This is a genomic window from bacterium, from assembly GCA_022763185.1.
In the GTDB taxonomy this organism is placed as follows: Bacteria; Bdellovibrionota_G; JALEGL01; order JALEGL01; family JALEGL01; genus JALEGL01.
This window is the reverse complement of sequence record JALEGL010000015.1, coordinates 1-57,671: the sequence shown is the minus strand read 5'-3', so window position 1 is coordinate 57,671 and position 57,671 is coordinate 1. Positions and strand designations below refer to the sequence as shown.

Genomic DNA, 57,671 nt, shown 5'->3' with positions numbered 1-57,671 from the left:
ATCAAACCGTTGGCATTATCCATTAGTTCTTTAAGCTGTTTTTTCTCTTTTGAAGAAAGCGTATTCAGTAACTCAATTTGACTTTTTAAAGCAGTAAGAGGTGTTTTAAGACTGTGTGCAAGGTCATCTGCCGCTTGTTTGCTGGACAGATTAACATTTTTTTGATGTTCCAAAAGTAAGTTAAGACTTTGGATCATGGAAAGAAGTTCATGGGGTGTAGAGCTCGTATCATCTATATGACTGGCCTTTCCTTGACGAATAGAGTGAATGGCTTTTTCAATTTTTTGAATGGGCGTAAAGCCGGTGTTGATAAAAATATATTGTAAAACAACAAACAAACAGCCCAAAATTAAAATAGCAATCATAGCTCTAAAGCGAAAATAAGCCTGCTGATTTAAAAAGCTTTGTCCGTCTTGCAAAACAGTAAAGGTGATATCATAAGATATTTCATCATCCACTTGCCACTGCATGGGTAAACTAGCAATAAAACGCTTGGTTTGGACAAAGGGGTTTAACTTTTTAAAAAATATTTCTCCCAAACCCAAAGGGCTTTTGGGTAAGTTGTTCAGTTGCGTTGAAGTACTTTGCCAAACAATTTGATTCGAATTGCTTTCTTGAATCAGGGCAATCACCTCACCATTAAAAAAAGCTTCAGGTAATTTTTCTATATCCACTTGAAATACATTTTTTGATCCCAGTTCTGTTGAAGCAATCAATAAATTCAGCAAGGCAGTAGCATTTTGTTTTTGTCCATTTATCTGCGTTTGGTGATGAACCCGTTCAAGAACAACTGTACTAGCTATGATTAGCGCCAAAAGCAGAGCACTGGATAAATACAAAAAACGCCGCCGCAGTGAAAAATTTTGTTTCATGCATTTTGTCGGGGAAGAACCCACTGGTAACCGCTACCGCGAATGGTTTTAATGGGTTTGAGTGTATTATCAGGGTCCAGTTTCTTTCGGAGTCTACGGATAAAGACTTCTAGAACATTACTTTCGTGCATGACATCATCTTCATAGATATGTTCAATTAATTTATCTTTAGCAATCACTTTACCGGCATAGGTCATTAAATAACTAAGCAGCTTAAATTCTTGTGTAGTCAAGCTAACCGCTTGATCATCTGTAAAAACTTGATGTGTGCTCATGTTAAGTTTGATGGGTGGACAATGCAGGGTTTCATCGGTCCATTGCCCCGTTCTTCTTAACAGTGCTCTGATGCGAGCTAAAATTTCTTCAAATTCAAAGGGTTTAACCACATAGTCATCGGCGCCAGCTTCTAAACCTTCCACCTTTTGTTGCCAGTTGCTCCGAGCCGTCAAAATTAAAATCGGTGTTTTACAGCCTTCTTTGCGCGCTTGTTTGATCAGATCAATACCAGACATATTGGGTAAACCCAAATCAACAATTGCAAGGTCTATGGGGTATTCCTGGAGAAGATACAAACCTTCTTCACCATCGCTAGAGACATCAACAGCAAATTTTTCTTTGCGTAAAGCTTCACTTAAGGTGTTCAAAATGGTGATGTCATCTTCAATAATCGCAATACGCATACATACATCCTAATCTCTGATTTCAATGGTTTTAGAAAAAATACGACCACTTTTGCGCAGCTTTACTTTGAAAACATACACGCGCCCCTTTTGGCTCAGCAAACGCGCAGATAATGCCCTGGCTTTATATCTTTGACTTGCTCTAGCTTTAGCCTTTTGTTCTAAGCTATTGACCTTGGAGTTTTTGCGACTGCTTTGGTTTTTAGGCTTAACCAAAAAATTGCCTTGAGCCAACAGTGTGTTGGGCTGATAAAAACGACTTTGCGCAAAGCCGTGACTGTTATTTAAAACAACAGTCGATGCAATCAGTAAGCTATAGAAGCAATGTTTCATATTTATTTTAGTATAATGCATGAAGCTGAACACAAGATTAATCATAACATTAATAAATAAAGTTGTGTACTAAAAGGAAATCATAGTTTGGAATGAAAAGGTGTTTGTTTCAATAAAAAAGCCAGGCCTTGTTAACAAGGACTGGCTTCTTTATCTAAGTGAACTAAGACGACGGTTTTTTAACAGTCAAAGCTTTTTGAAAAATCGCTGGCGGTCACCTCTATGCTGTCTCCTGCGTCACAATGTAAATAAGCTGTAAATGCTCCATCTGCAGTTGAAAGGGCAGTTGTTGATACATTGCTATCTGTGTTTGTTACAGTTACACGGGTATCTCCAGGAACTGAATCATCCTCGCCAACAATGACTTGAAAGTCTTTGGCTTGATCAAAGTTGCGAATATCGGCATCTTCAGAAGCTAGGATACCAACTCTTGGATTGCTGGCATAAACATTGCGGGCCAGTTGAAGAATATCAGAGGCATCATTATCACCCGCTTCATTATCTTCTTCTGTATTTCCTAAAATTACATAGTGCATGAAACACGATCTTTGAGATGGAGATATGGTTGCTGTTCCCCAGTTAAAAGAAAAGTCTTCATCATCTTCTGGATCATATTCTGCTAAAACAGGAACTCCTGGAGCCGAGGGTCCACCAATGACATAGCCGACGCTGGTATCTTCTCCTGGGTCACTGGTAGCAAAATAATATGGAAACGCTAAACTGTCGGTTGTATCTGCAGTACCTTCATTAACGCCATCATCATCAGATCCTAAATCGCTTTCAATTTGGATATCAATATCGGCACTGCTCATTGTAGGGTTAGTCACACAGTCCAAATAGCGTGCAACACCACATGCTGTAGCATCGCCTTGGCAGTCATAACTTGGGAAGACATAAATTTTTCTAACCACTTCTAAACCACCGTCAGTCGTTGCTAAAAGGACCAGTTGGTCGGCATTTCCATCGCCATCAACGTCTTCTAAATAAGCCTGGTCAGTATCATTTTCAGCTCTATAGGGAAAATTTGTTTCCGCATTAAAGGTGTCTTCGGTTAAAATTGTAAATTCGCTGGCATCATCAAAAGCATCATTAATATCATCATTATAGCCGTCTGATATGGCACCAGTAGCTGTTAAATCAAAGAAAAAGCCTGTTGGATCGCCAGTATTAGGCTCAGGGGAATTAGATGCTAAAAATAATAGTTCCTCTTCTTCATCATTACCAAAATCTGTGATGGTTACAGCCCCCAAGTTATTATAGGTACCGGTTTCTAAGATATTGATGGCGGTGATGTTACCGTCTGAATCAGATGAACATGAGGTCATCAAAAACATCAATACAATGCTGAGCATAATTCTGGTTTTTTTCATGATAGTGCAATCCTTTCTAGGTTTTAAGTATATAAGTTATTAATAAATAAAGATTTATTGTACTGATATACTGAAAAATAACAAATTTTTAAACGGTATTTATTATTCATTTTGGGTTCATTTTTTTTTGTTAATTTAAAAGCATGATGAAAATATATAGCCTAAGCCCTAAAAAATTATTAAGCATGATAGTTCTTTTATTATTGGTAATCAGTGCCAGTTCATGCGGTGTTTATATTGAAGATGAAATCTATGAAGAGTATGAATACCTGCCAGACAGTCATTTGCAATTGAGCTTTGTGGTCAGTTGGAATGCGCAGCAAACCTACTACAACAACGATTTAGAATTTGATTTGGTCACCCCTAATTACCAGAGAGTTTCAAGATTCAATGATACTTCTCGTTGTTATTACGATGAGTTTTTTACAGGGTTCATGTTTGATGAAAACAGCATGGTCATTCAATGTGAGCCAGCACTTTTGGGAGACTATGATTTAGAGATACGATCCAATATTGGAAATGCCATTCATGTGAATGTGCAAATTGACCAAAGCTGGGACTATGATTTGCCGTATCCCTTAGAATATGCCAACTTTGATGTTCTTGCCTATGAAACGCTTGTGTATCCTGTTTACATTTACTGAGGGCATTAAAACGATGCATTCAACTTAAGATTAACAGTGTCCCACAAATAGCCAAAGCAATTGAAAGCAGTTTAACTTTGTGCATGGGTTCTTTTAAAAAAATATAGGCCAAGACAATGGTAAAAACCGTACTGGTTTGGTTGAGTAAAGCGGCTTTGCTGGCTTGAGTGTATTTAAAACCTGCAATCCATAAAATATAAGATAAGTAAGATCCCATCAGTGCCGCAGGAATAAAAGTTTTTCCACCCTGGGAAAAAAGATTTTTGGTTAAAGCAAGACTTTGTTTTTTGTATCGAACCAGGCTTTGAAAAATCAAAAACAACAAGCCTCCCAAAATTCGAATACAGGCACTTTGTAAAACGCTGTAAATTTCAAGAACGGGTTTAATTAGGGTTATAGAAATCGCCATCAAGCCCATGGCCAAGCAGCCATAAAAAATTCCTTTCTTCATGGCTTCTTTACTGACACTCAGGCTTTGTTTACTTAAAACCGGTAAGGCCAGACTTAATAAAATAAATGTTCCTCCCACAAAAAACATGGCGTCCAGTTGTTCCAATAAAATAGCCCAGGCAAAAAACACGACAAAAGGGCTGTACAAGCATTCGATTAAGGCAATCCAGCCAGCACCAACATATTGCAAGCTTTTGAAAAAATAAGTGTCCGCTAGGCCAATACCAACAATCCCACTAAGCAGTAGATAAATAAAATGACTGCGTGGCATAGGGCTAAGCATGTTATGCATAAAAATTAAGGTGACGATAAGTGCAACAAAGGCCACCATGTTTTTGCCCAAATTCATGATGATGGCAGCGTGATCGTCACTGACTTTTTTAAATAATATAACCGAGCTTGCCCAAGTTAAGGCTGTGGACAAAGCAAAAATTTCACCCAGATAAGGATTAAGCATGCAGCGATAACCTATTGAACTTTCTCTTGTTGGGCCAAATCAAGCATGGTGTTTAAAGCAACCTCAATACAGTTTTTTTCTACTTGTGTGCGAGACGCATCATCCAAAAAAGTATTGCTGGAGCGGTTGGCATAAGCGGCACAAATTGCGCCAGCTTTTAAACCTTTAAGATGCGCTAAAGTGAATAAGGTAGAGGTTTCCATTTCAAAATTACTGACCTTCCATTGTTTGAGTTGCTCGGTGCTGTAGGTTTGAGCTTGGGGCAGACCATTAACAGAACGACCTTGCGCCCCATAAAATCCACTGGCACTGGCGGTAATGCCAACATGATAAGTCAGCTTTAATTTTTGTGCTTGCTGCTCTAAGGCTTTGCATATTTCATAATTGGCCACAGCAGGAAAAGCATTGGGAACAAAATATTGAGAGGTGTCTTCCATGCGCATCGAGGCTTGAGAAATAATTAAATCACCGGGTTTGATGTGTTCCAAAATAGCACCGCTGCTGCCACAGCGGATAAAGGTTGGTGCTTGCGTAATTTGGCAAGCTTCAATGACAGCTATTTCCATACTGGCCGGACCAATGCCGGTAGACATCACGCTGATTCTGACGCCATTGAGTTTACCCGTATAAGAATGGTACTCTCTATGCTGCGCTTCAAATTCAATGCTGTCAAAATGCTGGGCAATTTTTTGACTTCTTGCAGGATCGCCGACCAAAATAATATATTCAGCCAAATCGCCTTTTTTGCAATCAATGTGATACTCTTTACCTTGAGCTGAAACAATATGGTTGGCATTGGACATAATAAAAGATTTAACTCAAAACCCATAGGCAGGCAAATTCAATTGTGTTTGTCTGGGCTTTTGTTTATGTTTATTTTTGTTTATGGGGTCAATAAAGTAAGCGCAGAGGAAAAACTTGTCGTTAAACCAGAGCTTACGATGAGTAAGCATCAGGGCACTTACCATATTAAAACCAAAACAGACTATTCTTTTGAGCAAGCTCAAATATGGCAACTGCTTAAGCAGTATTCTAGCCTGCGATATTTGTTACCAAGGGTTAAAAAAAGTCAGGTTGTGTGGGAAAAAGACGCATCAGCCTTGGTGTATCTTCTTATTGATAGCCCATGGCCATGGCAAGATATCTGGACACAGGTTAAAGTAACGCAGGATCTAAACAATCACATGTTTCAATGGCAACAACAAGAGGGCAAACTTGAGGTTTTTTCAGGCAAAGCGTGGGTGTTACCAACCAATAACAATAAAAAACATACTACATTTCACACAGAATTTAAGCTAAATATGGGCAATAACATACCCAAACTATTGCAATCATGGGCCTTGCGCTACTACATTCCTAAAATATTAAAACAGCTTGCCAATAAAACTCAGGCAAAAGGTAAGCAAAGGTAGCTGGTACCTTTGGGTACCTTGAGATGAAGACATGTACAAAATTGAAGTACAGTAGTTTGTGTTTAGTGTTTTATGCTTTTGATTTGTACGCAAAAAGCAGGTAAAATAGAGATGTGCTGTTTCGAGCTTTAAAGATGTTTATTTTTTTGCTGTTGATGACGTTATCTGTTCATGCATCCTGGCTAAACCAGGCACAACAATCGGCGTCTGCCAATGCTTCGTCAGCTGCGTCACAAAGCTGTGTAAGTGGATTTAATGAAAGTCAAGAACGCAGAGAAAGCAAAAGCTATGATCAAGGTCAAGGCTACAAAAGTAAATGTTCTCCTGGAGAAGCTTGGGGAACGTGTTTAAGGCGTTTGTATTTTGGACGTTAGTAAGAAAAGCCGCTTAATCATTATACGATTTCATCGGCCAAAGACAAGTCTGGCGGATTTTTAAAGTAAGTGTTGATGTGTTGCTGATCTTCTTCTGAAGCAAAAGAAATAATTTTAAAGCCATAACCTTCAGGCGATTCCAGATTGTAATTGTCTTCATCTAAGTTTTTATAATGCCACAGGGGAATGGCGCGTGCTTTATAAACCCAGTTTTCTAAGGGTAAAGGAAAAAGAACTTCCACTTCCTGATTAAGGTTTAAAGTTCTTTCTGTTTCAAAAAAAAATCCGCCTACAGAAAAATTTAAAGCAAAATCAAAAAAATAGTCATGATCACTGATAACGATATCAACCATGGTGTCAAAGGTCAGGCGAGGGTATTGTCTACGTTCTGGACCAGAGTAAGATTTTTTTTTTGAAGCTTGTGTAGACACCTCAAAAGCTTTATCCAAGTCTCATAAGAGAATCAATTTTTTTCTTGGTCTTGGTCAGAACGGGTAACAATTTTGATGGTTTCAATGGATTTTTTTGTGGCTTCTTCAATGATAAAGCGCATGGATAAGTCTTCAATGCTGGCCCCTTGGTTGGGGATACGTCTGAATTTTTGAATCAAATACCCTCCCAGAGTTTCGTATTCCCCCAAAGGAATTTGATCAGGAATCAATTGATTGATTTCTTCAATACTGATTCTGGCGGAAACCAAAAGACTGTTGCTCCCAACATCAAAAACATGATTTTGACTTTCATCGTGCTCATCTTCAATATCACCAATGATTTCTTCAAGAATATCTTCCATGGTGATCATACCAATGACCCCACCGTATTCATCAACAACCATGGCCAAGTTAATCGCTTGTTTTTGCATATCAATCAGCAGTTTATCAATGCTGATATTATCAGGAATATAAAAGGGTTTACGCATAATTTTGGTAATCAAGCTGTGTTGATTATCTAAATTTAGTAAATCATGATGTGTGAGCCAGCCAACAATATTATCAATACGTTTTCTATACACCGGGATACGACTATGACCATGCTCAGTTAAGGCTTTTTTTGCTTGCAATAAGGTTGAGTTTTCGCTGATAGAAACCATATCCACCAAGGGTATCATGATGTCTTTGCAAATTTTTTCAGAAAAATGAAAGACCCGGTCAATCATTTGTTTTTCCATGGTTTTGGCCAAACCGGTTTCACTTTGTTCAGAGGCTTGAAACAATAGTTCAAGTTCTTCACGGTTAATTAAAGGTGTATGTTTGTTTTTATGAACCCCAAAAATTCTACTAATCCAGTTGACCAGCTTTGAAGTTGTAAAAATAAAAGGGCTGAGTAACCAGGAAAAAAAACGCAATGGAAAAATTAGCTCAAGCGCAATTTTATCAGCAAAGTTTTGAAACAAAGCTTTGGGTAAGACTTCACCAAAGAACAATACCAGAGGGGCTGTAATCAGAATGGTTAAAAATTCATATTGAGAACCAAAGTGTTCAATAACAAATAATGTGGCAACAACATTCAGTGTAATGGTTGAAAAATTGGTTCCAAGCAATGTTGTACCCAATAACCATTCTGGGTTGGATAAAACCTCATTTAATGCTTTGGCTTTTTTAGAGCCTTTATCCACTAAAAATTTTAAATGAGCGCGGTTAACAGAAACAACCGCAATTTCAGAACCAGAAAAAAAAGCTTCCAGCAGAATACAAACGAACATGATGCTTAAAGTTGCAAAAAGGCTCATTGGTCTTCCTCATCTTCCAAATCACGTTCATCTTTGAGATCACCAAAAATTTCCTCTAAAACATCTTCTAAAGTAACAACCCCTAGAAAGTCTTCTTTATGATCACTACTCACCACCGCAAAATGCATTTTATTGAGTTTGAACAAAGTGAACAGTTCTAGGGCATTGGATTTAGGCTGAATAAATAAGGGTTTACGCATAATGTCTTTTGCACTGACGGAGTCATCAAAGTTTTCTATGCTCAATAAATCTTTGGCGTAGAGTACACCTGACACCGTTTGCTCTGTGCGAGATAAAATAGGAAACCTAGAATAGGCATGGATTTGCAATTCATCAAAAACCTGACTCAATAAGGTGTCTTCATAGAAGTAGGCAATGGTCTCTTTGCTGGTCATGATTTTATTGACCATAATATCATCAAGCTTGAGGACATTATGAATGATAGACTGCTCTTGCGTATCCAGTACTCCCTCTTGAGCACTGGTATCAACCATTGCTCTAAACACGTCTTCACTGATAGAGTCGTGATCTTGCTTTTTTTGTCCAAGCAGTTGCAGTATTTTTTCTGGTGCCCAAACAATTAAGTCTCGGACAGGTCTAATCAAAGAAGAGAATTTTTGTAAGGCTGAAGCATTGAGGCCAGCCAGAATTTCCGGACGTTTGAGCCCGTAGGTTTTAGGAAGCATTTCACCAAAAATTAAAAGAACCGGCAAAACCAGTGCTACAGAAAAAAAAGGCAGCCATGAGGGCGAAACATAAGGTTTTAAAATTTGATAAACAAGTGAAGTTCCAACAATACCAATGGCAGCGTTAACCACCTCATTTCCAATCAATAGGGTAGAAATGAGTTTGGTGGGTTGATCGAGTAAAGCTTTTGCAGCTTTATAGGTTTTTTGACTCTTTGATCTCAGCCGGCGAACACGTAATTTACCCAGACTGAATAAAGCTGATTCTGATCCAGCAAAGAAGGCTGAAAAGGCTAAAAGAAAAATAAATAAAATAAGTTTTAAAATAAAGCTGGAGTCTATGAGCATAACAATGATGGAGGAATTTTAGGTCTAAACAGACGGTAATTGCAAGTTTGAAAGCAAAAGCAAAGGACTTTGTTATAAACAACAAAGCCCTTTACCATAAGCATGCAATGAAAATATTGCTTCATAAACTTAGGCCGTAGCCTGTGGTTTTCTCCGTGAAGTTTTTTTTCTGGCAGTGGTCTTTGGACTTGTTTTTTTCTTTTTGTTATCAAAAACCAAAGCATTTTTAGATTTTGGATTCTTTGAAAAAGCATGCTTTATCACTTCAGTGATATGCGCCACAGGAATGATGGTTACACCTTCCAAATAGGCTGGTGGAATCTCATCCAAGTCTTTGACATTGTGTTGAGGAATTAAAATGGTGGTGATTTTAGCCCGTTTGGCAGCTAAAACTTTTTCACGAATACCGCCAACAGGCATGACACGACCACGCAGGGATATTTCACCGGTCATGGCGACTTTTCTGTTGATGGGTTTTTGCACCAAAGCAGAAATAATGGCTGTAGCCATGGTCACTCCGGCAGAAGGTCCATCTTTTGGAACCGCTCCGGCAGGAACGTGAATGTGAATGTCTTTAGTCTGAAACAGCTTGTCACTGATTTTTAAGTCTTTGGCATTGGCTCTGGCAAAGGTTAAGGCAGCTCTGGCAGACTCTTTCATGACATCACCAAGGTGACCGGTCAAAGTCAACATGCCTTTGCCTTTCATAAGGCTAGACTCCACAAAAAGGATCTCTCCACCCGCTTGTGTCCAGGCTAAGCCCGTGGCCACACCAATTTGACTGTTTTCTTGCTCGGCTTCAGGGATGTATTTAGGAGAACCCAAGTAAGTATGCAGGTTGTCTGCCGTTATTTTGCTTTGACCATCAAAACCTTCTGCTACCTTACGCGCTACTTTTCTACATAAAGAAGCCACTTCTCGCTCAAGGTTACGCAAGCCTGCTTCACGGGTGTATTGGTCAATCACCATGCTTAAGGCCTCATCATTAAGGCTGATATGTTTTTCTTCAATACCGTTTTCTTTGATTTGTTTAGGCAAAATGTAACGTTTACAAATTTCTAGCTTTTCTTGCAAAGTATAGCCAGACAAGTGAATGATTTCCATTCTATCACGCAAAGCTGCTGGAATGGTGTCAATCATGTTGGCAGTGGCAATAAACATCACATTACTCAAATCAAAGGGTAAGTTGAGGTAATGATCTCTAAAGCTGTTGTTTTGTTCTGGGTCTAAAACTTCAAGCAAGGCTGAAGAAGGGTCACCCCTAAAATCTGAGCCCAATTTGTCCACTTCATCCAGAATAAATACCGGATTATTGGTTCCGGCGGCTTTAATGCTCTGAATAATACGGCCAGGCATGGCACCTACATAAGTTCTTCTGTGACCTCTAATTTCCGCCTCATCACGCATACCGCCAAGAGCAATACGGCCAAACTCTCTGCCCATGGCTTTAGCAATTGAACGTCCTAAAGAGGTTTTACCCACGCCAGGAGGGCCTGCAAAACATAAAATAGGTCCGCGCATGCTTTTTTTAAGTTTGGTTACACCCAAAAACTCTAAAATTCTTTCTTTTACTTTTTCTAAGTCAAAGTGATCTTCATCAAGAATTTCTTTGGCTTTGACCAAGTCAATGTTGTCTTTAGAAGATTTTTTCCAAGGTAACTCAACCATCCAGTCTAAGTAAGTTCTAACAATAGAAGCTTCAGCTGCATCTGGGTGCATACCTTCAAGACGACGCAACTGTTTCAAAGACTCTTCATGAACCTCTTTGGGCATTTTTGCCTTTTCAATACGCTCTGAAAGTTCTGCAATTTCTTCGGTTTTTGGGTCACTGTCACCTAGCTCACTTTTGATGGCCCGCAGTTGTTCACGCAAGTAGTACTCACGCTGAATTTTGGTCATCTCGCCGCGAGCTTCGGTTTGAATTTTTTCTTGTACAGAAAGAATATCCAACTCTTTATGCAAAAGGTCCATCACTGCTTGTAAGCGTTGGCCAGGATCGGTCATTTCCAAAATAGGCTGAGCTTCTTCTACTTTTAGTCCCAAATAAGATGAGATCAAATCTGCCAAACGACCGGGATCTTTAACATCATCCAAAACAATCAAAATTTCAGGAGAAAGAATCTTACCGTGCGAGACGATTTTTTCTAACAGTTCTTTAACCGTTCTAATCATGGCTTCAAGTTTAACCCTTTGTGCTTCTACGTCAGGTAGAGGAATGGGGTCAATCTTGGCATAAAAATTAGGGCTCTCTTTGACCACTTTTTTGATCATCGCTCGGCGTACACCCTGCACCAATATTTTAATGCGTCCATCGGGAACCGGGAGCTTATGCATGCGCATGATCATACCCACGCAACCCATTTGATATACGCCATCGGGTGTAACCACTTCCGCTGAAGGATCTTTTTGTGAGCTTAAAAACAATAATCTATCCTTAGATAAAGCAGCTTCAACAGCTTGAATAGAGCTCTCTCTACCCACAAATAAAGGGAGAATAACCGATGGAAAAAGCACCACATCTTTAACCGGTAACAAAGGTAAAACTTCTGGAATAGAAATAGCGTCAATATTTATGTCTTGCATACATGCATCCTTCAAATAAAATTAAGGGTTTATAGATTTCGTATAGTTTTATAATGACATAATCTTATGAAGAACTCTAATTAATTCAGTAAATTGAGATAGATTCATGCTTTTTGCTCGCCATAAGATTGATACACTTAGATAAACTTGTAAAATAACGCAATGCATGGTATAAATCGCGATCATTAATCATGAAGGGAAATGAGTTATGAAAAATTATATTATAAAGTTTAGTTTATTGTTATCAAGTTTGCTTATCTCCAGCAGTCTTTTTGCTGGACAGTGTATTATCCAGAAACAAAATTTAGTGGTTCAAGAGCAACAAGAAGCCAAGAGAATTATGCACAAATATGCTTTTGAAAATGATGGAGATGCACAAATTTTTGATGGCTTAAGTAAGACGGGGTGTCAGGTAAAACTTAGAAATGATGATCGTATCAGTGAGAGTTCATTTGCACGCTTTGTGGCCAAGTTTATTCCAGAAAAAGATGAGTGCGAGCAAAGAAGCCATCATCATGAGCAGGTTTGCACCCACTTAGAAGACATGTACATCTATACCCGTGGTTTTGTTTATTTAGGCTATGACTATAAAGATGAGCCTGAAGTATTAACTTATTATAACTTAAAAGTATGTGGTTTAACTCTTACTGATCAAAATCAATTCAACTATAACTGGTCTTCAAGAGCAAGTTTTGCAGAGAATGTTGATCGAGAAATAACTTTTGTTCATATTGGTTTGGCCGTTCACCAAGAAGTTTATCAAGCTTATCTTGTAAAAAAACAAACCGAAGATGCAAAGTTTAAAATAAACGCCATACATGCCAGAGATGTAGCTAAACTCATGTGTGAAGCATTGGCAGATGAGAAAAGTCAGCGCTTGGGTGAAAACGTCCAGTGGGAAGTGTATTATCCTGGCAACTACTCAAACAATGACAGAAGCATCAAGGGCGGACTTATCTTAAGTGAGTAAAAGCATAGAGTAGAGAGTGAGTACCGATTTTATCGTGCTTTAAATTGAAGGGATAACAAGAGAAAAAACAAGTTCTACCGGCTTAGGTACATGCTTGGCAAAACCAAGCAAAACTCGCTGCAAGGGATTTGTTTTTTCTTAAGTTTTTACGCCGTAAACTTAAAATGCACGATTTGTTTAAGATTTAGAGCGTTTAAATTAGTGAGAATCAAAATATGAAAAAAACAAGCATAAAAAAATTAAAGTTAAGTGTTATTGCTTTGTTATGCTGGACAAGTCTAAGTGCCAAGCCAAACTTATCTTTACCTGTAAACTGTAGTGATGAAAATATTGCCATGGCTGCAAAAAAACTTAATGTTTCCGTGAAAAACTTAAGCAATTTGCTCAGAAATACGGTTGTTACAGTCAAAGTGAATAAAAAGTTTATTTTTTCTAGTGTAGACGCGCAAGTCACGCAAACAGACTGTTCAGGCTTTTTTGTGTTTGATCAGCAACATGTTGCAACAGCGGCACATTGTGTGGTGGGTTCAGATGCTGCAACCATTATACTCAGTGATGGAACAGAAATAGCTGCAAAAAACATTTCTCACAAAAATACAGCGTACGATACCATTATTTTGGAACTTGAAGAGCATGCTTACTCTAATATAAGTCCCATCACACAGGAGCTTAGGCAAACCACGGTGACATTAGATGACACCGTTATGGTTTTACCGGGTTGCCAAGGAGAAGTTCATTTGGATAAGACTGAGCATGTTTTTGCTGTGGGAACTGTAGACCAGTTAAATGGCGGAAATGCTTTAAAGTCTCCGGCATACCTTATAAGTCCTGAATCATATCCCATGGGAGGAAAAAGTGGCGGGTTGGTGATCAGTCAAAACTTACAAGCCATTGGCTTGTTAAGCAGTCAGGGCACAAGCCATTTACCCAAGATATGGCATGATCAAGCCAATGAAAATGAGAAACGCTATATACAAGGAGGTGTGACCTCTATTGTTAATTTGCCGGATCTTGTTGAAGACAAAGTTTACGATAAAAGTTTTGCAGAGTTTTTTGAAGATATAAGAAGCAATCAAGATCCCTATGCCAGTTTCTTTTTGGCCAGTGTTTTAAAGAGCTTTCCCAATACCCATGCTTTGATACGCTCTTTTTATAGTCAAGCAGAAACAGTTGCCAGAGAAAACCGGGAAGCATTTATGTTTCATTGGATAGCAAATTACGCTTACTATGATTTAAAGCACACAGATTCAGCCAAGCACTATTTTGATTTAGCCAATACAATACAAAAAGATCCGCATACACTTTTTCACTTGGCCATGCTTTCACATCTAGAAAAAAATTATGATCAAGCCAAAGCCTATGCTCAACAAGCCGTGGACCTTGACCCAAAGCATTTGGCTGCACAATATTACCTCTCAACGTACTAAAGAAGAAGCAGTGTCATAAAGAGGTTCATAAGGTCTAAAAAATACTTTTAAAAGCAAGAAAAATGATTGAGCGTATAAATGATATTGAATAAACAAATGCCACACAGCAACATCAACTATGCACAGCTACATCATGTCGCTTTGACTTTGAGGCATGCGCTTGCTTAAATCTATAAAATTAATGAAACTTTTGGAGAAGCCTATGAAACAAATCATTTATCTTTGTAGCGTATGTCTTGTACTTTTAGTGACAAGCATGTCTGCGCAAACAAGTCATAAAATCATTGTCTTGGATTCTAACAATCCTGACCAGGCGCAACTTGCTCAAAAATTTAAAAATATAAATATGGGCTACACAGCAGGGCTGAATGAGCTTTTTGATCTAAAAAAAGACCAAATTTTTAAAAAAACGGTGGGTTCCTGGGAAATTAAATCTTCAAAAGCAAAAGAGTGCGGCAACAATGAAAAGTATGGACGAGTATGTTGGGAGCATTTTGTTTTAACACTTGGCGATCAGCAGTCTGATAAAAGTCATGATTTTGCAATTCAAGTCTTGGATAACCGCAGCAACGGCTCTTTAAGTATAAGCTTTGAACCAAAGGCTTTGGACTATTTTTGTTCTAAGGTCATTAGTGACTATGTTCTTGTTGGGCAATCTCGTTACCTTCACCTCATCTACAATGCAAAACTGTATAATAAAGAAGTCTAGTTTATAATTAATCTGACTAATTAGATTTGTTACATTTTATAGCTACTAGGCTGGAAATAAGTTCAGGAGGCATGCAGTGCGACTGGCTTAAGATATCATGCTTAATGTGATTTCCTTTCCAATTTTATCTTGTATAAGAAAAATCAAAAATTAAGAGCCATTAAAAAAGCCTTGAGCACTTATGCCCAAGGCTTTTTGATTGTATAGTTTGTATACAAAGAATTACTTTTTGTTGCGTGCTAACTCAGCATCAATAGCTTTTTTGAATTGTTCAAAGGGAACCGCCCCAGGTAGCGGAATACCATTGACATAAAAAGCAGGAGTTCCAGCAACACCGACTTGTTGCCCAGCTTTAAAGTCTTCATCGACTTTTGCATAGTGCGTTTTGCCATCAACACAGGCATCAAACTTCTTTTGATCTAATCTGAGTTTTTTAGCGATATTTTTTAACTCTTTGATTGCAGCAGCTTCATTAGCAGCTTGAACCCAGGTTGAGCTTTTAAATAGCTCGTCATGATAGGACCAAAATTTATTTTGGTCATTGGCACAACGGGCAGCATTGTGCGCAGGTTTGGCTTTTTTGTGGAAGCTTAAAGGAAAGTCTCTAAAATGAAGTTTGACTTTACCTTTATAGGCTTTCATTACTTTTTCTACAGTTTCAAAAGCTCCGCGACAAGCCGGACACTCAAAGTCAGAAAACTCAACAATGGTCACTGTTGCGTCTTCTTTGCCTTTAGCAGGAAGATTGCCTGAGGCTACGTCAACGCGTGGTGGCTTTGTGTAGTAAGTCACCTCATACTTGTGGGTTAATTCATTGAAGTAAGCTTGCTTTCTTTCTGCATTATTGCGGCCTTCTAAACTTTGACGAATTTGGTTTTTGACATTGTCATCAAAAGGAGGGGCTTGAAATCTGGGGTTGCCTTTCATTTTTTCAACATAGTCATCGTAGAAGCTTTTAATTTCAGAGTCTGAAACTTTTTTAGCTTTTTTGGTAACCTCTTTGGCTAGAAGGTCAGCTTTAGATATTTTTTGTTTTTTAGCTTCCACTTCTAACAGTTTATCTAGGACCATTTCATCCAAAGCATTGGTTTGCGTGGCATAGAACTCTGACTGGACTTTAAGGTATTGGCTTTTTAATGGGCCTTGCAAAAAGTTTAAAAGCGACTTTTCATTGATGCTTTCACCATTGACTTTGGCCAAGGTTTCAACAGCGTCTTTTTTTGGACCTGCTTGCGCATAAACAATATTGCTGTGAACTGCTTTGTCTGAATTGCAAGCGCTTAAAGATAATAAACCAGCAGCAAAAAAAGCTGCAAAGCTTAACGATTTTAAGATTTTCATTTAAATCAACTCCCTGGCAAAAATGCCATAACGTTATAAGTTTAAAACTAATTATTAAGGTAGACTCTACCTTAAACAAGACTGTTGAGCTAATTTATTTAGCCTAAAAGCAAATTTAAACTCTACCAAAAACCACGATACATGGCTTTGCGTATTTCATGTTCATAAATTTTTTGATCTGAATCATGATCAATTTGTGCAAAGCGAGCTTCTCCTTGGCCAAACTCATCAAAACTGATCCAGCTATCTCTGTTGTAATCAAAGCGTCTCAGTTGTTGCTTTGCTTGAGAAAGGTAATGAATATACTCTGATTCATCAATCATTAAATCATTGTTTTGATCAATGAAATTAAACTCTTTTTGACTTCTTGACCAGGCGTTGTGTTCAATGGGGAACGCTCCGTCAGCACGATCTCGTTTTTGAACATGGCGTTGAGCTTTGTCTAGGCGTTTTTTAGCTGAGTCAATCTCCTTATCTGAAATTTTACCATCTTCATCAATATCGTAACTATTAAAGTTGAGTTGACTTAATTTTGCTTCTTCTGCAGATAAATAACGGTCACTGTTATGGTCATGGCTGTTTAATTCAAGTTTAGGGAAATCATTTATTTTTGATTGCTCATCATGGGCATTATTGTTTGCCGAGGGAAGCTTGGTTTGGGCTCTGTTTTTCAAATGATCAATTTCTTCTTGTAAGTAATCCAAAACCGATAAAATATGTTTGTTGTCATAAGGAATGGCTGGTGAAGCAACAGCATTTTTTTCGTTGTTAGCAACAGAGGTGCTTTTTTCTGTTTGTGATGAAAAGGCGTCCTTTTTTAAGTTTTGCACTGACAGGTTCAAGTGTCTTATTTGATAAAAATTGTAGACCAAGCATAGGCCTAGAACAATGTTTAGATAAATGGATACTCGCTTCATAATCTATGCTTATAGCATGATTCAAAGCCTATAAAAATGATTATCTTTTGTATATTGCCATAGAGATAAAACAATGGGCGCAAAATATTTTGAGTTACAGCACTTTTTGTTTGCGGTTATTTTGGCATAAACTTTAAGGGAAAAAGCTACGATTGAATAAACTTTACACAAAGCTATACAAATAATTGATCTCTGGACATGAAGCGTTTAAATCGTAAAACATGAATGATGATTTAGAGTTATTACAACGAGGCACAGTTGAGATTTTACCAAAAGGGGGCTTAGAAAAAAAGCTGGCCCTGGCCAAAAAAGAAAATCGTCCTTTGCGCGTTAAAGCTGGTTTTGATCCAACTGCACCTGATATTCATTTGGGACACACGGTGTTGTTGCAGAAGATGCGGCAGTTTCAACAACTCGGGCATGAGGTTGTTTTATTAATTGGTGATTTTACGGCGCGTATTGGTGATCCAACGGGGCGTTCAAAGCTTAGACCTGCATTATCAGAGCAAGATATTCAAAACAATGCTCAAACCTATAAAGAGCAAGTCTTTAAAGTTTTAGATTCAGAAAAAACCCAGGTTAAGTTTAACAGTGAGTGGCTTGATCAACTCAGTGCCGCTCAGTTGATTGAAATTACCACCCATTATTCAGTGGCCCGTATGTTGGAAAGAGATGATTTTGCCAAACGTTTTAAAGCGGAGCAGTCTATTTCAATTAGAGAGTTCATGTACCCCTTACTGCAAGGATATGATTCAGTGGCCTTAAAAGCAGATATTGAACTGGGCGGCAATGATCAAAAGTTCAATTTATTGATGGGTAGAGAATTACAAAAAGTTTATGGCCTAGATCCGCAAGTGATTATGACGGTTCCTTTATTGGAAGGCACAGACGGTGTACAAAAAATGTCTAAATCTTATGACAACTACATTGGTGTTGATGAAAAGCCAAAAGACATGTTTGGTAAATTAATGAGCATCTCAGATGATTTGATGTTGAGGTACTATGAATTGTTGTCAGATATCGGTACAGAAGATTTAGAAAAATTAAAAAAAAATGTTCAACAAGCTGTTGTGCATCCAAAGCAAGCAAAAATAAATTTTGCTAAAGAGGTGGTGACTCGTTTTTTTACTAAAGATCAAGCTGAACAAGAAGCTATTAACTTTGATAGCCAGTTTAAGCAAGGTGATATGCCTGAAGACATGCCAAGTATTGATGTATCAGAATGCAAAGATAAATCTCTTGCAGATATTTTATGCTTGGCAAAGGTTGTTGCTTCAAAATCTGAGGCTCGGCGCTTGAGTCAGCAAAATGCGGTTAAATTGATAGAGGCAGGAAAAAGTATAAGTGAAGCTAGGGTTTTAAATGATGCCAATGCATCGCCAGCATTTAAAACTGGCGATGCCATTAAGATAGGTAAAAGAAAGTGGCTTAAATTTAATTAAGTTTTCAGTAACCTCTTCCGTTTTGTCTACACTCGCGGCTGTCATCAATGCCTCGACAAGGTTGCTCCCAAGTTCTTGCTTGTGTAGAGTTGTCTGATGGTTTGTTTTTTGGATATGCATCAGCTGGAACGCCTTTGTAACATTCGCTACCTTGGCAAATGATAATTTCTTCACCACGAATCATCCTAACAAATTGTATATCTTCATTGTTGTTGTTGCCAGTAGGTCTATATCTTGAAAAAGTATAGTTCGCTGTAGAGTAGTTTTGATCCTTATAATAGATAATAACATGTTCACCGCGAATAAACTTGGTAACAGCATTCAGATCAATGAAGTCATTTGCATCATAAATAGAGTTTTGCTGCTCTTGAGATAAGCTTTGATTGTTAATAATCTCTCCGCATCGGCCTCTAGATTGGGCAAAGCCAGCACTAGAAAGTGCAAGTAGTAGTAATATATAAAAACGCATGGAATACCCCCTGGTTAAAAGTTTGTTTTTAAATAAAAAGTATTTAATGAATAAATATTCATATGTCAATGAATATTTATTCATCTTGTTTAGGCTTAAAAATTTCAAGATCTAAGGTCTATAAGGTAAAAGAACAAATATTGAGGAGAGTATGAACAAAGAAAAAAGACAGTCTATCTTAATTGAATTAATTAAAAAGCAACATTTATCCTCGCACGGAGATTTGATTTCAGCTTTAAAAAAGAAAGGTGTTATGGCGGGTCAGGCAACAATAAGTAGAGATATGCGTGAATTGGCCATTGTTAAAAAGGGGAACATATATTGTTTAGAAGGTGACTCTAATGATCTTTCAGCGTCATGGGAACGAATTTTTAAAGAAAGAATTCACTATGTAGAACAGGCTGGGCCCCATCTTTTAGTGGTAAGGGGTATTTTAGGTTGTGCCCCTATTATCTCTGTAGAGATAGAAGCCATGGGCTGGCCAGAAATAACGGGTGTTATTGCTGGTGATGACACCTTGTTTTTTGCATTTAAAAAAGAAAAGGACTTGCAAAAAATAAAACAGCGCTTTATAAGCTTAATTCGTTAAGAAATACTCTTTTTTAAGTTAATAAAAACAGCAACTTAAAAAAAAATACAATAAAAACAAAAAAAACATTTTTTTTGTTTGACAGGGAAAAGTCACATCTGTATACCATCCCAACCTTAACGGAATCGTAAGAACAAAAAGCAACTGCTTAGTTAAGCGATAAAAACAAAAAAAACATTTTTTTGTTTGACAGTGAAGAATCAAATCTGTATAACTGTCCGTCCAACAACAAACCAAAAGTGTTTGTCAGGTCTTTGAAAACTGAATACAGCCAAAAATATACAAACCATATTTTTGTGTGGAACTTACGTTCAATTTTAAAAGCTTAAGCTTGACTTAAGCAACAGTAAAACGAGAACAAATACAAAACAATACGTTAGTATCGTTCTCAGGATTTAACACGAGAGTTTGATCCTGGCTCAGAACGAACGCTGGCGGCGTGCCTTACACATGCAAGTCGAACGAGAAAATTTCTTCGGAAATGAGTACAGTGGCAGACGGGTTAGTAACACGTGGATAACCTGCCCTTAGGCAAGGGACAACACCTCGAAAGGGGTGCTAATACCTTATGTGACCACAGAACCTCCGGGTACAGTGGTAAAAGGTGGCCTCTATTTATATGCTATCACCTAGGGATGGGTCCGCGGAGCATTAGCTTGTTGGTGGGGTAAAAGCCTACCAAGGCAAAGATGCTTAGCTGGTCTGAGAGGACGATCAGCAACACTGGAACTGAGACACGGTCCAGACTCCTACGGGAGGCAGCAGTGGGGAATATTGGACAATGGGCGAAAGCCTGATCCAGCAACGCCGCGTGAGTGATGAAGGCCTTAGGGTTGTAAAGCTCTGTCAGTTGGGAAGAAAAAGCAAAAATTAATACCTTTTGCCTTGACGGTACCTTCAAAGGAAGCACCGGCTAACTCTGTGCCAGCAGCCGCGGTAAGACAGAGGGTGCAAGCGTTGTTCGGAATTACTGGGCGTAAAGGGCGTGTAGGCGGTTTGGTCTGTCTGTTTGTGAAATACCTGAGCTCAACTCAGGAACTGCATCGGATACTGCCAAACTAGAGTACTAGAGAGGAAAGCGGAATTCCTAGTGTAGAGGTGAAATTCGTAGATACTAGGAGGAACATCTGAGGCGAAGGCGGCTTTCTGGATAGTTACTGACGCTGAGGCGCGAAAGCGTGGGGAGCAAACAGGATTAGATACCCTGGTAGTCCACGCCGTAAACGATGATAACTAGACGTCGGGAGTATTGACCCTTTCGGTGTCGCAGCTAACGCATTAAGTTATCCGCCTGGGGAGTACGGTCGCAAGATTAAAACTCAAAGGAATTGACGGGGGCCCGCACAAGCGGTGGAGTATGTGGTTTAATTCGACGCAACGCGAAGAACCTTACCTAGGCTAGAAACTTGAGAGACGATTTTCAGAAATGAATTTCTTGTTCTTCGGAACACTGTCAAGCAGGTGCTGCATGGCTGTCGTCAGCTCGTGTCGTGAGATGTTGGGTTAAGTCCCGCAACGAGCGCAACCCCTGTCTCTTGTTGCCATCATTAAGTTGGGAACTCTGGAGAGACTACCGGCGTCAAACCGGGGGAAGGTGGGGATGACGTCAAGTCCTCATGGCCCTTGATGCCTAGGGCTACACACGTACTACAATGGTCGATACAAAGCGCTGCGAACTCGTGAGAGTAAGCCAATCGCAAAAAGTCGGCCTCAGTTCGGATTGGAGTCTGCAACTCGACTCCATGAAGTTGGAATCGCTAGTAATCGCAGATCAGCAAGCTGCGGTGAATACGTTCCCGGGCCTTGTACACACCGCCCGTCACACCACGAAAGTTGATTGGACCAGAGGATGCTGGGTCTTCCAGTATTTACGGTCTGGTCGGTAATTGGGGTGAAGTCGTAACAAGGTAGCCGTAGGGGAACCTGCGGCTGGATCACCTCCTTTCTAAGGAGTAAGTCGAATGTCTTCGGATATTTCGGACTTAGGTCAACGCACAAAAATTTGTATATTTACTGTATTCAGTTTTGAAGGACTTGAATGTTCTTTGATTGAGGAAATGGTTCGACGCCAACATGCAGGCTAATCAGCCTTTTATGTCGTCAAATTTTGCTCGAATACGAGCTCGAATGAGAAAAGGTTTGTAAAAACCTGAACGAACGAAAGTAAAGTAGCCGGCATAATTTGGTAAACGAATAGGGGCCTATAGCTCAGTTGGTTAGAGTGCACGCCTGATAAGCGTGAGGTCGCTAGTTCAAATCTAGCTAGGCCCACCATGCTAAGGCTTAACGCTTGAGACTTTGGGGTTAACTTTTAGGGAGATTAGTTCTTTAAGTAAAAAGCTTAGTTTACTAATAGCTAAGCCTTAAGCCCAAACCCTTAACAGCTAGTCTGGGGGTGTAGCTCAGTTGGGAGAGCGACGCGTTTGCAACGCGTAGGTCATCGGTTCGATCCCGTTCACCTCCACCAGTTTTTGAAATATGATTGTTATTGTATTTCCTGATCTTTGAAATTTTGTGTTTTAATTAATTATTCAAATAATTTAAGTATATCAATACAATATACTTGGATATTCTTATCAATTCAATGGCTAAGCTACTAAGAGCATACGACGGATGCCTTGGTACTCGGAAGCGATGAAAGACGTGATTACCTGCGATAAGCATCGGGGAGCTGGAAATAAGCTTTGATCCGGTGATGTCTGAATGGGGAAACCCAGTGGGGTTAAGAGCCCACTACTCCGTGCTGAATATATAGGCATGGTAGAGCGAACCTAGGGAACTGAAACATCTAAGTACCTAGAGGAATAGAAATCAATTGAGATTTCCAAAGTAGCGGCGAGCGAAATGGAAATAGCCTAAACCAAATTAATCATATGGCCTGTAAGCTTCGATTGTTTGGTGTTGCGGGAGCTTCTCGCACTTATTACAGTAAGTGCAAAGAGTTACAAAACAACTTGTTAGTTGAACAGTCTGGAAAGACTGACCATAGACGGTGATAGTCCGGTAAACAAAAGCTTGTTGTCTCTTTGAAGATTTCCCAAGTAGCGCGGGACACGAGAAATCCTGTGTGAATCTAGGAGGACCATCTTCTAAGGCTAAATATTACCGAGTGACCGATAGTGAACTAGTACCGTGAGGGAAAGGTGAAAAGTACCCCGACGAGGGGAGTGAAATAGTCCTGAAATCGTATGCTTACAATCAGGGGGAGGGCAATGTCTCTGACACGCCTGACCCCGTACCTTTTGCATAATGGGCCAACGAGTTACAGTCTGTAGCAAGGTTAAGTCTTATAGACGCAGCCGTAGCGAAAGCGAGTCTGACAAGGGCGATTCAGTTGCAGGTTGTAGACCCGAAACCAGTTGAGCTACCCATGGCCAGGTTGAAGCGCAGGTAACACTGCGTGGAGGACCGAACCGGGACATGTTGAAAAATGTTCGGATGAGCTGTGGGTAGGAGTGAAAGGCTAATCAAAACTGGAGATAGCTGGTTCTCTTCGAAATATATTGAGGTATAGCCTCAGGTTTATCTAACGGGGGTAGAGCACTCAAAGGGCTAGGGGTCTTACCAGATTACCAAACCCTATGAAACTCCGAATACCGTTAAGAGTTATCCTGGGAGTCAGACTACGGGTGATAACATTCGTGGTCGAGAGGGAAAGAACCCAGATCGTCAGCTAAGGTCCCCAAGTGTATGCTAAGTGGAAAAGGATGTGGAAACGCATAAACAGCCAGGAGGTTGGCTTAGAAGCAGCCATCCTTTAAAGAAAGCGTAATAGCTCACTGGTCAAGTGATTCTGCGCCAAAAATTCAACGGGGCTAAGCATACCACCGAAGCTACGAGATCATGTTTACATGATCGGTAGAAGAGCATTGAAGTTGCCGCTGAAGGTAGACCGAGAGGACTGCTGGAGGGACTTCAAGAGCATATGTTGGCTTTAGTAGCGAGAAGACAGGTGAGAATCCTGTCCGCCGTAAACCCAAGGTTTCCTAGGCTGGCTTGTCCTTTTAGGGTTAGTCGGGACCTAAGGCGAGGCCGAAAGGCGTAGTCGATGGAAAACAGGTTAATATTCCTGTACCTACGGTTTTAGCGTTTGAGCGATGGGAGGACGGAGAAAGATAGTCACGCAGTCTGATGGATTAGGCTGTATAAGCAGGTAGCTAGATCTTATAGGTAAATCCGTAAGATCGTTAAGGCGAGCAGTGATGTGGCGTGGATTCTACGGATGAAGCGTTTGTGATGATTCTATGCTTCCAAGAAAATTCTCTAAGCGAGCTAAGATTGTAGCCCGTACCGTAAACCAACTCAGGTGGGTGGGAAGAATATTCCAAGGCGTTGAGATAACTCTGGTTAAGGAACTCGGCAAAATAGCACCGTAACTTCGGGAGAAGGTGTGCCAATTAATGTGGGCGATGCCGCCATAAGCATTGATTGGTTGCAGTGAAATGTGGAAAGCGACTGTTTACTAAAAACACAGGTCTCTGCTAAGTCGTAAGACGATGTATAGGGACTGACGCCTGCCCGGTGCCGGAAGGTTAAGGTGAGTGGTTAGCTTCGGCGAAGCTACGATCTGAAGCCCCGGTAAACGGCGGCCGTAACTATAACGGTCCTAAGGTAGCGAAATTCCTTGTCGGGTAAGTTCCGACCTGCACGAAAGGCGTAACGACTTTCCAACTGTCTCGACCAGGGACTCAGCGAAGTAGAAATGAGAGTGAAGATGCTCTCTACCCGCAGCAAGACGGAAAGACCCTGTGCACCTTTACTATAGCTTGACACTGACTTTTGAATAAATCTGTGTAGGATAGGTGGGAGACTTTGAAACTATGGCGCCAGCTGTAGTGGAGTCAACCTTGAAATACCACCCTGATTTATTTGGAATTCTAACCACGAACCGTTATCCGGTTTTGGGACACTGTCTGGTGGGTAGTTTGACTGGGGCGGTCGCCTCCCAAAGAGTAACGGAGGCGCGCAAAGGTTCTCTCAAGCCGATTGGAAACCGGCTGTTGAGTGCAAAGGCATAAGAGAGCTTAACTGCGAGTCTTACAAGACGAGCAGGTACGAAAGTAGGTCTTAGTGATCCGGCGGTCCCGCATGGAAGGGCCGTCGCTCATCGGATAAAAGGTACGCCGGGGATAACAGGCTGATCTCCCCCAAGAGTTCACATCGACGGGGAGGTTTGGCACCTCGATGTCGGCTCATCGCATCCTGGGGCTGAAGAAGGTCCCAAGGGTTTGGCTGTTCGCCAATTAAAGCGGTACGCGAGCTGGGTTTAGAACGTCGTGAGACAGTTCGGTCCCTATCTGCTGTGGGCGCAGGAAATTTGAGAAGCGCTGTCCTTAGTACGAGAGGACCGGGATGGACGCACCGCTGGTGAGCCAGTTGTTCCGCCAGGAGCATAGCTGGGTAGCTACGTGCGGAAATGATAACCGCTGAAAGCATATAAGCGGGAAGCAGCCTTCAAGATTAGATTTCCCTGAGACTTTATGTCTCCTAAAGTGCCGTTCTAGACTAGGACGTTGATAGGTCAAGTGTGGAAGCGCAGCAATGTGTGAAGCTAATTGATACTAATTGCACGTGCGGCTTAGTCATTGAATTGAATGAATATCCGGGTATTGTAAAGATATACAAAAACACAAAATTGCAAACATTAAGTCTGTAGTTAATCATAGGATTATTACAGCAAAGTTTGCGGTGGCAATATCGAAGAGGTCACACCCGTTCCCATCCCGAACACGGAAGTTAAGCTTTTCAGAGCCGATGGTACTGCAGGGGGAGCCCTGTGGGAGAGTAGGACGTCGCCGCTTTAAACTCAAAAAAACCAGCCTAGGCTTTTGCCAGGCTGGTTTTTTACGTTCAAGACAATTAATAATATCTTAAGTATTCTAAAATACATATAATCTAAAACAAGTGAAAGCAAAAATGAATGCTGAAAAAAATATAGAGTTTAGCTATTATATCGTATGTATTTTAAAAACTTTATAATTCAGATGATAGAAAACATGTGTAAGTAACAGGCTGTATTGTTTGATATTTTTGGATTATTATTTTAGTGGTACAGTTGTGTTTATGTTATAATTTGAAAATGTGCCTTCTTTTTATGACCAAAACAACAAAAAAACATAATATATCAGGGTTTACGCTAGTAGAACTTTTTGTATCTATGCTTATTGTTGCTTCCTTGGCAGCTGTAGCCATACCTGTTATACAGCGATATCTTCAAAAAGCCAAACAAGGTGAAGCAAGTTTAAAGCTCAAACAACTTTATGACTCTCAAATGGTGTTCTACAATGAACAACCATTTCTTTACAATGCTAATACGCCCTGTCTTCCAAATCCACGCTTTAGTCCTGTGTCATCCTTTCACTGTTTGACTAAAGAGTGTGATGCTGGTGAAGACATGAATGATTTTTCTGTACCCCCAGCAGGTCGTAAAGGCTATCTTTATGCATATTCTCTTGATGGTAGCCAAGTTTTTACCAACGACAGTTGTGACATGGTAAGTACTTATGAGGATTACGGAGTTTTAGGTTTAACCAATTTAGGAGCAACAGCAATTCCATTAAATTCTGGGATAAGTTTATCATCCAATGACACAATTATTTCTATCAATGGTGATTCAGCAGGTTACTTTAACCTGGTTGCTTTTGAAGACCCAGCATTTCAGGCAGCGGTTGGTGCCAATAACGGAGAATCCATGTTATTGGTAGCGTATGCTGATACAGATGGAGAGTATGTAGCCCCCAGTCAAAATGCTTTTTTATCATCTTTGTTAAGAGATGGTTCAAGGACACATCCATTTAACATAGATGAAATTTGGTCAATGTCGCGTGGCATATATATCGATGCCGCTACCAATGAAGTTAAAGGAACCGAAGGAATTTTTCAAGTCAATGAGGGAGAATAGGTTTCATGCGGCTTCGACTTGAAACTGTTGGTTTAGATAGTCAATGATTGCATTGGATTCATACATCCAGACTTCACTTTCACCCTCTACAATTTTTAAACACGGCACCTGAACTTTTCCGCCTTTGCTTAACAATTCTTCTCTTACTTGGGGATCATTTTTGGCGTCTTTGTACTCAATTTTTAAATTAAGGGCGTTGACATGGCGTCTGACCTTGACGCAAAAGGGACAAGCTTCAAACTGGTAAATACTGTAGTTTTGCGTTTGAGCGTCAGCAAGTTTTTGCTGCTCAGCATTGCGTTCTACCAATTTTTTGGTAGGGATAATAGCATTAAAAAATAAGATTAGTTTTCCTAAAATAAAACGAATGGCTTTCATGGCATATCTATAGCACGATCTTAAAAATGCAAAAAGGAAATCTTTTAGCATTATTAAAAAGTACCATCAATACATAAAATACAGTGAAATCATATGTAAAAACATTTATAATTTTAAATAATTAATTTTATTAGTTAAATTAAGTAATGAAATCATATAAAAGATATGGTATTCTATAGATATGAAAAAAAATGAAACCATTGAAACTCAAAACTATGCTCAGGAAGCAAGCGTTTTAGGTAAAGCATTTTGGTCTATTGTAAAGTTATACAAGCTTAATCGCGAAGAACAAGCGCTCATTCTTGGAATTAAGAAAAATGGGCAGCGTTTATTAGACTTGGAAAATAAAAATAGCATACCAGAAGATGTTGATAAGTTTTCGCGGGTGGGTATCTTGATTGGCATTCATAAAAATCTGCGCATGCTTTATCCCTACAATAAAGAACTGGTCTATGGTTTTATCAAGCAGCCTTGGAGCTTGTTGAATAAAAAATCACCCATTGATTTTCTAAAAGAAGATCCGAAAGCATCTTTTCAACGACTTTTTACCCTTAGAAGAATGTTAGATAATTTGCGTGTAGCTTACTGATGATAGATTTTTCTGTTATTTCAGCATGGGAAGGTGACAGTTATCGGAATATAACTACTTGTTTTCCAAGTCAAGACTTACTGGATGATCTTAACTTAGATGAGTCTGATAAGGCCGTAGTGCAATATTGGGAAAATAAAACCAGTAATATTGATCACAGCATTTCTCAGGTTAACCGAGTATTTCAGTACGGTGATACAACAAGCACCTTGGCCATTTTTGATCAAATTCAATGGAATATCGGTCGGTTTAATACAGCCGATTTTGGTGTTTGGTATGGGGCTCTGGAAGCAGAGACATCTGAAATAGAAGCTTTACATTGGTTTTATCAACACGAAAAAGAACGTTTACCCCAAGCAAAAACAGATATTCATAGAGATCGTAAAATGTTTAAAGCAAAAATTAAAACTGGCAAGGCCATTGATCTTAGAACAAAGAAAGAGATTGATCAAAAACAGTTGATTGGCGAGAATTATGGTTATACGCAAAACTTGGCAAAGGTAGCTCGAGCATCAGGTGTAGAACTCTTTTTTACACCTTCTGCAAGAAATTTAGGTGGCAACTGCACGCCAATTTTTAAGCGAGAAGCTATTCTTGAAGATCAAATCATTTATTATTTAAGGTTTACTCTGACCAAAAAGGGTGAAGTTTATAAAACCAAACAAGGCATTCCTCAGAGAGTTTTATTGCCGGTATGATTTTTAAACGTCAATACTGATGACTTTTTTGACCCAAAAATAGCCAATGGTTTGTAAGATCATGGCAAAAACAAGGAACATCCAGCCTAGGGTGGTGGTGAACAGCGGTTGAATGTATTGGGGATTGGTGATGTACAAAAAGGCGCCAAAAGCGAAGGGCATGCTAAATAAAATAATACCCTGCATTTTTCCCTGTGCGGTCAGGCCCTCAATTTTACCATCCACTTTTCTGCGTTCACGGATGGTGTGGGCAATGATGTCAAAGGTTTCACTTAAGTCACCACCGGTTTCACGTAAAATTAAAATTGAATGAATGGCAATGCTTAAGTCATTACTGGGCAAGCGCTCCAGCATTTTTTCTAAAGCTTGGTCTATGCTTAAACCTAATTTTTTTTGTGAAAGCACCAAAGCAAACTCTTGAGATAAAGGCTTGGGCATTTCTTTTACCAAGACGGCAAGCGCTTGTTGCAAATTTAAGCCAGACTTAAGTGAATTGGACATCAGGTTTAAACCATCCACCAATTGTCGATCAAACATGGACATATGGCGTTTCCACATAAAGTCTAAAATAAAGATGGGCAGTTTCCATATCAACCATAATAAAGCTATACTGAGAATTAAACTTACCCAATAAAAGCCCCAAGTCAGATAGAGAGTTAAAAGTAAAGCGCATAGCATGACAATGAATAAGCCACGACGAAGTAAAACTTGGTTTAAAGGGATAAACATTTTTTCTGATAAACTTGCGCAACGATCTAGATGCTGTTGCATGGTGGTATAAACTTTATGCTCTAAGAGTGGGTAAAAAGAGTAAATAATAAAAAAAATCGCCAGTGCAATAAGAATGATATTGATATAACCCACAATCAGTGAGGGAGAAGACATCGATGAAGAAGGTGCATTGGCCAGATTGGAGGTGTTTTGAGCAAGAATACGGAGTAACATAAACACCATTTATTGACTGAATAAGCCTTTGGGCATGGTTATGCCTTTTTGTTTAAATTGCTGGGCAAATTGAGGGATGAGACCTGTGGCTTGAAAATAACCTTTGACTTTTCCTTCTTTGTCCAAACCTTCTGATTTATAAATAAAAATATCTTGCAGCTCAACTTCTTCAGTCTTATTTTTGCTCATGCCTAGCACTTCAGTGACCGCAGTAATTTTTCTACTGCCGTCAGACATTCGCGTTAACTGAATAATTAAATCTACAGCACCTGCTATTTGTTCGCGAATGGCGCGTGACGGCAGTTCCATGCCGGCAAACATAACCAAGGTTTCTAAGCGAGCAATACAATCTTTTGGGGTATTGGCGTGAATGGTGGCCAAGCTTCCATCATGACCTGTGTTCATGGCTTGTAACATGTCTAAAGCTTCAGCGCCTCTACACTCACCAATGATAATTCTATCAGGACGCATTCTTAGCGTATTTCTCACTAACTCACGAATAGGGATGGCGCCTTCTCCTTGCAAATTGGCTGGGCGGGATTCAAGTCGTCCAACATGCTCTTGAGCCAGTTGCAGTTCTGCCGAATCTTCAACGGTAATGATTCTTTCATGGTCTGGAATAAAACTCGCCAGAACATTTAGCAAAGTTGTTTTACCGGTGCCCGTTCCCCCTGAAACTAAAACATTCAGCTTGGCTTGGACACAGGCCCGTAAAAAATCTGATATTTCTGGTGTAAAAGCATCGAGGTCAATCAAATGCTGAGGACTCAAAATAGATTTGGTGAATTTACGAATGGTTAACATAGGCCCATCGATAGATAAGGGAGGAATAATGGCATGAACTCGAGAGCCATCCGTTAATCTGGCATCAACCATAGGTGTTTTTTCATCAATCCGTCTGCCAATGGGAGCTACAATTCTTTCAATCACGCCTAAGAGCTGTTGATCACCGGTAAACTTTAGTTTGGTTTTTTGCAGTTTCCCCTGTTGTTCAACATAAATTTGATCAAAGCGATTGACCATGATTTCAGTGACTGAAGGATCAGCCAATAAGTCTTCTAGAGGACCTAAACCTAAAGCTTCATCCAAAACTTGTTTGGTGATGAATTGACGCTCTTGTCTGGACTTGATTTCAGGAATTTGGTCCAAAAGCTGAAAAATAGTCTCTTTGGTTTTAACACGCAAGTCTTCAATAGATTTTTCATCTTGTTTGATAAACTCTTCTACAGACAAATGTCTAAAGTCCATGACTTCAATCAATTGAGCATGAATTTTCTTTTTTATTTCATCATAATGATCATTTTGCTTGGCCAAGTTCTGGCTGTTTTGCAGCTCTATGGCATCGTCGTTGATACTGGCAAAGGTTTTAGCTTGGTCATTACTGTTTTTTTGTTGAGTTACATGATGTTTAATGAATTGTCGGGCAATTTCCTCAACCACTTGCGCGTAAGAATAACGAGGGTTGTAAGAAAACAAAGGACGTCCAGTTTCTACCGATTCACGAATGGCTTCAGATGCATTGGGCAACAAAGCTAAGATATTACGGTTGAGTTTTTGTTGAATCACCGCTTCATTGATGGCTTCTTTTGGATCAAAACGGTTAACCACCAATTGAATTTTGCTGCTCTCAAAGGCCATATTTTGAATTTCATGCAAGGCATGATTGGCTCGATGCAAGGTTAAAATTTCTGGGGTGGTAACAAAATAAATAGCATCTGAATGTTCAAAAACTTCAGTGGCCATGGCATCAAACTCGCTACCTAAATCAACAACAAGGTAATCAAATTCTTGTTGGCAAAGTTGCAGCAAGCGTACAAAAGCTTTGATATCGACATTTTGTAAACCGTTGGGCGATAAACTGCCTTGCAGGGTATAGATTTGTTTTTCATGATGATGAATCTGGCTTATGAGGTCGGTACGAAGCATCTTAAAAGCGCCCTTGCTTAATTCCATCAGTGAGGTGTTAACGCGTGCACCTAAAAGAACACTGATGTCTCCGCAATCTTGTGGATCTAAATCAAGAATGAGAACTTTCTTACCCTTGCTTTGTTTTTCTAAGGCATAGGCCAAGTTGCTGGCAAATACACTTTTGCCGACACCTGCTTTGGGACCAATAATGGCTATGGTTTTGGCCAGTTGCAACTTATTCAACCTCGTTGACGATTTCGTCTACGCTACCGTTGGCATCAGGATAAACTTCATACAGGTTAAACTGATCTTTAAGCTCTTGGTTGGAGTCTTTAGAATATTTTAAGATTTTAGGAGTTATGAAGACCAAAAACTGACTGCGCTGTTTGCTTAAATCGTTGGACTTGAACAGTGTGAACAATGACCCCAAAGGAAAGGGATCAACCAGTTCTGTGCTGTTGGTGGCGTTAGCACCACCTGTTGGTGGGCGATCAAAAAACTGCCGATACGCATGACGGATTAAGCCGCCAATGACAACAGACTCACCCGATTGCACAATTTGTGTGGTGTTGACTGAGTTTTGTGTAATGGAAACATTGCCGTTGACCGTGGGTGCACCCAAAGAGCTGATTTTTACCTCAACCGACATATCCACATCGCTGCCTCGAGCGTAAGGGCGAATTTTTAATTTAGCGCCCACATTTTGAAATTCCAAAGATACGGTGCCATTGCCTTGCGCAACAGGAAAACCAAGGCGTGTACCACTTTCTATGGTGGCAACCTCACCACTTTTAACCGATACTGAAGGGTTTTCTAGGATGCGAGCCAAGCCCAACGATTTAAAGTAATTGAGTTTGGGTAGTAGGTTGTTGGCAGAGCCGGTGACAGAGCCGTTAAAATTGGTACTACCGGAAACAGGGTTTAAAGTGTAGGACAAGTTGGTACCAATGTTGGGAACAGGATTCCAGGTGAAGTTGAAGTTTTTAGAGAAATTTTTAGACACTTCAACAAAGTGGGCATTGATCTGAATGGTAGGTTGCATAGATGGCGGCCGGGGCACTTCACGTAAATCCAAAACATTGATAACGTTTCTAGAATAAAGGTTGGCAATTTTTTCTGCCTTGACCGAGGCTTGCGGTGAGTACACTTCACCTTCTAAAACAATCTTACCTCTGATAGATCTTACATGAACTTCATCCAAACCGATCTCTTCCTGAATTTTTTTAGCAATGACTTGATCTGAGTTGGGACTCATTCGAGTTAAATCAACAATATTGCGCATATTGGCTTTTATTTTTTCAATGCGTTCTTTGTCTGAAGGCAGGTAGACTTCACCATCAATAATGATTTTATTGTTAAGCTTTTTAATATTGATCCCCTCAACATCCACCAAGAGTTGTCTGATTTGATCCAACAAACGGTTGGGGTCTCGTGAATAAACGGTTAATTCTAAAACCTCACGTTGGGTATCTTTTTGATCATAAACCATTAACAAGGTTGTGCCAGGATTTTTAGGAAACAAGGTGATGCGATTTTTTTTTCGATCAGCTTTAAAATCAACAACTTTGGGGTTACCAATGGTAATGTTTCCAACCTTAAACGAGTAAGTTTTTACTTTTGGGTTGTTCACGCGAAGGTATTCTTTTTGGCTTTTGGCTGAACTGACAATAGGGCTCAGTACAAAAAATAAAGCGAGTACGGTAAAGACATGAAATAACAAGCGTTCTTTTTTCATAAGTGTATAATTTCTTAAGCCCCGGGGCATATATTTTTTATGGAACATAGCTGCTTTGGCCTCCTCTAACTTCTAACCATTTGGCTTTATTCCCAATTTGTAAGGGTTGGGTAATCCCTGTGACCGATTGAGAGGTGCTTTTTTCTTTTTCTAAGGCTTCATTGAGTTCAGTCGATAAACGGTCATGGTATGAGCGTAAAGATAAGCTTAAGTCTCCAATTTGCTGGGCAACGGCCAAGTCCATGCATTGTTTAGGAGTGAGCAACAAGGTTACATTGGAAAATGTGGTTTGGTTTTGCATGCTGCTGAATAAACTGTTTTTACCAGCTTTATTTTGACCCGCTTGGCTAGGACGATCAAAAACATAATTTTTTCCTACCGCTAAAACTTGAATGTTTTGCAACAGGGTTTTGGCTTCTACATTTTTTGCAAGACGGGTTTGCTTATCCAAGGTTCTAAAAATACCAATGACGTCGACAGTATCACGATTACGAATAAGCCCGGCCACACCAGACACTTCATTTACAGCAACAGTACAAGCGCGCATTTTAGAGGGGATAATGGGAGAGATACCGCCCTCACCAATAAGCGCCAGTTTAGTTCTTGTTAGTTGTTCACCTTTTTTGATGGTGGCATCAGCCATATTAAAACCAATGATTTTTCCTTCTTCACCAGCAATCACTGCTAAAGGTTGCACAAAGGGTTTAGGAACACGCTTTAAAGCTAGCATATCTTGAGTGATAATTTCATAGCGTAAGATATCTTTTGCGGCAACAACAACCGTAACTTGCTCATATTGACCTAATAAACGTTTACGTTCACTATCAAGCGCTAATTTAATTAAAATGGCACCGGTCAAGGCAACAGCCAAAGCAATATAAAAAGCTTTTTTATTTTTCATCGTTTGTAGTCTCTTTCTAAGGGGGGATCTTCCCCCCTTCTTGATCGAAAAACGTGGTTTTCGATCAATTCATCCCACCCAGGTCGGCAGCGGCATAAAGCCTGGCCGCCAAGTTTATTTTGGGAGTATAAAGTTTTTTTGCTCAAAAGATACAGTCTATTCTTTGATAGCTTTTCATGTGTATATCTATTTATTGTACGCGAGAAGGCAGAAAAGACAAGAACTGGGCTCAATGGTCTTTTTTTATTTTTTTTAAGTAAAGTCATAAAAAAAACAGCCATTATTTTTGATCCAATCTTAAATAGTAAATTTCTGATGTTTGTTCTTGTCCGCATGAATCAATATAATGCGTGGTTTTTAACAGTTGAAAACCAAATTTTTGATGGGCATGCTTACACGCTAAATTATTTTGATGGTGTTCAATTTTTAACTCTACTAAACCTTGTTCTTTAGCCCAATCAATGCGTGCCTGATAAAAAAAATTGGATAAGCCCTGGCCTTGATAGTTGATATCAATATAGCTAGCAACCAGTATGCCGGTAGAGCTATGTGGATTTAAGTTTTCTTTGATGATGCCTGTTAGACCAATGGCCTGTTTTTGATTGAACAAAGCAAAGTTTGCTGTATGCCTATTGCTAAGGCGTGCTTGCCAATCTTGAGGACTGAATTGTATTTCATCTTGAGAAGGTGAAAAATAATGAGGAAATTGCTGGAGTGATTGAAGACGGAGTGTTTTATAAAGTTGCCAATCGTTTGCGTTTAGATGTTTAAGCGTAATATTAAGATGATTAGACATATTGATACTCAATCAAAAAAACTTAAAGTCCTCAAAAAAGCGCTGATACCAACTTTTTTTTTCTTTTTTGTAGTTTTGTTCTTTACGCATTTGGGCAATAATGCGTAGAACCTCTTTGTATTCTTGCAGTTCTTGTTGCTTTCTTTGTTTTTGCAAGCTCTGTATGTGTTGAAGGAGTTGTTTTTCATTCAAGGTTGCCTGAATGTAATCATCCATACTGGATTGAGTTTTTGGATCGTTAAGGATTTGATCTAAAAAAAAGTTAAAGCTTGGGCTTAAAAGCACCTGTTCAATTTCTTGTTGTGAAAAACCTTGGCTTTGCATTTTTTGTGCAGTTTTAATGGTCCAGTACCGGCGAATATTATCCACAAGGGTTTGTTTTACTTCTGGCTTTAATTGGTCTAAACGTTCTTGAAAACTCATTTTTTTCTGAGCATACACTTCGTTGTGAAGAGGCGTTGCGAGTAAGCATAGAACTGTGCTTGCTATGATTATGTGTAAACTATTGATCATGGCGACTCTCCAGTACTGGATGAAGAATTGCTGGTATTATTGTCATTGTTTTGGCTTTGCATCATTAAGGTTGCGGCAATGATTTGACCAACAACATCTTGGGCTTGTTGTGAACTAAACATGTTTTGAGTGACCTGACTGGCTTGCTCTATGGTTTGTGGATTTTGAAAATACTGATTAATGTCTTGTGTGCTTTTTGCTTGAGATATCGCTTGGCTTAAGGTTTGCTCAAAGCTAGTAAACGTTGCCGCCGTTTCAACGGCACCACTGGTAAAACTTGCACTGGCACCTAAACCGGCTGCATTAAGGTGTTGATTGACTTTTTCTTTGTAGGCTTCTTTGAGTTGATACTTCCAGACCATGGTCTGATGACTGCCTATAGCACCGGTGACGCCGGCGGTAGCTATACTGGCCGCATCTCCGCCAGAAGCCCATGCTGAAAGGGCGGCATTACTAGCTGTAAATATAGCAGACTGTCTGGCATCACCGCGCCAGTTACTTAAAGGAATAAACTCAGCCACGGTTTTGGTGTTGTAAGCACCCAAACCAGAAGAAATGAGAACGGTTTTTCCATTGAGAGTGCCGCTGACGGCACCACTAACCGTGGCTTGTAAAGCGCCTTTGGCAGCACCCGTTAAAATATCAAACTTTGTATTTTCAAAGGATGCAACGGTATCAGAGGTATTGAGTCCTTGCACGGCACCCAAGGCAATTTGTCGTGGGTCCCCCTCACTGCTGGTAAAACCAATGGCGCCATATTGTACAGAAGAACCCAAAGCTTCTCGCCAACTGGAAGCTTCAACATCTTTCCCTTGAAAAAACTCTGAGCTTTGACCACTGGCAAGACCGCCGGTTCCGGCTGCCCAAGCCACACTTTCAAATTTAAAACCATCAACACCGTTGTTCACCAACTGATGTGCACTTTCCGTGATGGCACCTTTGGCGGCGCCAGAAATAAAGGTATCTTTTTGAAAAAAATCCAGTTCAGAAAAGACTTTATTTAAACCCAAATCAATAGCCAAGTTGGTGCCAATGTCCAAGAGAATATCACCTATATCATCGACAGGATCAAAAGAAATTAAATCAATTGTGTTGTCAGTGTTGATGGCGCTTCCCGCAATATCAAGGGTTCCGTTACCGTGATCAAATTGCTTGAGTTTCATGTCATGATCAACAATTTGCCTTTGACTGGCTTTATCATTGAGTCTAAACCCTTGAAAAATCATTAATAAAAGAAAAGCTAAAATCGGCATCATCAGAGCCATTTCCACCGTAGACTGCCCTAAAGATCGCCTGGCACCTTTGTAAAAGAGATTTATTAGTGCCATATTTCATCCCATTCTACGGTGATGCCGTATTTGTCAGATATTTCTTGTAGCAAAGGAATGATGGGGGTATGGCCTTCAAGCTGTTGTTGATAATCGGCAAAACCGATGAGTTTTGCCCCTTCAAAACGTTCGCCAGGATTACCATGAGGTAAGGCTTGTAAAGGAGCTCTTGGAAACTTTCCGCCAAAGGGCTTGGCCAGAGAAGCCACCAACATCGGCCAACGGCGTGGACTTTGTGAATCAAAGGTGGGCAAAAGATCTATATCTTCACCACCCGCTAGGCTCACGTTCTCTTCATTGGCAGCATTGGGGTTTTTGACTTTAAGGTTAAATTTGCCTTCAACGCTACTTGACGGTGGGTTATACATGGCCATCACGGCAAAGTGACTGGGCCAAGATTTGTCTGAAGCTGGATGGCGACCGACAATGGTTTGGGTGGGAGATGTCATGGGGCCAGATGGAACAGGAGGGCCACAAAAACTTTTAAAACCAGTTGTAACAAGAGTAGACGTATAGCGTGGGTAAGCAAAGCTGGTCATATCATTGGCTGGGTTCAAAGAGCTTGGAATAAACAAAGGTAAGTCCAAGTCACCGGTGCTGGTGATACGTAAATGCTCACTTAATAGGCCATTATCATAAGCGGTTTTTAAATTTTCTAAAGTGGGGTTTTGACCTAAAGTTTTTTGGACTTGGTGTCGTAGGCGTTGAGGTAAGTTAGGGGTGTGAATGATTTGACTCACCACGTGTTCATGGGTCAAGCCGTTTGTGTTCTCAATGATGTCGATTATATTTGATACGTGTGAAGAGCGATAAGTCTCATAACCACGAATAATTTGTTTACGCACGAATTTATCAAAGGCTTGACAGGCACCGGAACAGCTTCCTATTGCAGTGGGATCATTTGTGATAGCGAATGCAGAACTTGACATGGCAGTAGGACTAGAACTGGTCATTGCTTGAAGCATTAAACATGGGGATGGAATTAAGGCTGCCTGTGTAGCATAAAAGCTTTCTAGGATTGTGCTGTTGATTTCATGAATTTTATCCAAAGCGGCTCTTTGAATTTGCGCACCAGTTAAGGCAGCATAATCCACACTTTGCTGCAACTTAATTTTTTCCCGCACCAACATACTGCTCTGAAACACCATAGAAAACAAAGCCAAAAAAGCCATAAAGATAAAAGCCAATCCAATAGCAAGTTGACCATGAGATTGTGCCCTTGATGAGGGGAAATGGAGATTTTTGCCCAGCTCTTCGTTCCTCAATCGCTCAAAATGCTCACGTATTGTTCCATACGCTGCGCTTTTTCGCTCAATCGCGCCTCGATCTGTGCAAAACTTTCCATTTCTTTTAATTGAAATGATTGAGTTATTTACAGTATTTTTAAGGAGCTTAAAGAAATTATTATACAATTTGATATGGAGGGCACGGATGTGGAGAGGTGAAAAAAAAATATTTTTTAAGCGAGCGTTTGTGCAGCGAAGCGAGGACTTAGCGAGCTTAAGAATATTTATTTTTTTATAAGTAGACATTAGGGTGATACCGGTTCCCTTCCTAAGTAGGCTTGACGTTGAATAGCTATGCCTTGGTAAGTTCTTCCCATACCTTGTCCTTTGCAGGGGTATTTTTTTAAAGCCCCAGAGAATAGAATTTCTGCGCCTGGAAAAATAATAGGCAAACAATAATAAACTTTTACGCCAGTACCTTGCGCACAATCTTGTCCACGACAGCCAATAAAATTAATACCAACACTGCCATCAGTATTGCTCAGACTTGAACCGTCATATTGAACATGGTCTCCATCGTAATAACTGCGTTGATTGGATAAAAGCTCTGGAGCATCAAGTTTAATTTTGGCATGCTCCCACATCAGGCTTTCAAAAATAATTTTTTCTGCACTGGCTTCAGCAATGCTTTGTTGGTTATGGGTATAGGGGGCACTTTGACCGTGGCGATAGTTGATACTGGCCAAATCGCGGTCGCCATACACTTGAAAACTTCTCGCTGCTGAAAAGGCAGCAAGTTCAGTAACACTGGCGCTTTGAAAAAAAATAATGACTTCGGTAAAGGCAAGAAACAATAAGAAAATAATGGGCATCAATAAGGCAAATTCCACAACAGAAGCACCTTTATTTGCCTTGGTTTTTTTCATATTCTTAAAGTTTATCACGTTCCTTTCCAAGCCAACAATCATTTTGACCCCTTCACTTTTTTTACAAACGTAAGCTTGCTGGGGAAAAAGGAAGGAAGAAACCCCAGCAAGCCATCCGCTTCGTTCTTTGTTTTTATTCAATTCAACCCACCCAGGTCAGAGTTGGCACAGGGCCTCTCATCCTGAAAAATTTTATTTACAAAAACAAAAGATACGAGCGAAAACCTTTTTATTTTACTTAAGCACCTGGATCTTCCAGAGTGCTTTGTGCTTGTTCTACCGCACTGTTCATTAAGCGTTCAGTCACACTGTCTTTTGAACCAAAAATAGCACGACCAGCAAAAATGACCCCTACAGAAATCACACCAATCACCAAAGCATACTCTAAGGCGGTTTGCCCCTTTTGTTTGTTCTTTCTTAAAGTTAATTTAAAGTGTTTCATTTTTTCCTCCACTTTTATGGGTTAAGGAATGGGCAATGCGCTCATCCGGGTTAAACCCAATGAAGCATAATCCTCATTCAATAAATACAAAGCATTATCATCTCCTGCGGTGCCATAGACATTGGCTTGCACAAGACTTTGGTAAAAAAGGTAGAGCAATGTGGATATGCCCAGTACAATTAACATAGTAAGTGCATATTCAAGCATGACCTGACCCCTTTGTCTTGAGCCCTTATGAGACGTTAATGCCAACATGATTATGTATAAGAGCAATGCTCATGCCAAAGCGCGTAAATCATAAGTCTTTGATTTTAAAAGAAAATAATAAAATTAATCTATGCTCAGGGGTGAGCAAAATCTGAGCAATGAGAAAAATAGGGTCATCAAAAAGTTTAGGCTTGATGCAACGCTAAGGGGTGACGGCTTGCTTAAGATAGGCGTCGATTCTTTGTGACTGAATAGGCCATTGAGATTTATTTTTTTCAATAAAGGCTTTAGCAGCGTTTAAATTATGGGCTTTACCCACTTGAATAATGCCCAGCATGGACATGACTGCATGCGTACTGCATTGATAAATGTAAAGGCCTTCTTGCTCAAAGATATGAGTAAAGCTTTTATTTTCTGGGCTATTCCAAGCTGCAGCATGATCAGGTGTAAAAATAGATTGGCTGTTATGACCAGCATTTTTATCAACAACTTCAAAAGTGATACGATCGCCCTTTTGAATATGCATAAAAGCAGGGTCAAAGACCATGTCTTGTCCATTGTGGTGATTGTAGGCTTTAACGATATGATCTTTAGCCAAAGATGTGTTTTGCAGCAAAAAAACAAAGATTAAAAAAGGTAGAGTTTTTTTCAATATAGGCATTCTATTTTTTTCCAGTAAATGAAGCAGAGCCAGAAGACTCTGCTTCAAAAGTCGTTTTAAGGTTTAGCGCTGAGCCAAATCGAAACGATCGAGCTCCATGACTTTTGTCCAAACTTTAACAAAGTCTTGAACAAATTTTTCTTTGGCGTCGTCGGCAGCATAAACTTCGGCAATGGCTCTAAGTTCTGAACTTGAACCAAACATCAAGTCTACAGAAGTGGCCGTCCATTTTTTGGCTTGGCTTTTACGATCCGTGCCAATATACACGTTGTCTTCTTTGGCTTTTTCCCATTGGGTTGACATATCCAACAGATTGATAAAAAAGTCATTGCTTAAAATGCCTTTTCTTTGGGTTAGGACACCGTGATTGTTGCCATTAGTATTGATGTCCAAAACACGCAAGCCACCCAACAGCACCGTCATTTCTGGTGCCGATAAATCTAAGGTTGCTGACTTATCAATCATCAAAGCAATGGGTGACGAGATGTTGTCTTTTGCATAGTAGTTTCTAAAGCCATCGGCTTTGGGTTCTAAAACAGCAAAGGATTGAACATCTGTTTGTTCTTGAGTTGCATCCATACGGCCGGGTGAAAAAGGTACCGTGATGGCATATCCGCCTTTATTGGCCGCCATTTCAATACCAACTGAGCCTGATAGCACAATTAAATCTGCCAAAGAGACCTGCTTGCGTTTATTTTTTTTGTTAAACTTGGCCTGAATTTCTTTTAAAGCTTTCAAGCTTGCTTCGGTTTTTTTTGGCTCATTTACCTCCCAAGTATTTTGAGGAGCTAAGTGTATACGGGCACCATTGGCTCCACCACGCATGTCGGTGGCTCTGAAAGTTGAAGCTGAGGCCCAAGCCAAACGAACCAACTCAGAAGCACTGATTTTGGTATCTTTGATGGCACGCTTTAACTTTTTAATATCCCGAGATGAGATCAGCTTGTGTTCTCTTTTTGGAATAGGGTCTTGCCAGGTCATGGTTTCTTTTGGAACCTCTGATCCAACGTAACGACTTCTGGGTCCCATATCTCTGTGAGTTAACTTAAACCATGCTTGGGCAAAGGCTTGCGCAAATTCTTTTGGGTTTTTTTGAAAACGCAAGGCTATTTTTTTGTATGCCGGATCAAACTTCAAAGACATGTCGGTTGTAAACATGATGGGAGCATGGCGTTTGCTTTTGTCATGCGCATCGGGAACCAGTTTATCGGTTCCTTTGTTTTTAGGTATCCAAACGGTTCCACCCCCAGCTTGCTTCTTTTTTACCCAATCAAAGGCAAACAAATTGTCTAAGTATTGGTTTGTCCAGGCAATGGGGTTGGAACTCCAGGCTCCTTCGAGGCCGCCAGTGATAGTGTCTTCAGCATTGCCTTTGCCACATTTGTTTTTCCAACCAAAACCTTGTGCTTCAATTTTTTCTCCAGCGGGTGCAGGCCCTACACATTTTTCTGGTTTTTTAGCACCATGACCTTTACCAAAGGTGTGGCCTCCAGCAATCAAAGCCACAGTTTCTTCATCATTCATGGCCATGCGTCCAAAGGTTTCTCGAATATCTTTGGCTGCAGCCATAGGGTCTCCGTTACCATTTGGGCCTTCAGGATTCACATAAATCAAGCCCATGCGGGTAGCGGCTAGCGGTTTTTTTAATTGGCGCCCACGGTGATGTCTTTTTGAAGCCAAAAATGTGGTTTCTGGACCCCAATAAACCATATCAGCTTCCCAATCGTCTGTTCTACCACCGGCAAACCCCAAGGTTTCAAAGCCCATGGATTCTAAAGCAACGTTACCGGTTAACACCATCAAATCTGCCCATGATAAGCTGCGGCCATACTTTTTCTTGATGGGCCATAACAAACGTCTGGCTTTATCCAGGTTGGCATTATCTGGCCAACTGTTTAGCGGTTCAAAACGGAGTTGCCCCCCAGCAGCCCCACCTCTACCATCAAGGGTTCTGTATGTTCCAGCACTGTGCCATGCCATTCTAATAAAAAATGGGCCATAGTGACCATAGTCAGCGGGCCACCACTCTTGCGAGGTTTTCATGACTTTTTCAATATCAGCTTTAAGTTGTTTTAGATCAATTTTGCTAAAGGCTTTGGCATAATCAAAACCTTGATCTAAAGGATTGGACTCGGGGCTATGCTGACGTAAAGCCTCCAAGTTTATTCTATTGGGCCACCAAAACTGATTGCTTTTGGGGTCTAATGGATCTGAACTGTTCTGCTTGGCATAGGTATTAAGACTTAGGGCCAGCAACAGCATGACAAAGATGTTTTTTTTCAACATGGCTTCTTCCTTTGTAAGAGATAAAAAATTTAAACTGTTTTGCTACATTGGTACTAAAACAAAAAATAATCAAATATTCAAAAAATATAAAGCAATAGGAAAAACCTATGAATAGTTATGCTTATTCAATGCAGTCGATGCTGTTTTGCTTCATCAATTGCCAAGTTTTAGTTTGTCCAGTTGCTCTTTGGCTTTTTTATAATACTCATTTTGTGGATTGCTGGTAATTTGTAAAACCCTTTCAAATTGGTCCATCGCTGCTGCGGGATCATTGGCCAGTTCTAATAGAGTTAAGCCTTCGCGATAAGCTTGAGCAGCACGTTGATTGAATTCTGTTTCTAGAACGCCGAGTTCTTTGGCAATGGTTTTACTGTAGGGATAACGTTTTTTCATATCCAACAGCAGTTTATAGGCAGCATCTTGTTGCCCTTGATCAACCAGCTTTCTTGCCTCAGTCACTTGATTGAGGATGTATTGGTTGGTTTGATTTTTCATTTCTTTTAAAATATTTTGAGCAGGTGCATAGTATTGATGATCTTTTTTAGCCACCACCTGGTTAAGAAGTTTTCTGGCATTGCTGTATCGATTGTTCTCAAAATCTTCTAGGGCTTGATTAAACATTTTTCGCAGTTGCGCCAGTTCATTTTTTTTAGCCAAGTCTTGACGTTTCTGCTCTTCTTGGGTTTGTTCAAGGTGTTTAAGTGCAGCTTGACTTTCCATGTTTTGGGGATCAATACGTTTAGCTTCATTGTACACCTTCAGAGCTTCATCAAACTTTTTTTGTTCAACCAAGCGGTCGCCTTTTTCCAAGAGTTCTCTAATTTGAGTGTGTCTTCTTGAAATTTCTAAGCGCAGGTCACGTGTTTTTTGATTTTCTTCTTCACGCAGAGCATTGACTTTTTTTAAAAGTTTTAAAGCATCATTGTTTTTTGGATTACTAGATAAAATAAGCCTAATTCTAGCCTCGGCTTCATCATACTGTCCTCTAGTGAGTAATTCATTGGCATGCGATAAATGAAAAACAATAATTTTTTGAGCTTCTGCAGATAGCTTTTGCTGTTGGTTTTGGGCTTGAGCAATTTTTTTATTGAGATTTGATTTTTGCCACTGAAAACTTAATAAAGCAATGCTTAAGCCCATTACTAAAGCAATAACAGGTAAGGCAAAGGTTTTTGATAAAAAAACATGAACATGAGAGTAGTTTTCAACAAGAACCGGTGAAATCTGTGTTCTGGGTTTAGAGTCAGCTTCTACAAACTCAAAACTAGAGCCGCCAACATTGATGATATCATGATTTTTTAACTGTGTTTGATCAATAGGTAAACCGTCAACATAGGTTTCTTTTTGATCATGAAGGCTTTTTAACTCTACCTTATCTTCATGAATGGTTAAGGTTGCGTAAGTCGAGGCAGAGTTGTCCATGATTTCTTGCGTTTTAATATCATCGTCGTTTGCGGTACCTAAGGTAAGTTCTTCTTTATCAAGAGGTATTTGTTGACCAATTCTATTGTCATCCAAACAGACTAGACGCCGTGCAGTGTCTTTTTGGTTTTCTTCAATAATAGCTGTTTTTTGTTCGGCATCTTCGTGATCGAGCTGTTCAACTTCAACCGCATCCTCTTCACTCAAAGCATCTTGTAAAATGGTTTTGTCTTCATGGTTGCCAGAGTTTTCTGATAAAACGCTTGTAGGAGCATTTTCTAGGCGATTGGTTTTTTGTTTCTTAATATGCTTTTCTAGTTCTTTTTCCTGGGTGGGAGCCTCATGGTCAACAGCATCAATAATAACTTCTGTCTTTGCTTGAGGGGTGTCACTTACATTTTCTTTGGTGTTTTCTGTGTTGTCAGCACTGACAGCAATGGCTTGTAAAAAAGCATCACTGGTCTGGTTTTGATCTTGGTGGGATTTTTTCTCACTTTTTTTTGTAGAAGCTTCTCTTTTCATGATGTCAGAGGCCAACATCAGCTGAAACGAGCCTATAAAAAAATGCTCACCATTTTGAAGCGTTGCTTGTTTAATTTTTTTACCTTTAAGACGGGTTCCATTATCGCTATCCAAGTCATTAAGTATCCATGTATCATTAACTCGTTCTAGCATGGCATGTTTTCTGGATATGTGTGGGTCAGGTAAAATTACATCACAATGTTTTGATCGGCCAATCAAAATTTTTTGATTTTGTCCAAGGTCTTTTTCTTGTACAAGTTGGCTATCTCTTTTTACAATAATCTTCATGGGCTACATTTGTGATGTAAAAACATCTATGACACATTGATAGGGTGAGTTCAAACTATTTCCCTGTAAATTTTTCTTGGGCTTCTTTAATCTGGGTTTCAATTTTGCGACTTAAATCTTCATCCAGGTTTTTTGCTAAAGATAGCGCCTTTTGCCATTCTGTGATGGCTTTATCGTAGTTGAGTTTTTCATATTCGCGTAAAGCATTTTCTTCATATTGAGTTATTTTGTTTTTTAAGGTTTTTTCTACAAAAGCCAATTGATCAGTATTGTTTTTAGAGGGATCTATTTGTGTCATTTGTTTTAATATTTTATGAGCCGCAGGATAATCTTCCAAACTCAGAGCACTGGTTAAGTCTTGTTTTAAATTATCAATTTTAACGGCTTGTAAAGCACCATCAGTAGAGGGGCTTGGAGTTAAGTTTTCTGGTGAAGATACCTTGGTTTGGTTTGTGGTGTTTTGAGCGGGGGTGAAAGCATTGTTGACGCGTTGAGCAGCTTGAGTCGGCGGTATTTCAGTTGAAGGTGTATTTATTTCCCCTGCTTGAGCATTCGGCGAGGTTTTTTTTGCCTCGGGTGCATGCGGTTGAAAAAACAGCAACTGCAATAATATGGGCAAGGTGAGTAATAGAGCGCTTGCCAGCAAGCGATTATTTTTTTGTTGAAGCCAAGCGTTAATTTTTTGTAACCCAATGATATTCGATGTTGAAGAAGTGTTTCTTGATATCAGTTTAAATGTTGCTTTAGCCTCACCAATTTGAAAAAAATCTTGGCCTTTAATGCGGTGAGTACTTATTTTTTGTTGATTGATATAAGTACCATTTTTACTTTTTAAATCCGTCAACCATAGATGATTATCTTTAAACTCTAATTTAGCATGATTGCGTGATACAGCATGTTCAGGAATAACAATATCATTCTCATCCGTGCGACCAATGATGATCTCCGGCCCGATAAGTGTGATTTTTTTATTTTTTAAAGCACCACTTTTTCCAATCAGGTGCCAATAAGAATCATTATGCATATTCTGGGTCTACCTTTTTTCTTCTATCGCTTGGTCCACAGCTTCATACAAAGGTTCCCACTCTTTGAATGGCGTTTCTTCTTTACCATAACTTTCTCCCGAGCGCCATTTGTGGATGTATTCAGCTAATTTGGTGATGGGTTTAGAAAAAACTTTGCTAAGTAAAAAGGTTAACATTAGGGAAAAAACAAAGGACAGTAAGAGTAAAATACTTTTATTTTTTGTCATTTGCGTATTGAGCTGCTCATTGATTTGCATAGAAATCATCAATTTGGCAACACCTAAGATTTCAAATTGTCCCAAAGCTTTATTAAAAATCCGGATCGGATGCACAACAGTGATTAATTTTTGTTTTTCATCGATTCGAGGTAATACTTTACGGTTAGAGTTTTGTGTTAAGGCTTCTTCAACTAAACTATCTTTATCCAGTCGATTGCGATAATTGATTGGAGCTAAAACTTTTTTATTGGTATCTATGATAAAGGCTTCTAAAACCATGGCTTCTTCTTTGATGGCTTGAGTATCAATCAAAAGTTCTGCATCTTTTTCTAATAAGAAGTTTTTATTTCTTTCTGCCAACAATTGCACCAAAATATACGCACGATCCAGAGTGTTTTGCTTAAAGTTTTGTTTGATTAAGGTTTGGTAACTTGTGCTGGCAATAGCAAAGTAGATTAAAAAGCCAAGGCTTAAGCAGAGTAAAAAAAATGGGAACAAAGATCGGGGTCTGATTTTATCAGCGATGACTTTGGTTGCAGCCAAAACTTTGGTCTTTGAGTCTTGAGATACTGGCCTGATAGCATCTTGGGGTTTTTGATCCAAGTTATGATATTGAATAACAATATCACCCAACAAAATTTGATCACCGTGCTGAATGTTACAGGTTGTGATAAAACGACCATTAACCGCTGTACCATTAGCGCTGCCTTTATCTAAAACAGTAACCTGTTGATCGGTCACCACCAGCTCAGCATGAACGCGAGAGATTTGTTGTGAAACAATTTGAATATCGGCTTGTTCACCTCTCCCTAGCGTCAGTTTTCCAATAGCTAAAGGAACATCCTGCGTACCTTCTTGTGAAATGATGCGAATAAAATGTTTCATGGAGTTTTCTCCACAAATAAAAGTTGATCACCAATGCACAGTTGATGTCTGTCAACAGAGCCTTGAGACATTTCAAGAACGGAGCAGGCATTAAAAACAATGGGTGTTAAGCGAAAAGGTTTTAAGTTTTTATACAGTCGAACAATGGTTTTATCTTTATCTAAAAATGCAACATCAATATTAAAGCGCATAAAAAATGTTTGGATGGAGTTACAAGGGACAATCCATAAGGCATGGTCAGCGTCTAGGTATTTATGCCTCAATAAACCAATCATTCTATCCTTTAAAGAACTAGCTTTTGTGACATGACTTAACAACGGTGAGCTTTTGTTTTGGTTTTTATGCACACAAAATAACATTATAAAAAACCACCGCGTAAAAAATTAAGCACTGCCGGCCCTAGGAGGATGCAAATGGCAGCCGGTAAAATACAAAAAACCAAAGGCAATAAAATGAGTTGTGAAGCTTTTGCACCAGCTACTTCAGCCATTTGAAAGCGTTTGCTGCGCAGTTGATCAGACTGCGCTCTTAGGACATCTCCAATAGATGCTCCCAATTGATCGGTTTGAATCAAAAGTGTGGTTAACGAGGTCAGCTCCTCTAGTTGTAGCTTTGCACTCATTTTTCTTAAAGCTTCTGATCGGGTGGCGCCCAGCCTAATTTCTCTGAGCATGGATTGCAGTTCTACGGTGAGGGGATTACTTTGAGTTTTTCGGGTTAAACGGGCTATCGCATCCATAAAGTCCAAACCGGACTCAACGGATAGTGTGAGTAAGTCTATGGTTGTGGGTAGATGTTTGAGCAAGCTTTTTTTACGGATATCAATGATTTGCTTGAGCCATATATCTGGAAAGTAAAAGCCTAAAATTGCAGCAAGCAATAAAACAAAACCATTTTGTTCACTGTTTAAACCGGCAAAAAGCATGGCAATGATTAAAGGCATTAAGAGAATTAGAACAAAACGCATGGCAATAAACTCATCAGGAGAAATTTCATTTCTAAGGTTTGCCGTGGTGAGCATGGGATCAAGCCGTTTTTTTTCTTTTTGTAGGTAGTTTGCCCACAGTTTAGCAACTGGAGAGTGATGGTTCAGATAAAGCAAAGGCGATAAGGCACTGTAAAAAGGGTAAAGGTATTTTAACAAAGCAGTGTTTTGTGGCATGGCATTTTTTTCAACAACCCCTAAGCGTCTTCGTATGGCAGCTTGCTTTTCATCGGGCAAGATGTACAAAACAATAAAAAAAATTGCGCCCGCCATGGCAGTAAAGATCAATGCATCAATAATGATACTTATGTTTATTCCGTCAATCATAATTATCTGAAAGTTCATTTTACTATTAAGACCGCTAAATTGCTAGGTTCATTGTCATAACAGCACAAAATTAAGTTTTTGATCATGTTCATAAATATTAAAAATTTGCATGATGGATGAAAAAATAAGATGATTGTAGTATACTTTGGGTATTAGAAATAAAATGAATTCATTAAAGCTATACATGTTGTTAAGCATGGGTGCGATTTTTATGGAAAGACTATCAATTAGAATGAACAAACAAATTTTTTTAAGCGTTATTTTTGTACTGACCAGCCTTGTTACGGCAGCTTCAAAAGGTTCTACGCAGACAGCGGTGGTGGGGTTAAGAACCGATAATTACAGTTTTGAAAAAACTGTGCGCAATGAAGTTTCAAAAAGACTATCAGGCCAGCGCAATGTTTCTCTAATTCCCGAGGTGGTCACCCACAACTATGTTTCTGATCTATGGCGAGAAGAAGCAAAGAACTCCAAAAATAAAATTAGATTGGCCAGGAAGTATTTTATTGAAGGTAAAAAATTGTATGACAAATTGGTACTTGATCAAGCCATTCGTCAATTTAACCGCTCTGTTAACGCGTATCGTGAGGGTGTAGGAGCTTTAAAAGACAATCGCTACCTGCTGGTTTCACACTTGTATTTGGGCATGTCTTTGATTGTTTTGGGTAAAGAAAGAGAAGGTCAGCAATATATTCGTGAAATGATTATTTTGGACCCCAAAAGAGATGACAGGGTACTGTCCAAGCGTGAATTTCCACCTAGAGTGATTGAATTGCATAAAGCCTTAACCCAAAAAGTTTTAAAAGGACCTTCAGGCCAGCTTAATATAGAAGTAGAGCCAGCTGACGCAAAAATTTATCTCAATGGTTTACTGCAAAAAACAGATGGCCCATTTTCTACACAGTTGCCTGTAGGAGAGCATTTTGTGGTGGTTGAGAGGAAAGGTTATCGGCAGGTGGCCAAGCCTATACAAATCCGTTCAAAACCCAACTTTATTAAAATTAAACTAGAAGAGTGGCAACCTTTGTCACCTTATTCTTTGCAAAGACGCAATAACCTCATTGCTTTGGATGATTTGGGTAATATCTCTAAAGAGTTATCCGCTAAAATGTTGATTTTAGGGAGTATTGAGCCAGTCCCCAACAAAGATGATACCTATGTTTTATTGGGACAGGTCTACGATGCACGTTCTAGAGAATTTTCTAAAATACAAAAAGTAGAAACCAGTTTGGGTAGAATGGATAAAGCGGCCAAAAGCTTTGCCCGCAAGATCAGCAATCAGATTACCACCCAAGGTTTAGTTGTTGCAGATATTAGAACGGCCGGGAGTTCACCCGTTGCTTATGATCAAGCTCAGGATTTTGAAAAAAAGATCAGCAAGAACTACTTTGATAAAAAGGCTCAAAGCAAGAAAAAGATCAAGAATAAAAAAGGTATGCCAACTTGGATGAAAAACAAGTGGGTTTGGTACGGTGTAGGAGCAGCTGCGGCCCTTGCTGGAGGTTATGTTTTGTATGATCAAGTGTTGGCGGGATCAGATAAAAATACTTTAACCATTACGCCCAGTCCTTAAAGCAGTATGGTTGCTTTTGTAACTTTTTATTGAGAAAACAACTCTATGTTTCATGGCTATGTATTGCAATGGTTTTTAGCACTTTTAATGCTACGTTTGCTTGTTCATGTTGCACTGAAACGAGAATATTTTAGTCAACACAAAGCTGCTTTGGGCATGCCTTTGTTTTTAGCGCTATGGGCATTTTTTTATTGGTTGATGGGCAGTTTTTTGCCTTTGGCCATAGGGAATGCCCAGGTCTATTTGGCTTTATTGACGGCGGGTATAGCGCTCCTCTATAAAACAGATAATATTTTAGCCGAGTGTAAGCGTTACTTTATCCAAGATAAGTTGGAACAGATCTTATTTTGGGGAACACTGTTATTTACCGTGTATCTTCGGCAGCATTTCCCAGATATGGATACCGGTGAAAAATATTCAGACATGGCTATTTTTCAAGCGGTCTTGTTAGATGTTCAATTTCCACCTATGGATCGCTGGTTATCGGGATATCCTTTAAATTACTATTACTTTTCTCATTTGTTGTTTGTTCCTCTGGTGCGCATTTTAGATATTCCTCCGCATTGGGCTGTGAATCTCATTACGTGTACGGTCCCAGCTATTTTAGTTAGCAGCAGCTATGCTTTTTTACGACAAAGACAAGCAAGGCGAGCTTTTGCCCTATTGGGGGCTTTTTTTATGTTTTTTGCGGGCAATTGGCAGTGGTTGGCTTGGGCAGTCAACAGCATCAGCACAAAAAAAGTTTTTTGGTGGTGGGATTCATCTCGAGCCATACCCAACACGATTACTGAGTTTCCTTTCTTTTCTTTTTTACTGGGAGATATGCATGCGCATTATACAAGTTTAGCCTTTGTTACCCTCAGCTTTGTATTGATGTTGAATGTCCGCAAAAAATTTGATCAGAACGATAAGGTTTCAAAGTGTTTTTTATTTTTAATTTTACCCATCGTTGTGGGCATGCATTACATGATGAACTCTTGGCATTTACCGTTTATGGTGCTGCTGTGTTTGATTTGTTTTTGGCGGTATCCAAAATATGTGTTGGCCCTGTTGACTTTGGCTTGCCTGTATTTTGCGCCTTTTTGGCTCAATTATCATCCGCCAAAAAATACCATTGGTTTGTTTTATGTGCAAAAGAGCATGCGCAGTCCCTTAGTGGAGTTTTTATTGCATTGGGGGCCAATGTTCAGCATGTTGCTCTTGCTTTATGGACAGCAGCTGATCAGTCAAAAGCTGTGGCACAAGATTAAAAAAAATAAGCCAAAGTCGGTGCTAATCTTCTTTTTGTTGAGTGCTTTTTTGCTGGCAAGCTATTTACTGTTGGGACCAGCACCCATGATGATACTGCTCTTCTTAGTTTTGTTTGTTGTACTAGGCTATCCATCTCAACTAAAAAACAATTGGTCTGTTGGGGTTTTATTGTTGAGCCTATTGACCATCTTAGGCTGTGAGTTTATCAGTGTTGATGTGACCTATGGTCCCAAGTTTTACCGCATGAACACAGTATTTAAATTTTATTATTTAGCGTGGTGGGGAATGGCACTGAGTTTACCCATGTTACTTGATCAGCAAAACAGTTTGAAAAAGACTTGGCTAAAAGGTGTCGTTGGTGTTTTTGTGGCTTTAAGTTTGTATTATCCGATAAAAGCAACATCGCAACGTTTAAAAGAAAGAAGCCAGGAAAAACGAACATTGGATGGCTTGCGTCAGTGGTATAAAGTTTTTCCAGGACATCAACAAGCCATCAGCTGGTTACAGAACAATACCGATGTTAGAGATGTCATATGGGAAATGCCGGGAGGTGGATTTTCCAGGTATGCACGGATGGCCACATTCAGCGGAAGGCCTTCTGTATTGGGTTGGTTGGGACATGAGCAGATCTGGCGTGATGGCGGTTTTTTTATTGCCAATGCGCGTCTTGAGCAGTTTAAGAAAATCAATCAAATGCCCAGCATGACCGCCATTCAAGGCTTTATTGAGCAATATCACGTGCGCTGGATTGTTGTGGGTAATCTTGAACGTAAAGATTACAGCCCAGAGCTCTTGTATTTACTGAGCAAGTTTCCCGTGGTTTTTGATAATGGTGATGTTGTGATTTACCAAGCCCGCAATGAATAGCCTATCCTACAGCTTATTAAGGATTGGCAGCCAAGAAGCTATCAAAAACGGAGAGCGTTACAATTTGCAATAATTAATCTTTGCAAAAAGCAAAATCTTGAAAGCCAACGCTATCACAGTTATTGGTATCATCTACTTCTTTAAAACAAATATTGATGGTGTTTAACTTTGGACGACTAAAATCAATAAAGCAGTCCGCTTCACCTCTATGGGTGGGGGTATTGTTGGCATCGTAAGCAATCATTCTAATGATATAAGGTTTGCTTTGATCGAGTTGACTGGTTTTGATGGTAAACTTTGCCTTGGTAGGGTCCAAACCCACAGCACTGTTGGGGTATTCAATTTTATCACCACCTTGTACAGCAACATAGGGAGTAGCAACGGGGTTTGGAAGCTCTTCAACAACAAAATAAACACCTTTATGACCGTCTTGTTGCATTGCCGTGGATATATCACTTTTGATGGCTGCCTCTCCAGGAGGGGTAAGCACATTGACTTCAATGTTGTCGCCGCTGCTGCCGCAGGAGCTTAGAAATAAGCTTAAAGCAAAAGAAAGATATAAAACGCTGCGTGTCATTTCTTTATAGTACCATATTTTTATAAATGCATAAAATCAGTTGTTTATTAAAGATTGAATTTGAGCGTAAACATTTCTTTAAGAGTCAGCAGGATATGAAACCACTTTACCGTACTTTGGCCATGCTGGCGCGCAAAGTGCTTTACACCAATTTCATGCAAAGCATAACCTTGACGTTTGGCTTTGATCAGAATTTCAGCATCAATCAAGAACTTTTTTGATTCAATGCTGATATCTTGAAACAGGGCTTTGGGAAACAATTTAAACGCACAATCAATGTCTTTAACATCCAAACCAAAAAACAAGTTGATCAAAAAGCGATAGCCTTTGGCCATAAAAATACGCAAAGGCTTATCTTGCCGGTCTATGCGGTAGCCAATCACAAGGGTTTTTTCATGTTTGACGGCATAAAATTTTTTAATTTCATTGAGATCAAATTGCAAGTCAGAGTCGGTATAAAAAACATATTGACCGTTGGCGGCCAAAAAACCATCTTTTAAACTTTGCCCATAACCAAGGTTGTGATCATGTTCTATAATCCGTATGATTTTTGGGTAAGTTTCTTTAAAGCGATTTAGAATATTTTGTGTTTTATCCGTACTGCCATCATTGACAATGATAAGCTCAAAGTTAATGCCACTTTCCTGAAGAACTTGCATCGTTGAGTTAAGCAAGGGGGGTAAATTATCTTCTTCATTGTAAGCAGGGTAGATTATCGATAAGTCAATCATAGATGGGGATAAAACTTTAGGTCTTTATAAAATTAAAAACAATGTTAAAATGTAACAATGGTCAACAATAGCAAGATGAGCTGGAATGTATAGAAAATCAATATTTTTTGTCACAAAAAAACAGCTCTTTTTATGGGCCGTTTTATGGCTTGTTTTTTGTTTTATTTATGGGGTCAGCGCTAAAGAAAAAGTGATGGTTTTGGGTTTAGCTGGAGCGCAGGCGGTAAATATAAGAAGCAATGTAGCAAAGGTTTTGTCAAAACACCCCAAGCTCCAAGCCATGACACTTGATGATCATGCAAAGGCATCGGCAAAAAAAAAGTCTAAAAAACAAAATGTTACAGCTGTACATGAACAGTTACACCAAGCAAAAAAACATTATTATGCGCTTGAATACGATGACGCCAGTCAAAAATTGCTTAAAGCCATTGAAAGCTATACACATGACCATCTGTATACACAGGAAACCGTTTCAGGCTTGATGGCCACATATTTTTATTTGGCTTTAACACAATTGGAATTAAATCAAAAAACAAAGGCAGCTCAGTCGATGCAAGCCTACATTTATATCAAGTTTGGCGTTGATGATGGAAGAAAAACAAAAAAAGAACTTTCAAAAAAGAAATACTCTCCAAAAGTACAAACGCTATACAATAATACATTAAAGACGATGCAGCATTTACCCAAAGCCAAAATTAACTTTATTTCGTATAAACCGGTGGACAAAATTTGGATCAATGGTCAATCTTATCCTGTACAGGACTTAGATAAAATCAACCTTTATCAAGGGCAATATTATATTTATAGTGCAGATAATAAAGGCTTGCCACTTTACTCCGCACAGGTTCAATTAAAAAAAGGCTCTAATATTTTGTCCTTAAAAGAGCCGGTAAAAACCCCCATAAAAAAGCCGGATCCTACAGGCATGAAGTTTCGGTTTGAATGGAGTAATGATGGAAAGAAGCTGCATTTAAATCCAGAGATAAAAAAAGTTTTGTCAACGCTTGCAATGCGATACAATACAAATAAGTTTGTTTTGCTCAGCTTTAGGCAACAAAAGATCTATGTTAGTTTTTTTGAGCAGACAACACAAAAGCAGACAATAGCTTTTGAAGTAAAGCAAATAAACAGCATTTTGGATTATTATCAGCGGACTTTTAAAGCAGAGATATAAAATTAAAGAGAAGTAGTTTAATGAAAAATAATATAATAAAGCATTCTATGAAAATAACATCGCGTATTGGGATTTATTTAGTTTTGCTGTTGGTGATGACCGGCTATGGCCAAAGTTATAGAAATATTTATGTGGGTGGTTTGCACATTGTTGATGATGGGCAACGTAGATTTTCAAGGCAAGATTTAAATAGAGAGTTATTAACCAGCGTTGAAAATGAAAAGTTTTTCCGTATGATTTCATTGGCTAAAGTGAATAATTTTAAACGTAACTTTATAGATGAAAGTCCAAGTCAGACGGTAACAAATAATGAAGATCTAAAAAGAGCTAAAAAGCTGTTAACATCAGGAAAACAGATGTATCATCAGTTGAATTTTGAAAAAGCCCGAGACAGCCTGTCGTTGAGTAAGAAGTTATTTATTAAAAATTTGCAATACCTTAGAAGCAACCATGATTTACTGGAAGCGCACTTGTATCTTGGCATGACATGGTTGGCCATTAAAAAAGAAAAAGATGCTTACAATGAGTTTAAAAAAGTAGCTTACCTAGATCCCAATTTTGAAATGAATGAAAGCCAATACTCGCCAGCGGTCATCCCTGTTTTTGAAACAGCACGCAGTGAAGTAAAATCAAAAACAGTGAGTCAAGTCACTGTTAGTGGGCAACAAGACAATATGAATGTTTATGTGAATGGTCGTTTGATGGGAAAAACACCGGTTAGTATAAAACTGTATGCAGGCGATTATTTTTTTCTTGTTGAAAAACCGGGTTTGGAGCCTTGGTACAAATTGGAAAAAATCAGACGCGCCCAGCAGACGGTTGAAAGTCAAAATAAAATTCGTGTTGATGAAAAGCAATGGTCCTATGTTTTTAGAACCAGAGAAGGCAATGCCAAAAACACTGAAGAGACTCAAATGCTGATAGAAGAAGCTAAAAGTCAAGGAGCAGATTATATTCTGCTCAGTAGCTTGGAAAAAAATATCAACTACCGACTTATGGGGCAAGTGTACAACATCAACAAAAAGACATTTTCAGATGTGGTGATGTTCAATGTAGAAAAAGGTTTAGGGGATTTTCCTGGGGCAGTGGATGAAATGGTCGTAACTTTAAAAAACATGATTCAAGGCACAAAGCCCAACTTGAAGCTGGGTGTTGCTGAGTATGGTCCTGCGCCCAGTCCACAGCGCAGCATGCAACCCAAGAAAAAATGGTACAAGCAGTGGTGGATTTATCCAGTAGCAGCCGGTATTTTGGTAGGCAGCATTGTGGCTGCAGGTGAGCTGGGCGGAGGCTCGGGTGGAACCATTGTGATTAATAACAATTGATAAGTGACAGATTTAAAAAACCAAAAGCATTTTTTATAGCAAACTATTTTAGGCTTGCTGCATTTGGATTTACGCAGAGTTCATTCAGCGAGCCCTTACACAATGCAAGGAGAGACTAAGTAAGTTTAAGAAATCTGCTTGTGTCGCAACAATAAGATTAAACACTATAATAGCTATATCAAAAGCACTTATTTTTTATTTAGAGTTAAAGGTGAAGGGGTAAACCACTTCAACAATACCTTTTTTTGGTTTTGGAAATTGTATTTTAGCAATTTCATGGGCTACACAGGTTTCAACAATAAGGTTGTTTAAACTGTTCTCAACTAAACGTACTGCAGTGACGCGTCCTTTTAAACCAATAACAAATTTATAACTTAACTTTCCGGCTAAAGAGGGATCTTTTAAAACTTGTTGCTGATAACACTGTCGAATGGGCTTTAACTTTGCGCGAATTCTCTTTTGAATAGCAGAATCATTCACGCTTTGTTTAGAAAAACACAAACCAACAATACAAAAGACCGTCAGATAGAATGTTTTTTTCATAAAATTAACCCTCTAGCCAAAAGCCAAACTTAAAAGCGTTTAGCTCACCAAATGTTTGTAAGTAACCATCAAAAGGTTGAGCTGGATCAATATCTGCTGGAAAATTTCGGCTTCTTTTTTCTTCTGGAAGAGTCAAGCTGTTTTTATGAAAAGTAATAGGGTCATAAATAACAACCGCAGGGTTGGTGTTTCTTACCTCTGTGACGACTTCAAAGGTGTTATTAATTGGGTCAAGAGACGGCTCAAACTTTAAACGTCGAACCGTATCAGCAAAGTGAAAACGTGAGCTAACGGTTTGACTAGCTTTTCTGATATCTCTGCTGTCTAAATTGAATTGTCCTGTAAATTGGAAGTTTATTCTGGTGGCTTGTTGTTTTTTAATGCCGGAAACCACAATGGATGGCAAATTCATATACTCTCCAACTCTGTCGCCATCGTGAAGATCAAAAGAAACAATATCAAGACCTACCAGCAGTTTGTTTTTGTTATCATTACTTTCAATGACAACGCTAGAGTGAGGTTTAGAGATCTTAAAAACACCTGAGACTTCATCAGGGGCGTTAGGCATGGTATCCAAGAATGCTATGTAAGCGTTATCATTTAAAATCCCAGTTTCCAGCGTATTTGAGCATATATAGACATTCCAAGTTGTTCGCTTGGTATTATTTGCGATATGTTTAATGGGGAGTAAGAAAAAGTCATTAAGAATTTCTTTTATTTTAGGAACACTTTCAGACAGATCAGTTAATTTTTGTTTAGTTGTATCAAAGTAATCGAGCAAGGTGTATCTCCCGTTAAGACTAACGCCAAAACGATAAGCATAGTTATTACACTGACTAATCATTTCTTGGTTACTAATGACAGTGGTACCATAGAGAGGGTTGTTTTCCTTCTCTTGTTTTAATAAGTCTTCCTCTATAGCTTGAGGTTGCTTAAAATACTGCCCAGGATGTTCAGTTGAGACTTCAGAAGATCCTTGACGCATATTGCTTTCAAAGTTGGCCAAATCAAAGTTATCGTCAGCACTATGTGGGCTTACAACATTTGGTGAGGCAGAAGCGATGATTTTCGCCCCTAAGGTTTTATAAACATCTTGGTTATGTTGAACATACTCAACCGATGTAACATTCATATCACCAGCGATGAGGTAGGGAAGCGAAGAAAATTGCGCTAAAAGTAAGGATTCATACTCTTCATAACTGGGGGTTGGGATGTTTCTTGCGCCTATTTTTACAGTAACCGGAGATTCAATGTTTTTATGTAAATTGCCCAAGTCATCCAAAGGAATTAAAAATTGCAAACGTTTAAGGGACCGAGCATATTTTTTATCCTCAACTGGAATTTGGGGTTTAAGGTCAGGATTGGCACAGATGCTGTACATAGATTTATCAGTATTCAGTTGATAAAATAAGGTGTGTTGATCTAGTTCACCTATAAGATGACTTTTTGTTACAGTTTTTAAATTGTTCACAACATCAGGATAAGCGGTGTAATAAGCTCTATAACTTACCTCAACATTTAGGTGTTTTTGTCCATCAGCACCGTTATGGATAACAATGGGGTTAAACTCATTCCGTTTGAAAAATTTAATTTTTTCTGTAGCAGTGTTTTTAAAATTAGCATCATCAAAGTAACCCATATACTCTTCATCATTGAAGCAGATATTAATAGTGTGCTGTGCACCGTCTTTAGAGGCCAATAAAGTCTGAGCCGTAT

51 protein-coding genes, 2 tRNA genes and 3 rRNA genes (1 of these 56 running past the window's edge) are annotated in these 57,671 nt (G+C 39.3%); 20 read left to right on the top strand and 36 right to left on the bottom strand.

Annotation, left to right across the window (positions count from 1 at the left end; all coding sequences use genetic code 11):
• From MRY82_09855 to MRY82_09840, 4 genes are all read right to left on the bottom strand, one after another.
• Window positions 1-872, bottom strand: partial view of a HAMP domain-containing histidine kinase gene (locus tag MRY82_09855; GenBank protein MCI5073223.1) — the 5' portion only. The gene continues 472 nt to the left of window position 1, outside the view; the window shows 872 of its 1,344 coding nt (coding positions 1-872); it begins with the start codon at window positions 870-872; its stop codon lies off the left edge, out of view.
• Entirely contained in the window at window positions 869-1,552 is a 684-nt protein-coding gene (locus MRY82_09850; protein ID MCI5073222.1) for a response regulator transcription factor, read from the bottom strand. The genes MRY82_09855 and MRY82_09850 overlap by 4 nt, the downstream gene beginning before the upstream one ends.
• 9 nt (window positions 1,553-1,561) lie before the next feature.
• Window positions 1,562-1,885, bottom strand: a complete 324-nt coding sequence (locus MRY82_09845) for a hypothetical protein (GenBank protein ID MCI5073221.1) — start codon at window positions 1,883-1,885, stop codon at window positions 1,562-1,564.
• A gap of 179 nt (window positions 1,886-2,064) precedes the next feature.
• On the bottom strand, window positions 2,065-3,255 hold the full coding sequence (locus MRY82_09840; protein MCI5073220.1) for a hypothetical protein: 1,191 nt from the start codon (window positions 3,253-3,255) through the stop codon (window positions 2,065-2,067).
• Window positions 3,256-3,398: 143 nt separating this feature from the next.
• Between MRY82_09840 and MRY82_09835 the strand changes: the two genes are divergently transcribed.
• The gene (locus tag MRY82_09835; GenBank protein MCI5073219.1) at window positions 3,399-3,899 is read left to right on the top strand and encodes a hypothetical protein; all 501 of its coding nucleotides are present in this window, start codon (window positions 3,399-3,401) and stop codon (window positions 3,897-3,899) included.
• Window positions 3,900-3,918: 19 nt separating this feature from the next.
• On the opposite strand, the gene MRY82_09830 is transcribed toward MRY82_09835, so the two are convergent.
• Window positions 3,919-4,806 (bottom strand): DMT family transporter, encoded by an 888-nt coding sequence (locus MRY82_09830; protein ID MCI5073218.1) that lies wholly within the window; start codon window positions 4,804-4,806, stop codon window positions 3,919-3,921.
• Window positions 4,807-4,817: 11 nt separating this feature from the next.
• A complete protein-coding gene (locus tag MRY82_09825; GenBank protein ID MCI5073217.1) occupies window positions 4,818-5,609 on the bottom strand; it encodes a nucleoside phosphorylase in 792 nt (263 codons plus the stop codon).
• 66 nt (window positions 5,610-5,675) lie between these two features.
• Between MRY82_09825 and MRY82_09820 the strand changes: the two genes are divergently transcribed.
• Both MRY82_09820 and MRY82_09815 read left to right on the top strand, forming a co-directional pair.
• Window positions 5,676-6,218, top strand: coding sequence for a hypothetical protein (locus MRY82_09820; protein MCI5073216.1), 543 nt, complete (start codon window positions 5,676-5,678; stop codon window positions 6,216-6,218).
• 134 nt (window positions 6,219-6,352) lie between these two features.
• The gene (locus MRY82_09815; GenBank protein ID MCI5073215.1) at window positions 6,353-6,592 is read left to right on the top strand and encodes a hypothetical protein; all 240 of its coding nucleotides are present in this window, start codon (window positions 6,353-6,355) and stop codon (window positions 6,590-6,592) included.
• 20 nt (window positions 6,593-6,612) lie between these two features.
• Here MRY82_09815 and MRY82_09810 read toward each other — a convergent pair whose 3' ends face one another.
• The 4 genes from MRY82_09810 to lon all read right to left on the bottom strand — a co-directional run bounded on the left by MRY82_09810 (window position 6,613) and on the right by lon (window position 11,938).
• Complete coding sequence (locus MRY82_09810) at window positions 6,613-7,041, bottom strand: PilZ domain-containing protein (protein MCI5073214.1); 429 nt, start codon at window positions 7,039-7,041, stop codon at window positions 6,613-6,615.
• A 14-nt stretch (window positions 7,042-7,055) separates the two neighbouring features.
• Window positions 7,056-8,294: a hemolysin family protein gene (locus tag MRY82_09805; protein ID MCI5073213.1), complete on the bottom strand. Its 1,239-nt coding sequence runs from the start codon at window positions 8,292-8,294 to the stop codon at window positions 7,056-7,058.
• A gap of 23 nt (window positions 8,295-8,317) precedes the next feature.
• Window positions 8,318-9,355, bottom strand: coding sequence for a hemolysin family protein (locus MRY82_09800; GenBank protein ID MCI5073212.1), 1,038 nt, complete (start codon window positions 9,353-9,355; stop codon window positions 8,318-8,320).
• A gap of 129 nt (window positions 9,356-9,484) precedes the next feature.
• Entirely contained in the window at window positions 9,485-11,938 is a 2,454-nt protein-coding gene (lon, locus tag MRY82_09795; protein ID MCI5073211.1) for an endopeptidase La, read from the bottom strand.
• 208 nt (window positions 11,939-12,146) lie between these two features.
• On the opposite strand from lon, the gene MRY82_09790 reads away from it, so the two are divergent.
• The 3 genes from MRY82_09790 (at window position 12,147) to MRY82_09780 (ending at window position 15,044) form a co-directional block, all read left to right on the top strand.
• Window positions 12,147-12,908, top strand: coding sequence for a hypothetical protein (locus MRY82_09790; protein ID MCI5073210.1), 762 nt, complete (start codon window positions 12,147-12,149; stop codon window positions 12,906-12,908).
• Between the two features lie 215 nt (window positions 12,909-13,123).
• Window positions 13,124-14,335: a trypsin-like peptidase domain-containing protein gene (locus MRY82_09785; protein ID MCI5073209.1), complete on the top strand. Its 1,212-nt coding sequence runs from the start codon at window positions 13,124-13,126 to the stop codon at window positions 14,333-14,335.
• A 256-nt stretch (window positions 14,336-14,591) separates the two neighbouring features.
• Window positions 14,592-15,044, top strand: coding sequence for a hypothetical protein (locus tag MRY82_09780; GenBank protein ID MCI5073208.1), 453 nt, complete (start codon window positions 14,592-14,594; stop codon window positions 15,042-15,044).
• 222 nt (window positions 15,045-15,266) lie between these two features.
• Here MRY82_09780 and MRY82_09775 read toward each other — a convergent pair whose 3' ends face one another.
• Both MRY82_09775 and MRY82_09770 read right to left on the bottom strand, forming a co-directional pair.
• Window positions 15,267-16,385, bottom strand: coding sequence for a thioredoxin domain-containing protein (locus MRY82_09775; protein ID MCI5073207.1), 1,119 nt, complete (start codon window positions 16,383-16,385; stop codon window positions 15,267-15,269).
• 122 nt (window positions 16,386-16,507) lie between these two features.
• Entirely contained in the window at window positions 16,508-17,302 is a 795-nt protein-coding gene (locus MRY82_09770) for a hypothetical protein (GenBank protein ID MCI5073206.1), read from the bottom strand.
• A gap of 221 nt (window positions 17,303-17,523) precedes the next feature.
• Here MRY82_09770 and tyrS point away from each other — a divergent pair, with 221 nt between their 5' ends.
• A complete protein-coding gene (tyrS, locus tag MRY82_09765) occupies window positions 17,524-18,744 on the top strand; it encodes a tyrosine--tRNA ligase (protein MCI5073205.1) in 1,221 nt (406 codons plus the stop codon).
• A gap of 4 nt (window positions 18,745-18,748) precedes the next feature.
• On the opposite strand, the gene MRY82_09760 is transcribed toward tyrS, so the two are convergent.
• Complete coding sequence (locus MRY82_09760; protein MCI5073204.1) at window positions 18,749-19,213, bottom strand: hypothetical protein; 465 nt, start codon at window positions 19,211-19,213, stop codon at window positions 18,749-18,751.
• Between the two features lie 151 nt (window positions 19,214-19,364).
• On the opposite strand from MRY82_09760, the gene MRY82_09755 reads away from it, so the two are divergent.
• From MRY82_09755 to MRY82_09725, 7 genes are all read left to right on the top strand, one after another.
• Window positions 19,365-19,802 (top strand): hypothetical protein, encoded by a 438-nt coding sequence (locus tag MRY82_09755; protein MCI5073203.1) that lies wholly within the window; start codon window positions 19,365-19,367, stop codon window positions 19,800-19,802.
• Window positions 19,803-20,198: 396 nt separating this feature from the next.
• Window positions 20,199-21,747 (top strand): 16S ribosomal RNA (locus tag MRY82_09750).
• 252 nt (window positions 21,748-21,999) lie between these two features.
• Window positions 22,000-22,076: transfer RNA gene (locus tag MRY82_09745), tRNA-Ile, on the top strand.
• Between the two features lie 117 nt (window positions 22,077-22,193).
• Window positions 22,194-22,269, top strand: a tRNA-Ala gene (locus tag MRY82_09740).
• Between the two features lie 119 nt (window positions 22,270-22,388).
• Window positions 22,389-25,388, top strand: a 23S ribosomal RNA gene (locus tag MRY82_09735).
• 98 nt (window positions 25,389-25,486) lie between these two features.
• A 5S ribosomal RNA gene (gene rrf / locus MRY82_09730) occupies window positions 25,487-25,603 on the top strand.
• The 16S, 23S and 5S rRNA genes sit together here with 2 tRNA genes alongside, the layout of an rRNA operon.
• A 293-nt stretch (window positions 25,604-25,896) precedes the next feature.
• On the top strand, window positions 25,897-26,703 hold the full coding sequence (locus tag MRY82_09725) for a hypothetical protein (protein MCI5073202.1): 807 nt from the start codon (window positions 25,897-25,899) through the stop codon (window positions 26,701-26,703).
• 3 nt (window positions 26,704-26,706) lie between these two features.
• Here the strand turns inward: MRY82_09725 and MRY82_09720 are convergent, their stop codons facing one another.
• Complete coding sequence (locus MRY82_09720; protein MCI5073201.1) at window positions 26,707-27,081, bottom strand: glutathione S-transferase N-terminal domain-containing protein; 375 nt, start codon at window positions 27,079-27,081, stop codon at window positions 26,707-26,709.
• A gap of 181 nt (window positions 27,082-27,262) precedes the next feature.
• Between MRY82_09720 and MRY82_09715 the strand changes: the two genes are divergently transcribed.
• Both MRY82_09715 and MRY82_09710 read left to right on the top strand, forming a co-directional pair.
• The gene (locus MRY82_09715) at window positions 27,263-27,670 is read left to right on the top strand and encodes a hypothetical protein (GenBank protein MCI5073200.1); all 408 of its coding nucleotides are present in this window, start codon (window positions 27,263-27,265) and stop codon (window positions 27,668-27,670) included.
• On the top strand, window positions 27,670-28,368 hold the full coding sequence (locus MRY82_09710) for an RES family NAD+ phosphorylase (GenBank protein MCI5073199.1): 699 nt from the start codon (window positions 27,670-27,672) through the stop codon (window positions 28,366-28,368). The genes MRY82_09715 and MRY82_09710 overlap by 1 nt, the downstream gene beginning before the upstream one ends.
• Window positions 28,369-28,371: 3 nt before the next feature.
• Here MRY82_09710 and MRY82_09705 read toward each other — a convergent pair whose 3' ends face one another.
• From MRY82_09705 to MRY82_09620, 18 genes are all read right to left on the bottom strand, one after another.
• The gene (locus tag MRY82_09705; GenBank protein ID MCI5073198.1) at window positions 28,372-29,313 is read right to left on the bottom strand and encodes a type II secretion system F family protein; all 942 of its coding nucleotides are present in this window, start codon (window positions 29,311-29,313) and stop codon (window positions 28,372-28,374) included.
• A 9-nt stretch (window positions 29,314-29,322) separates the two neighbouring features.
• Window positions 29,323-31,464, bottom strand: coding sequence for a Flp pilus assembly complex ATPase component TadA (tadA, locus tag MRY82_09700; protein MCI5073197.1), 2,142 nt, complete (start codon window positions 31,462-31,464; stop codon window positions 29,323-29,325).
• Window positions 31,457-32,956, bottom strand: a complete 1,500-nt coding sequence (locus MRY82_09695) for a pilus assembly protein N-terminal domain-containing protein (GenBank protein ID MCI5073196.1) — start codon at window positions 32,954-32,956, stop codon at window positions 31,457-31,459. The genes tadA and MRY82_09695 overlap by 8 nt, the downstream gene beginning before the upstream one ends.
• Window positions 32,957-32,993: 37 nt before the next feature.
• Window positions 32,994-33,857, bottom strand: a complete 864-nt coding sequence (gene cpaB, locus MRY82_09690) for a Flp pilus assembly protein CpaB (GenBank protein MCI5073195.1) — start codon at window positions 33,855-33,857, stop codon at window positions 32,994-32,996.
• A gap of 280 nt (window positions 33,858-34,137) precedes the next feature.
• Window positions 34,138-34,653 carry a GNAT family N-acetyltransferase gene (locus MRY82_09685; protein MCI5073194.1) on the bottom strand — a complete coding sequence of 172 codons (516 nt, stop codon included), beginning with the start codon at window positions 34,651-34,653 and terminating at the stop codon, window positions 34,138-34,140.
• A gap of 12 nt (window positions 34,654-34,665) precedes the next feature.
• Window positions 34,666-35,166, bottom strand: a complete 501-nt coding sequence (locus MRY82_09680) for a hypothetical protein (GenBank protein ID MCI5073193.1) — start codon at window positions 35,164-35,166, stop codon at window positions 34,666-34,668.
• Window positions 35,163-36,494: a pilus assembly protein gene (locus tag MRY82_09675; GenBank protein ID MCI5073192.1), complete on the bottom strand. Its 1,332-nt coding sequence runs from the start codon at window positions 36,492-36,494 to the stop codon at window positions 35,163-35,165. The genes MRY82_09680 and MRY82_09675 overlap by 4 nt, the downstream gene beginning before the upstream one ends.
• Window positions 36,485-37,666 (bottom strand): hypothetical protein, encoded by a 1,182-nt coding sequence (locus MRY82_09670; protein ID MCI5073191.1) that lies wholly within the window; start codon window positions 37,664-37,666, stop codon window positions 36,485-36,487. The genes MRY82_09675 and MRY82_09670 overlap by 10 nt, the downstream gene beginning before the upstream one ends.
• 359 nt (window positions 37,667-38,025) lie before the next feature.
• Window positions 38,026-38,646: a pilus assembly protein gene (locus MRY82_09665; GenBank protein ID MCI5073190.1), complete on the bottom strand. Its 621-nt coding sequence runs from the start codon at window positions 38,644-38,646 to the stop codon at window positions 38,026-38,028.
• 238 nt (window positions 38,647-38,884) lie between these two features.
• Entirely contained in the window at window positions 38,885-39,088 is a 204-nt protein-coding gene (locus tag MRY82_09660; GenBank protein ID MCI5073189.1) for a Flp family type IVb pilin, read from the bottom strand.
• A gap of 21 nt (window positions 39,089-39,109) precedes the next feature.
• The gene (locus MRY82_09655; GenBank protein ID MCI5073188.1) at window positions 39,110-39,295 is read right to left on the bottom strand and encodes a hypothetical protein; all 186 of its coding nucleotides are present in this window, start codon (window positions 39,293-39,295) and stop codon (window positions 39,110-39,112) included.
• 202 nt (window positions 39,296-39,497) lie between these two features.
• Complete coding sequence (locus tag MRY82_09650) at window positions 39,498-39,956, bottom strand: plastocyanin/azurin family copper-binding protein (protein MCI5073187.1); 459 nt, start codon at window positions 39,954-39,956, stop codon at window positions 39,498-39,500.
• A gap of 63 nt (window positions 39,957-40,019) precedes the next feature.
• Complete coding sequence (katG, locus tag MRY82_09645; GenBank protein ID MCI5073186.1) at window positions 40,020-42,242, bottom strand: catalase/peroxidase HPI; 2,223 nt, start codon at window positions 42,240-42,242, stop codon at window positions 40,020-40,022.
• Window positions 42,243-42,395: 153 nt separating this feature from the next.
• A complete protein-coding gene (locus MRY82_09640; protein MCI5073185.1) occupies window positions 42,396-44,474 on the bottom strand; it encodes an FHA domain-containing protein in 2,079 nt (692 codons plus the stop codon).
• 55 nt (window positions 44,475-44,529) lie between these two features.
• The gene (locus MRY82_09635) at window positions 44,530-45,498 is read right to left on the bottom strand and encodes an FHA domain-containing protein (GenBank protein MCI5073184.1); all 969 of its coding nucleotides are present in this window, start codon (window positions 45,496-45,498) and stop codon (window positions 44,530-44,532) included.
• A 9-nt stretch (window positions 45,499-45,507) separates the two neighbouring features.
• Window positions 45,508-46,602, bottom strand: a complete 1,095-nt coding sequence (locus MRY82_09630; protein ID MCI5073183.1) for an FHA domain-containing protein — start codon at window positions 46,600-46,602, stop codon at window positions 45,508-45,510.
• Entirely contained in the window at window positions 46,599-46,877 is a 279-nt protein-coding gene (locus MRY82_09625) for a DUF192 domain-containing protein (protein ID MCI5073182.1), read from the bottom strand. The genes MRY82_09630 and MRY82_09625 overlap by 4 nt, the downstream gene beginning before the upstream one ends.
• Before the next feature lie 83 nt (window positions 46,878-46,960).
• Complete coding sequence (locus tag MRY82_09620) at window positions 46,961-47,914, bottom strand: type II secretion system F family protein (protein ID MCI5073181.1); 954 nt, start codon at window positions 47,912-47,914, stop codon at window positions 46,961-46,963.
• Between the two features lie 211 nt (window positions 47,915-48,125).
• Between MRY82_09620 and MRY82_09615 the strand changes: the two genes are divergently transcribed.
• A complete protein-coding gene (locus MRY82_09615; protein ID MCI5073180.1) occupies window positions 48,126-49,487 on the top strand; it encodes a PEGA domain-containing protein in 1,362 nt (453 codons plus the stop codon).
• 45 nt (window positions 49,488-49,532) lie between these two features.
• Window positions 49,533-51,605 (top strand): DUF2298 domain-containing protein, encoded by a 2,073-nt coding sequence (locus MRY82_09610; GenBank protein MCI5073179.1) that lies wholly within the window; start codon window positions 49,533-49,535, stop codon window positions 51,603-51,605.
• Between the two features lie 73 nt (window positions 51,606-51,678).
• Here the strand turns inward: MRY82_09610 and MRY82_09605 are convergent, their stop codons facing one another.
• Window positions 51,679-52,182: a hypothetical protein gene (locus MRY82_09605; protein MCI5073178.1), complete on the bottom strand. Its 504-nt coding sequence runs from the start codon at window positions 52,180-52,182 to the stop codon at window positions 51,679-51,681.
• Between the two features lie 47 nt (window positions 52,183-52,229).
• Window positions 52,230-52,913, bottom strand: a complete 684-nt coding sequence (locus tag MRY82_09600; protein ID MCI5073177.1) for a glycosyltransferase family 2 protein — start codon at window positions 52,911-52,913, stop codon at window positions 52,230-52,232.
• A gap of 85 nt (window positions 52,914-52,998) precedes the next feature.
• On the opposite strand from MRY82_09600, the gene MRY82_09595 reads away from it, so the two are divergent.
• Both MRY82_09595 and MRY82_09590 read left to right on the top strand, forming a co-directional pair.
• Window positions 52,999-54,087, top strand: coding sequence for a hypothetical protein (locus tag MRY82_09595; GenBank protein ID MCI5073176.1), 1,089 nt, complete (start codon window positions 52,999-53,001; stop codon window positions 54,085-54,087).
• Between the two features lie 47 nt (window positions 54,088-54,134).
• The gene (locus MRY82_09590; protein ID MCI5073175.1) at window positions 54,135-55,412 is read left to right on the top strand and encodes a PEGA domain-containing protein; all 1,278 of its coding nucleotides are present in this window, start codon (window positions 54,135-54,137) and stop codon (window positions 55,410-55,412) included.
• A gap of 195 nt (window positions 55,413-55,607) precedes the next feature.
• Here MRY82_09590 and MRY82_09585 read toward each other — a convergent pair whose 3' ends face one another.
• Together MRY82_09585 and MRY82_09580 are read right to left on the bottom strand one after the other, a co-directional pair.
• Entirely contained in the window at window positions 55,608-55,955 is a 348-nt protein-coding gene (locus MRY82_09585) for an AgmX/PglI C-terminal domain-containing protein (protein ID MCI5073174.1), read from the bottom strand.
• 4 nt (window positions 55,956-55,959) lie between these two features.
• Window positions 55,960-57,671: hypothetical protein (locus tag MRY82_09580; protein ID MCI5073173.1), on the bottom strand; the 1,712-nt coding region annotated here is incomplete at its 5' end.

Bases quoted from the DNA above. Each gene is read 5' to 3' on its own strand.
- MRY82_09850 (MCI5073222.1), bottom strand. From the start codon at position 1,552: ATGCGTATTGCGATTATTGAAGATGACATCACCATTTTGAACACCTTA.
- MRY82_09845 (MCI5073221.1), bottom strand. From the start codon at position 1,885: ATGAAACATTGCTTCTATAGCTTACTGATTGCATCGACTGTTGTTTTA.
- MRY82_09840 (MCI5073220.1), bottom strand. From the start codon at position 3,255: ATGAAAAAAACCAGAATTATGCTCAGCATTGTATTGATGTTTTTGATG.
- MRY82_09835 (MCI5073219.1), top strand. From the start codon at position 3,399: ATGATGAAAATATATAGCCTAAGCCCTAAAAAATTATTAAGCATGATA.
- MRY82_09830 (MCI5073218.1), bottom strand. From the start codon at position 4,806: ATGCTTAATCCTTATCTGGGTGAAATTTTTGCTTTGTCCACAGCCTTA.
- MRY82_09825 (MCI5073217.1), bottom strand. From the start codon at position 5,609: ATGTCCAATGCCAACCATATTGTTTCAGCTCAAGGTAAAGAGTATCAC.
- MRY82_09820 (MCI5073216.1), top strand. From the start codon at position 5,676: ATGTTTATTTTTGTTTATGGGGTCAATAAAGTAAGCGCAGAGGAAAAA.
- MRY82_09815 (MCI5073215.1), top strand. From the start codon at position 6,353: ATGTTTATTTTTTTGCTGTTGATGACGTTATCTGTTCATGCATCCTGG.
- MRY82_09805 (MCI5073213.1), bottom strand. From the start codon at position 8,294: ATGTTCGTTTGTATTCTGCTGGAAGCTTTTTTTTCTGGTTCTGAAATT.
- MRY82_09800 (MCI5073212.1), bottom strand. From the start codon at position 9,355: ATGCTCATAGACTCCAGCTTTATTTTAAAACTTATTTTATTTATTTTT.
- lon (MCI5073211.1), bottom strand. From the start codon at position 11,938: ATGCAAGACATAAATATTGACGCTATTTCTATTCCAGAAGTTTTACCT.
- MRY82_09790 (MCI5073210.1), top strand. From the start codon at position 12,147: ATGAAAAATTATATTATAAAGTTTAGTTTATTGTTATCAAGTTTGCTT.
- MRY82_09785 (MCI5073209.1), top strand. From the start codon at position 13,124: ATGAAAAAAACAAGCATAAAAAAATTAAAGTTAAGTGTTATTGCTTTG.
- MRY82_09780 (MCI5073208.1), top strand. From the start codon at position 14,592: ATGTCTGCGCAAACAAGTCATAAAATCATTGTCTTGGATTCTAACAAT.
- MRY82_09775 (MCI5073207.1), bottom strand. From the start codon at position 16,385: ATGAAAATCTTAAAATCGTTAAGCTTTGCAGCTTTTTTTGCTGCTGGT.
- MRY82_09770 (MCI5073206.1), bottom strand. From the start codon at position 17,302: ATGAAGCGAGTATCCATTTATCTAAACATTGTTCTAGGCCTATGCTTG.
- tyrS (MCI5073205.1), top strand. From the start codon at position 17,524: ATGAATGATGATTTAGAGTTATTACAACGAGGCACAGTTGAGATTTTA.
- MRY82_09760 (MCI5073204.1), bottom strand. From the start codon at position 19,213: ATGCGTTTTTATATATTACTACTACTTGCACTTTCTAGTGCTGGCTTT.
- MRY82_09755 (MCI5073203.1), top strand. From the start codon at position 19,365: ATGAACAAAGAAAAAAGACAGTCTATCTTAATTGAATTAATTAAAAAG.
- MRY82_09725 (MCI5073202.1), top strand. From the start codon at position 25,897: ATGACCAAAACAACAAAAAAACATAATATATCAGGGTTTACGCTAGTA.
- MRY82_09720 (MCI5073201.1), bottom strand. From the start codon at position 27,081: ATGAAAGCCATTCGTTTTATTTTAGGAAAACTAATCTTATTTTTTAAT.
- MRY82_09715 (MCI5073200.1), top strand. From the start codon at position 27,263: ATGAAAAAAAATGAAACCATTGAAACTCAAAACTATGCTCAGGAAGCA.
- MRY82_09710 (MCI5073199.1), top strand. From the start codon at position 27,670: ATGATAGATTTTTCTGTTATTTCAGCATGGGAAGGTGACAGTTATCGG.
- MRY82_09705 (MCI5073198.1), bottom strand. From the start codon at position 29,313: ATGTTACTCCGTATTCTTGCTCAAAACACCTCCAATCTGGCCAATGCA.
- MRY82_09695 (MCI5073196.1), bottom strand. From the start codon at position 32,956: ATGAAAAAAGAACGCTTGTTATTTCATGTCTTTACCGTACTCGCTTTA.
- cpaB (MCI5073195.1), bottom strand. From the start codon at position 33,857: ATGAAAAATAAAAAAGCTTTTTATATTGCTTTGGCTGTTGCCTTGACC.
- MRY82_09685 (MCI5073194.1), bottom strand. From the start codon at position 34,653: ATGTCTAATCATCTTAATATTACGCTTAAACATCTAAACGCAAACGAT.
- MRY82_09680 (MCI5073193.1), bottom strand. From the start codon at position 35,166: ATGATCAATAGTTTACACATAATCATAGCAAGCACAGTTCTATGCTTA.
- MRY82_09675 (MCI5073192.1), bottom strand. From the start codon at position 36,494: ATGGCACTAATAAATCTCTTTTACAAAGGTGCCAGGCGATCTTTAGGG.
- MRY82_09670 (MCI5073191.1), bottom strand. From the start codon at position 37,666: ATGGCTTTTTTGGCTTTGTTTTCTATGGTGTTTCAGAGCAGTATGTTG.
- MRY82_09665 (MCI5073190.1), bottom strand. From the start codon at position 38,646: ATGAAAAAAACCAAGGCAAATAAAGGTGCTTCTGTTGTGGAATTTGCC.
- MRY82_09660 (MCI5073189.1), bottom strand. From the start codon at position 39,088: ATGAAACACTTTAAATTAACTTTAAGAAAGAACAAACAAAAGGGGCAA.
- MRY82_09655 (MCI5073188.1), bottom strand. From the start codon at position 39,295: ATGCTTGAATATGCACTTACTATGTTAATTGTACTGGGCATATCCACA.
- MRY82_09650 (MCI5073187.1), bottom strand. From the start codon at position 39,956: ATGCCTATATTGAAAAAAACTCTACCTTTTTTAATCTTTGTTTTTTTG.
- katG (MCI5073186.1), bottom strand. From the start codon at position 42,242: ATGTTGAAAAAAAACATCTTTGTCATGCTGTTGCTGGCCCTAAGTCTT.
- MRY82_09640 (MCI5073185.1), bottom strand. From the start codon at position 44,474: ATGAAGATTATTGTAAAAAGAGATAGCCAACTTGTACAAGAAAAAGAC.
- MRY82_09635 (MCI5073184.1), bottom strand. From the start codon at position 45,498: ATGCATAATGATTCTTATTGGCACCTGATTGGAAAAAGTGGTGCTTTA.
- MRY82_09630 (MCI5073183.1), bottom strand. From the start codon at position 46,602: ATGAAACATTTTATTCGCATCATTTCACAAGAAGGTACGCAGGATGTT.
- MRY82_09625 (MCI5073182.1), bottom strand. From the start codon at position 46,877: ATGATTGGTTTATTGAGGCATAAATACCTAGACGCTGACCATGCCTTA.
- MRY82_09620 (MCI5073181.1), bottom strand. From the start codon at position 47,914: ATGATTGACGGAATAAACATAAGTATCATTATTGATGCATTGATCTTT.
- MRY82_09615 (MCI5073180.1), top strand. From the start codon at position 48,126: ATGGAAAGACTATCAATTAGAATGAACAAACAAATTTTTTTAAGCGTT.
- MRY82_09610 (MCI5073179.1), top strand. From the start codon at position 49,533: ATGTTTCATGGCTATGTATTGCAATGGTTTTTAGCACTTTTAATGCTA.
- MRY82_09605 (MCI5073178.1), bottom strand. From the start codon at position 52,182: ATGACACGCAGCGTTTTATATCTTTCTTTTGCTTTAAGCTTATTTCTA.
- MRY82_09600 (MCI5073177.1), bottom strand. From the start codon at position 52,913: ATGATTGACTTATCGATAATCTACCCTGCTTACAATGAAGAAGATAAT.
- MRY82_09595 (MCI5073176.1), top strand. From the start codon at position 52,999: ATGTATAGAAAATCAATATTTTTTGTCACAAAAAAACAGCTCTTTTTA.
- MRY82_09590 (MCI5073175.1), top strand. From the start codon at position 54,135: ATGAAAATAACATCGCGTATTGGGATTTATTTAGTTTTGCTGTTGGTG.
- MRY82_09585 (MCI5073174.1), bottom strand. From the start codon at position 55,955: ATGAAAAAAACATTCTATCTGACGGTCTTTTGTATTGTTGGTTTGTGT.